Consider the following 49210-nt stretch of genomic DNA (forward strand, 5'->3'; position numbering starts at 1 on the left):
GATGCTTTATGCGGTATTAGCAGCCGTTTCCGACTGTTATCCCCCTCTTAAAGGCAGATTGCTCACGCGTTACTCACCCGTCCGCCACTAAGTCGAGAATTCCATCTCCGAAGAGATTTCCAAAACGACTCCGTTCGACTTGCATGTGTTAGGCACGCCGCCAGCGTTCATCCTGAGCCAGGATCAAACTCTCTAAAAATTGTATTAGAACGAGCAAAAACTCGTTTTAACCGACTTTAGAGTCTGACGTGTCACTTTATTTTAACTGGAGTTGTGACTTCCAGCGATTTACCAAGAGTAAAAAACTCTCGAAATTTCAGGTTCGCACTACAACCTTCGTTCTTTTGAACAAAAGTTTAAGCACATCGTTGTTTAATTTACAAGGTACAATCTGCTGTTTTCAAAGAGCTTTCACAACTTTTCGTTGTTCTTAACCGCTCATCAACAGCTTATTTAGTATACCTCTCCTGATACGCTTTGTCAACACATTTTTTCATTTTTCCCAAAAGTTTTTGCGTATAGCTTGCTCTCCCCTTGTCCATACTGAATCCCGAGGTGAATTTCCATGAAGTATTTCTGCAATCTTACAGCACTGTTGTCCATTGATCAAACGGCTAACAACTGTTTTTACGCACTTTCTCCGGAAATCCGACAGCGCATTCTTCCGCATAGCGCACAGCTGCACACGCGTGAGGAACTGCTGCTCTGCGCCTTCCGCCTGCTGCTGCCGCAGGTACAGCAATAGTAAAAATCCCGAAGCCTATCGCCTCGGGATTTCTTTTTATTTCGCCGCCAACAAGCACGCGTACCGCAGTTTAAGACGCATTTTCCAGCTTTTCTTCACATTTCTTCCCCAAAGCCGCTGCACGAACAGATCGAGCGCGCGCTCCTCGAACGGCTCAAGCGCGATGCCGCCGTATATGGTTTTCTCAAGCAGACCGTTCACACGCTCGTACTCTCCGGGCTTAACCGACGGCAGCGTGTCCGCAAGCGCCTTATCGGTCGCTGCGGTCTCCCAGCCGAGCGCCGCGTCAATTCCCCAGAGGGAAATCAGCTTGAACATCAGCTTCTGCGACTGCCGCACACGCTCCTCAATCGACATTCTGCGCCGTCTGCGTTCCGCATTCCACAGCAGGAACACGCGCGTCAGCTCCATCGCGCACAGCAGCAGCGTGAACAGCACAATAATTATGCCGGCAATACCGAATCCAACCGCAGCCACGTTTTTCACCACAGTCAGCGGCTTGGACTGCTCGGAACCACCGATGCCGGACGGCTCGACCACCTGATCCGCACCTGACCGATCTTCGTCGATAGCCGCAGTTTTGCGCACCGTATCCGGCAGGCTGACCATCTGCTGCAGCGCAACCGCGTCAAAATAGTAACCCGGCGTCGCATCAACCGGCAGCCAGCCGATACCGTCAAAATAGACCTCAGCCCATGCATGTGCGTCCTGACCGGTCAGCGCAGCTGTTCCGTCCGCGCTGCTCTGCGTTTTGGCAATCGGCAGATAGTAACCTTCCGCGTAACGTGCGGGAATGCCGTGTGCCCGCAGCGCCTGCACGGTCGCTGAGGCATAAAGCACTGCATTGCCCTTCCGCGAGTCTGTCAGAAAATATGCAATCGGGTCCGCATTATTCGGTGCGGCTCCGGCAGCCTCGCTGTAGCGCACCTGCGCTTTCAGCACCTCGCGGATGCGGCTGAGCGCACTGTAAACGCCGTCATTTTCATCATCATAATCCTGCCAGAACAGACGGTTCAGCATAGGCAGCAAATCCTCGTCCGCTGCGGTATATGCATCATACACAAAGCTGCGATAGACCGACTCTGCTTCCGCATAGGCTGCCTGCTCCTCAGTCTGCGGGCTGCTGACCCAGCTCTCCGCGACCATGAGCTCCGACGGCCGCGTACCCGAAACCTCAGTCACCGTATAATTGCGGATGCCGAGCAGACCGCGCCCCTTAAGCAGCGCGTCCCTGCGTTCGCGCACGTCACCGTCCGTTACCTTTTCCATCGAAGCCGGTGCATACACCGCGTCGCGTGAAGCGTTCTTCACCGACACCTCGACCGTGTTGGTCTCCGGTGCATCGCCGGTCAGCCGATAGTATGCCGCCGACTGTGTAAACGGGTCAAAGCCCTGTGTCTGCAGCCAGTCCAGCATGCCGATGTTTTCTCCGCCGTAGACGGCATCCGGCAGCGGCTTCCATGTGCCGTTTTCATATTTTCCGCCGGTAAATCCGCGCAGATAGACCGACTTTTCCTGTTCCGTGTGTACATTCAGCATGGTTTCGCTGCTTTCGTGCAGAAGGTTCGCCTGAGAAAGCTCGCCCTGCGGCAGCGTATCCCTGCCGTAGCGCAGATCGTGCACTGTCTGCTTGATATTCTGCCGCAGACGATCGACCGACGGCATTTCCGTGCCGGACAGTCCCACCGCACAGGCACACAGCACTGCCGATATGCCAAGGCACCATGCAACCGCTCTGCGGGTGATCGCGCGGCTGCCGCTCGTCATGTGCAGACCCAGCTGCCCCGCTGTCAGCAGCACAAGCGCCAACGGATAGAATCCCTCGCCGAACAGCGAAAGCAGCAGCCAGAATACGCTGATGAACGCCGCGAGCCGGCTGCTCTGCCGGCTGACCGCATACCACGACAGCAGCCCGATGAGCACCGCCGCCAACAGCGCAAACGCCCATACATCCCGCTCGGAGGCTGTGCCGGAAAACAGCGCGAGACCGCCTTCATGCACCGTATTCCACCGGTCGAGCATGGTGTTGAGCCATGCACGGCCGCCTACAATGTATCCGCGGAAACCGGTCACGATCAGCACAGCCGGAACGGGTGCGAGCGCCAGCAGCTGTGCCGCCGGAATGCGTTTCGCCGCAAAATCCGCCGCAGTGCCGCACAGTGCGCTGAGCGCGGCAGTCGCAAACACGGCAGCAAGGGACGGTGCGCGGCCGTTCCACAGCCGCTGCATGGCCAGCAGCGAACCGCTCAGCAGCAATGCCGCCAGCAGCGCCATCCATCCGGCGGTCAGATATGGATTTGTCCGTTCGCCGGGTCGATACCGCCGAATCTCAGCCTGCTTCATCGTTTACTCCTATGACTCAGCATACCACGCGGTACACTTCATTGATATCCTGCTCGGCCGGCAGCTCCATGATGCTGCACGAGCCGCTGCCCTCCACACGGGCGGTCTTGATGCCCGAAACCGCACTCAGCACCAGTACACCGACGCGGCTGTCCAGTCCGCTGAGATCCTGCTCATAGCGTCCTGCGGAAAAGATGAGCAGGCGCGTGAAATACCGGTCCAGATGCTCCATGACAAAGTACCGCAGGCCCGAACCGCCGGTCTCCTGCACCGGAAAGCTGAGCCAGCGCGGCAGAAGCTCGTGAAAATCCCGCTCCGTGCATACCTCAAACCGCTCTATGCCTTGTTTCGTCGGTACAACGGTGCAGAACGGCACGCCGCGGCGAATCAGCCGCTCGGCAACGGACGATGCAATGGCGACAGCCGCATTCAGCTCCTGCTGTGCCTCCGGTCCGGCCAGATGGCTGCGGCCGAAATCCGGCAGCAGCGCGATATTGTAATGAGAAGGGGCGCTCGCCTGACGAACGATCAGCTCATCCGTCTTGCCGGACAGCTTCCAGTGGATGGTTCGTATATCATCACCCGGGACATAGTCGCGAATGTCGAATATTTCGCTTGCATCGCTGCCCTTACGGTTCTGCATAACGCCGTCATTGCGCGTTGCGCCGATCGTTGCGCTCGACAGCTCGGTTAAAACGCGCACATGATGCGGGTAGACCACCGTGCAGATTTCGGAGAACGGCTTTGCCTTGCTGCTGAACAGCCCGAACATATCCCGCACCTGCACCGAAATGCAGCGGAACGTGACCTTGCCGCACCAGACGAGCGGCACACCGATGGTATACTCCTGCTGATCGTCCGCCAGATCGAACACCAGATATTTATGCACGCTCACGCCGAACATATCGTTGCGGGATTCCACCGCGACCAGAATGCTCTGTGCCGCCAGCAGCCGCCTTTTCGGCGCAAACGTGAACGTCATCGGCACGGTTTCGCCTTCCCGCCCGCCGGATTTAACGCGCACAGAGGTGCGCAGCAGCCGCGCATCCCTGCGGGTGAGCAGCGCCATCAGCACCGCCAATACCACCAGAACGATGAGCGCCGCCAGCAGAAACGGCTTGCTGAACAGGATCAGCAGCACGAGCAGCGCCGCATACAGCAGCGCGAACGCCAGCCGGTTTTTCCACATAGCGCCTCACTCCTCTGTGTGCGCGGGCTTGATCTTCGCCATGATCTCCTCCAGCACCTGCTTTGCGGCAACGCCCTCCACGCGCGCCTGCGGGCGCAGCGCCAGACGGTGTGCACATACATCAACGAACACGTTCTGCACATCCTCGGGCACAACGTAGTTGCGCTCGCGCAAAATCGCGCCTGCGCGCGCCATCCTGACCAGTGCGGACACGCCGCGCGGAGAGATGCCCAGCTCCACCAGCGGATGGCTGCGGGTCTGCTCGCACAGACGGATGGCATACGCCAGCACGCCGTCGGTCATGCGCACCGAGGTCAGGTAGTTCTGCACCTCAAGCAGATTCTGCGCGTTAGTCACCGCGCGGATCTCCTCCAGCGGATTGCTGTACCGCTGCGCGTTGATGATCTTCATCTGGTTTTCGAGTGTCGGGTAGCCGATGGACAGGCTGACCATGAAACGGTCGATCTGGCTCTGCGGCAGCGGCTGCGTACCGGCAGAACCCAGCGGGTTCTGGGTCGCAATGCAGATAAACGGCGCGGGCAGCGCGTGCGTTTCACCGTCCACCGTGATGGTGTGCTCCTCCATGACCTCAAGCAGCGCGGACTGCGTTTTCGGTGAGGTACGGTTGATCTCGTCGGCCAGCAGCAGCTGACAGTTCGCCGCGCCCTCGCGGTACTCGAACCTGCCGGTCTCGCGGCTGTACATCGTAAAGCCGGTGATGTCGGACGGCAGCGTATCCGGCGTAAACTGAACGCGCTTGTTGCTCAGTCCCAGCGCGCGGGAAAACGCCACGGCGAGCGTGGTCTTGCCCACACCGGGACAGTCCTCCAGCAGCACATGGCCTCCGGCATAAATGGTCATCAGGATCTTCTCGACAATATCTTTTCTGCCGATGAACGCCTTATTGACCTCGGCAATGATCTGCTTGGATTGTTCAACAATCATTCTGTTTCTCCTTCATCTTCTGTGGAAGTGCTGTCCGACGGTTCGGACGGAATGACGATCTCGTGCTTGCCGTCCGGCATTGGCAGAACCGTCGCATCGTCCGCCGAGGTGTCGGCAGAGCCGGTGTCCTTGCCGGTGCTGTCACCGGCCGGCTCGTTTGCCGCATCGTCGTCGATGGTCGGCGGTTCGCTGGTATTGCCGTTTGAGGTGTCAGTGTCCGTGCCGGGATTCGGCTCCGGAACCGGCGTCAGATCATCATCCCCCTCCGGATTCCTGTTCTGATCATCCGGCTCAACCATTTCCGGCTCCTGCTTTTTCGGCGCAAGCTCAAAGCTGAGCTTGTCCACTTCCGGATAGTGAGTATCTACAGTGGTGCCCTCTTCAAATTCCGATGCGCCCGGAATCCACTCACGATGCCACAGCATTCTGCGGATACGATTCTCGACCGGCAGCAGGATTTCCTCCATTTTGGCATGGATTTCCTCCTCAGCTGCATTCGGCATGCCTGCAGCGACAGCTGCATACATTTCCGCATAGTTTTCATACCCCGCCATCGGGTAGATCCATTTTTCAATGAAACGAAGATAAGCCTCCTCATCTCCCCAGGCAAGAATGTAGATTTTGATCCTGCTTTCATCAATACCGAAGGAATATCCCTCACCCGGTGTAAAATTCAGCAGCTCCGGCGGATTGCCATCCATGAAGGTCATGGTCAGCGTATCGCTCTCCACCCCTCGGAACGCATCCTGCTCAATGCCGGCCAGACCGCTTTCCAGGACGAGATATTCCAGGTTTTTGGTATTGGAGAAGGCTCCCTCACCGATATAATCCAGGCACCAGCCATCCAGCAGTCCCAGTGTTTCACTATCCAGATCAATCGTGGTCTTGTCGGACGGCGCACCGATCAGCGTAATATAATCTCCCCGTACACGATACGGATAGAACTCCGAGGGTTCCTCTACCTTCGTTTCTGCGCCAAGCATGGTGCGGATATCGTTCTCCACATCCACGAGTTTCTGTTTAACTGCCGCATCGGTTTCTGCATACAGATCCTCCCATGTTCCATTGAACATCAGGTCCAGCATGGTGTTATCCCACAGATTCATGTAGCCGGTCGCATTCGGTGTGTCCATGCTGCCGAGCAGCGAATAGCGCCATTTCTTTACATAAGACGGTGCAATATCGTCTCCGGTCTCCCAGTCGGATCTGATGTGAACCCGCTGCAGCGTATCCTGCCACGTCCATTCATAGTTAAAGGTAAACGCGGAGGATGCACTGAATGTCAAAAGCTGCGGCACATTGCCGAAATCAGCAATCGTGATATCCTCCAGCGCACTGCATGCACTGAACAGACCGGTGTATATGCTGCTGTTATTTTCAAAGCCCCGTGTAATGGAAACACCGGTCAGGCTCTTGCAATCCACGAACGAGTTCATATCCAGACGCTGTATATAGCCGTTCAACTCCAACTTCGTGATATTTGTGCTCTGGAATGCCGCCTCACCGACCTCGCTGACGGCTGTAACGACCTCACCCTCCAGACCGGAATCGGCAAACACATAATCATCAATATACTGCAGGTCCGGCAGTTTATCCCAGTTGATGGTAAACGAGCCCTCGGCGCCGTAAAACGCCTTATCGAACAGCTCTATCGTCCCCTCCGGCAAGGCAAGCTCCCCTTCGGTGTGCCTGCCGGCACGCAGACCGAGCCAGTCCTTGCCATCGCTCGCGCCATACAGCATTTTCGTGCTGCCGATATCTACAACATCGTAGCGCTGCACACCGGATTCCTCAATGAAATACGTCCAGTCCTCACCGTAGCCGATTCCCCCGGTCGGGGAATACATCACCGTTGCCTGTGCTCCCGTGCTGACCGAATACTCGCCCATATTGATGGACGGCGCGTTAGACGCGATAAAGTTCAGCGAGGTACAGTTATCAAACGCCGCATCGCCGACAGACACCTCTCCGTTCGCATCAATCATGATGCCCTCCAGATTGGAGCAGCCGTAAAACGCCTGTGCACCGATATTTGTCAGCGATCCCGGCAGAAGCGCCCACTGCAGCTTCTGACTGCCTGCAAACGCACCGTCTGCCAGTGTGGTCACCGACAGCGTATTGCCGTCCGCATCCTGAATCGTGCCGTCAAACTCGGTCTTAGCCGGGTCACCGGCCATCAGCACAACCTCCGCGCTGCGCTCGTCTGTGTAGTAGGTCTCGCCCCGGCTGTTGGTCTGCAGGACGATTGCGCGGACATCCGTAATGCCTGCCGCGTCAAGCTGCGCCTGCACGTTCTCTGCCTGCGCCTTCCCGCCGCACAGGATGGTATCCACATTGCTGCTTCGGAAACTGTCCGGGCCGATTGCAATCCCGTCCTCGCCCTCGGGCAGAATGATAGTTTCAACCTTTTCCGCGTCCGCAAACGCGTTCGGACCGATGACATTGACGCCGCTCGGCAGCGTATAATATCTGGTCTGTGCCCGCACATGGGTGAGCGTTTTGTTCCCCTCGGCGTCCTTCTCCAGATAAGCACCATCGTGTGATTCCCAACTGCCGTCCGAGGATGCAACGTTCACACGCATGCCCTCCAGCGCAGTTTCGTTACTGCTCACGAAAGCACGAAATACGTCCGGCTCCACAATAATAACGCCGCTGTCCATACCGCCAAAGTCGATTTTCGGCAGGTCGCAGGCAGCTTTCGCCTGCAGGACCAGTCTGGTCACCTGTGTTGCGTTCGGCAGCGTCACCTTCTCTACATTTTTCGGAACGGTCAGCTCGGTCATATCATACGGAATGCCGAGGTATGCACTGCCGTCCGCATTGGTAAGAATTCCGTCCGCGGTTGCGGCATACGCTGTGCTGCCCGCATCCACAATATAGCCCTTCTTGACCTTGATGCCCTTTACGGCTGTCTGTGTGCCTTCCGTCTGTTCGCTGTAGCTTTTCGTGTTGACATACCGCACCGTATCCGGGATTTTGATGTAATCAACCTCATGCAGGGTGTTTTCCGTGCCCATATCCACCGCCTGCACATACTTCGGTACCTCGAGCACACTGCCGGGATCGCCCTCATAGCCGGTAAGTGTCTGCATGTAGATGAATTTCTGGGTGATTGAAAACTGCGGTGCGCTGACCGGCAGATCCGATTCGGTCTCGTCCCAAGAATCCGCTGCAGGACCGTCTGCGGCATCGCCCTGCGAACGGGTTACCGCGCCGGTATCCATGTCATACCAACGGATTTTGACCTGCACTATATAGTTATCCTCCAACGGGACCATATCCGCAGGCTCGATAACACGACGGCCCGCCGCCGGATGATACATCCACGGAATCAGCTTGCCGTCCTCCAGCCAGCCGGGGAATAACGCGGACAGACGTTCCTCTCCCAGCAGATCTCTCTGATAGCTGTACAGGTCGATTACCTTGCTCTCATCATCCGGATCAAAGCTGGTATCCTTATATGGATTGAGCAGGATATCACTGCTGAACTGACCGTTTTTATCGTTTTCCGTCAGCCTGCGGTTGAGGATGAAGATACGGTTTCGCTCCAGCGTGTAGGTAACATCCGAGTAGTCCCTCCACGCACTTTCTGCACTGAAGCGGTAAGACGCACTGATTTTGATCTCGGTCACATCGCTCGGAATCTCATCCAGAGTCTTATCATATTCTCCGGTTGCCTCATTAAAGAAGCTGAAGAAGGTATCGCCGATCCAGATACCGTTGATACGGACGAACACGCCGAAATGCAAATCGCTGTTGTCTGCACCCTTCAGGTTGCTCCAGTAGTAAATGTTGCCGTTGTGGTCATTTACATAGGTTTCCAATGCATTGTAAATCTTGCGGGCAGTGATGTTTTTCTGACCGGCGTACAGCGCAGACGGGTCTGCCTCTCCCGAACTATTCTGCGGCTGCCGAATAACAACCTCCTTTACTGTGTTGTCATTCACATTCCCTTCATAATACGGCTTACTGATCGGATCGTGCTCGCCGAAGATGCCTACGCTGGTCTTTCCGGAATCCGGCTCCCGCATGGTATCCGCAATGGAGCCGCCCTGTCCTGATGGCGGGGCAGCCGTGCCGCCGCCATTCGTATTGTCCGAACTGCCGCCGCCCGGCTTGCTCGGCTTATTATTGCCCGGCGCGGACGGCTCTCCCGGGGTATTCGGCGTATCAGGCTTTGCCGGATTTGCCGCGCCGCTATTGCCGCCCGGATTTTCTCCTGTGCCGGCGCCGCCGTTTCCGGGCACAACGGCAGTCGTGCCGCCCGGTCTGCCGCCGATGATGACATCCGCGCTGCCGCGGTCATTCGTCACGTTATATACGATATCGCCGGAGCTGCTCGCCGCCACGCTCGTATCTGCCGTGCCGCCGGCAACCGAGAGCGGGTCGGAGAAATTCTCCTGCATGCGCTCGCGCTGGAACATGAAATCCGCACTGCTGTCGTTCTGCGGGCCGCTGGTATCGTCCGCGCCGCTGTCCCGCTCCCAAAGCTCGCTGTCGTCCTTTTCTGCCGTGCTGTCGCTGCCCTTTACGTCCTGATCGTCATCAAAATGCACCTGATTGGCATTGAAGCCGCGCTCCGTGTCCGAGGGGTGAAAATGATTGCCCGAGCGGTACGACGAAACGCCCAGAACCGTGCCCGTTGTCAGCGCTGCGGCGGCTGCCGCACCGAGTACGGTTTTGGTCAGTATTGCCCGCGACAGCAGAATCTTATCCAGCTTTCCCATCAGCTCCTCCTTTCTCTTCTCTGCAGAAATTTGCCGATATTACGCTGCAGTGCCTGAAAATCGACCGGTTTTGCGTAATGACCGTTCATGCCGCTCTCGACGGACAAGCGCTCGTCCTCGACAAACGCATCTGCCGACAGCGCAAAAATCAGGATGCTCTTCGCATCCGGACGCTCCATCGCACGAATGGTGCGGGCCGCCGTGCGGCCGTCCATTACCGGCATCTGCACGTCCATCAGAATAAAATCGTAGTAGTTTTCCGGATGATCTGCGAACATATCCACCGCGATCTGTCCGTTTTCGGCCTTCTCGATCTCGGCGCCCATCTCCTGCAGCACCTCGACCATGATCATCGCGTTGATCTCGTTGTCCTCGACAAGCAGGATGCGCCTGCCGCGGAACGCATCCGCGTTCTCCTCCGCGGATGCGCGAGACGGCTCTGCCGCCGGTTCCGCAGGCTTTTCAGCAACCGGCAGATGCAGATACACCGAGAAATCCGAGCCTCTGCCCGGCTGGCTCTCCACCACGATCTCACCGCCCATCAGCTTGACAAGCTGGTCAGTGATGGCCATGCCGAGACCGGTGCCGCCGTATTTCCGAGAGGTCCCCACGGTCTCCTGCTCGAACGGACGGAAAATACGGCTGATAAACGCCGGCTGCATACCGATGCCGGTATCGTGTACGCGGATCATCATATCCGCCACGCCGTTCCGCAGCATCATCTGCCGGAAGGTGACAATAATTTCACCCTCGCTCGTAAATTTGACCGCATTGGACAGAAAATTGATGATAATCTGGCTGATGCGCAGCTCATCGCCAAGGACGTAATCCACGGCCACACCGTCAAAGTTGACCTCGTAGCGAATGCCGCGGCTGTCAAGGTTTTTCGCAAACATATCGTACAGGCGGTCACCCAGCTCCCGCAGGCTGAACACCTTGTTTTCCAGTTCGACCTTGCCCGCCTCGATACGCGACATATCCAGAATGTCGTTGATGAGCGCGAGCATGTGATCGGACAGCTCATCCACCTTGGTCAGATACTGCATCGCCGGTGCATTCGCCTCGAGGTGGTTCTCCGCGAGCGTCAGCATGCCGATTATGCCGTTCATTGGGGTACGGATCTCGTGTGACATGCGCGACAGGAAGGTCGTCTTGGACCGGCTCTCCTCCTCGATCTTGGCAAGGCGCTCCTCGTACTGTTCCATCCGCCCGCACAGCCCGGTCGTGCGGCTGAAGCAGAACAGATCATATCCATCGTCCTCACCGCGGGTCACATTCAGCTGCACCCATTCGCCGTTCTTTGTCCGAAGGACGGTCTCGAACGGCTGCGCTCCGTCCCACGCACGGTATTTCTTCCAGACAGAAACGCCGTTCTGCCCGTCCTCCAGCGCGTCCGCAAGCAGCATAACATCCTGCCGGAGCTGCTCGAACGTCACACCGAGCAGGCTCTGCATATCGCCTGCCGCACAGAGCGGCAGCAGATCGTACTGACGCATGATAAGGCATACGTCATTGCTCTGTCGATCCATGTTGTACAGCAGAATCTCATCTGCCCGCCGAAGTGCGCTCCTTTTCTTATCCGCACACTGCCCGCGGTTCCGCAGCGCAGCACACAGGAGCACAACCGCCAGCAGTGCCTCAGCACAGCCGGTCACCACCAGCGGAAAGTGCTCACCCAGCATTTCCAGCCAATCCGTTATGTGCATTCCTTCACCTGTCAAATTTCATTTTTACTCTTTTCTGTTTTTTCATCCAGTCGATACCTACATATCCATTTATACATAATAGCTCCTATATCTGTCGATTTACAACATTTTCCCCAACACAACCGCTCTCTCCGACAATTTTCTCCCCAAAAAGCACAAAAAAGGATACAGAACAGTACCGTTCTGTATCCTTTTGTATCAATTCGGTTTTAAGCTGAATTACAGCTTTGCCAGCTCGGATGCGATCAGCTTGTTGATGATCTGCGGGTTGCCCTGACCCTTGGAAGCCTTCATGCACTGGCCTACGAGGAAGCCGGTAACATTCTTGCCTGCCTTGAAGTCGGCAACAGCCTTTTCGTTCTTGGCGATAACGTCCTGTACGATGGCGAGGATAGCGCCCTCGTCGGATACCTGCTTGAGACCCATGCGGTCAACGATAGCCTCAACGGTCTCGTCGGTCTCGAACATGCTCGGCAGAACCTTCTTGCCTGCGTTGCCGGAGATGGTGCCGGCCTCGATCAGCTTAACCAGAGCAACCAGCTTGTCTGCGGTCATCTTGGTCTCGCGGAGGCTTACGCCCTTGTCGTTCAGGTACTTGGAGATATCGGACAGGATCCAGTTTGCGGCAGCCTTGGGCTTAACCTGCTTTGCGGCAGCGTCGAGCAGCTCGGCCTTCTCAAAGCTGTCAGACAGCAGACGCGCCTCCATGGCAGTCATGCCGTACTCGTTGAGGTAACGCTCGTAACGGGTGATCGGCAGCTCCGGAACCTCGCTCTCGATCTGGTGCAGCCACTCGTCGGAGATCTCTACGGCGATCAGGTCCGGATCCGGGAAGTAACGATAGTCCTGCGCATCTTCCTTGGTACGCATTACCGTGTTCTTCAGCTTTACGTCATCCCAGCGGCGGGTCTCCTGCTGGATTTCGCCGCCGTTTTCTACAACCTCGATCTGGCGTGCAATCTCGTAGTCGATCGCGCGGACCGCACCGGAGAAGGTGTTGATGTTCTTCATCTCGACACGGGTGCCCAGCTCGGTGGAGCCTTCCGGACGGATGGAAACGTTTACGTCGCAGCGGATGGAGCCTTCCTCCATCTTGCAGTCGCAGATGTCGAGGTAGGACAGGGTGGTCTTGATCATTTCAAGGAATTCCTTCGCCTCGGCAGAGGAATGCAGGTCGGGACGGGTTACCATCTCGATCAGCGGTACGCCGCAGCGGTTGAAGTCAACGATGGTGCCGTCGATCTCGTCATGCAGCAGCTTGCCCGCATCCTCCTCGAAGTGGATGCGCTCGAGACGGCAGGAGTGCTTCACGCCGTCCACATAGAAGAATACCTCGCCGTTCTCGCAGATCGGCACATCAAACTGAGAGATCTGATATGCCTTCGGCAGATCGGGGTAAAAATAGTTCTTACGGTCAGCCTTGCACAGCTGATTGATGGTGCAGCCGGTAGCCTTGCCCATCTTTGCGGCGTAGTGTACAACCTGCTTGTTGAGTACCGGCAGTGCGCCCGGCATACCGGTGCAGACCGGGCAGGTGTGGGTGTTGATCGGTGCGCCGAAGCCAGTGGAGCACGAGCAGTAGATCTTGCTCTTGGTGGACAGCTCCGCATGCACTTCCAGACCGATGACAGCTTCGTATTTCATGTTTGTCTTCCTCCCTTACAGTGCAGCGATGATGTTCTTGAGACCGGACGCCTGCTCAAAGGCCAGACCGGCGTTCAGCAGCGTCTGCTCGCCGAAGCGCGGACCGATGAGCTGCATGCCGACCGGCATGTGGTTCTCATCAAAACCGCACGGCTGAACCAGACCCGGCAGACCGGCGATATTGACGGAAACCGTGCAGATATCGCCTGCGTACATCTCGAGCGGATTGGTGGTCTTGGAGCCGATCTCGTAAGCGGTGGTCGGCGCAACCGGCGTCAGGATGACGTCGCACTTCTCGAATGCGTTTGCAAACTCCTCGCGGATCTTGCGCTGTGCGGCACGAGCCTTCTTGTAGTATGCATCGTAGTAGCCGGAGGACAGAACGTAGGTGCCCAGCATGATGCGACGCTGAACCTCGGCGCCGAAGCCCTCGGAACGGCTCTTGGTGTACAGCTCGATGATGTCATCGCCTGCATTCGGGGTACGGTAGCCGTACTTTACGCCATCGAAACGGGCAAGGTTGGAGGAAGCCTCTGCAGAAGAGAGGATGTAGTAGATCGGCAGTGCATACTCAACGAGCGGCAGAGAGATCTCGAATACCTCTGCGCCGAGTGCCTTGTACGCCTCTGCAGCCGCCATAACGTTCTTGCGAACGGCATCCGAGATGCCCTCGCCGAAATACTCCTTCGGCAGACCGATCTTGAGACCCTTGACGTCAGCGTTCAGGTTGGCGCGCAGCGAGCCTTCAAACGGGGTCTTGACAGAGGTGGAATCGTGCAGCGGATCGTGACCGGTAACCGCATCGAGCAGCATGGCTGCGTCCTCGATGGAGCGGCCGAACGGGCCGATCTGGTCGAGAGAAGACGCGAATGCAATCAGACCGTAACGGGAAACCGCACCGTAGGTCGGCTTCATGCCGACAACGCCGCAGAAGGACGCCGGCTGACGGATAGAGCCGCCGGTATCCGAGCCGAGCGCCAGCGGAGCCTCGCCTGCTGCAACAACAGCAGCGGAGCCGCCGGACGAGCCGCCCGGTACGCGGTCGAGACCATGCGGGTTGTGGGTCGGGTGCATCGCGGAATTCTCGCAGGAGGAGCCCATTGCGAACTCGTCCATGTTGGCCTTGCCGGTGATGACCGCATCGGAAGCAATCAGCTTCTCCATAACGGTTGCATTATACGGCGGCTTGAAATTGCCCAGCATCTTGGACGCGCAGGTGGTCAGCGTGCCCTTGGTGCAGATGTTGTCCTTAATGGCGATCGGGATACCGGCCAGCGCGGACAGCGTATCGCCGCTCGCGCGCTTCTTGTCAACCGCTTCTGCCTGTGCCAGCGCGGATTCCTCGGCTACGGTAACGTAGCCCTGAACCTTATCCTCTACCGCCTTGGTGCGGGCAAAAACGTCCTTTGCCAGCTCTACTGCGGAGATTTCCTTTTTGCCGAGCAGCTCGGACAGCTCGGACGCAGTTTTTTCGTAAAGTGCCATAATTCTGTCCCCTCCTTACTCGACAACACGCGGAACTGCTACGCCGCCGCACTGGAAGTCCGGTGCATTCGGCTCGATCAGCTCATCCGGCGTGAATTCCTGAATCACTTCGTCCTCGTGGAACGCATTCTTGCGCTCGGTGTTGATAACATCGGTAATATCGCCCAGATCAAGCTCAGCCAGCTTGTCCACCATTGCGACGATACCCTGCATGTCATCGGCCAGACGGTCGAAAATGCCGCCGGTCGAATCCAGACGTGCCAGGGACGCGATGTGCTCAATTTCTTTTCTGGAAATTGCCATGTCGTTTGCCTCCTAATTATTTATCTTAAATCTATGATACGAATTTTATGATCTATCGTAGGACGGGGTGCCCTACGGCATATCTTATTTAAGCGTTTCCGCTGCCTTCTTCAATCATCGTCTTAAACTCTTCCTCGGTCAGCACCGGAACACCCAGCTCCGCCGCCTTCTGCAGCTTGCTGCCGGCATTCTCGCCTGCGACAACGTAGCTGGTCTTTTTCGAGACCGAACCGGCCGCTTTGCCGCCGAGAGACTCGATCAGATCGTTGATCTCCTTGCGGGTATAGAGCGTCAGGCTGCCGGTTGCCACAATGGTCTTTCCGGCGAGCAGGTCGCTCTTTGCGGTCTTTTCACCGATGAAGTTGACGCCGTGCGCGCGCAGCTTCTCGATGAGCGTATGCGACTGCGGCAGCTCCCGCCATGCGGCGATGCTCTCCGCGGTGGTCTGTCCGATGTCGCGGATCTCGGTCATTTCCTCTACCGGTGCGGCAAGCAGTGCATCGAGCGAGCCGAAGTGGTCGCTCAGGATGCGGCCCGCCTTCTGTCCGACATGCCGGATGCCGAACGCGAACAGCAGCCGCGACAGGTCGCGGGTCTTGCTCGCTTCAATCGAGCGGACAAGATTGTTCGCCCAGACGTCCACCTTTTTGCCGAGCGGCAGCAGCTGCTCGACCGTCAGGTCGTACAGGTCAGCCGCCGACTTGACCAGTCCGGCGTCGATCAGCTTTTGCAGGTTGCCCTCGCCGCAGCCGTCGATGTCCATCGCGTCACGCGACGCAAAGTGCATCAGGTTGCGCAGCAGCTGTGCCGGACAGGACGCGCTCGTGCAGCGGATAGCCGCCTCGTCCTCATCGTCGTACACCGGCGCACCGCACACCGGACAGACCTTCGGGAACTCGTACGGAACCGAATCCAGCGGACGCCGGTCCTTTTCCACGCCGATGATCTCCGGAATGATTTCTCCGGCTTTTCGGACGGAAACAATGTCGCCCACGCGGGCATCGAGCTGACGGATAAAATCGCGGTTGTGCAGCGTTGCACGGGACACCGAGGTGCCCGCAAGCCGTACCGGCTCGAGCACGGCATTCGGCGTCAGCACACCGGTGCGTCCCACCGTGATGACGATATCCTTGAGAAGCGTCTGCTTGACCTCAGGCGGGTACTTGTACGCCGCCGCCCACCGAGGGAATTTCGCGGTCGAACCGAGCGTTTCGCGCTGCGCGAAGGAATTGACCTTGACAACAGCACCGTCAATGTCGAAATCCAGTTCACCGCGGGTCTCGCCCATGTTCTCGATCTCGCGCTGCACGTCCCGCGGGTCGGTGTAGACCGGATAGCGCGGGCTTGTCGGAAAACCAAGGCTCTTGAGGTAATCGAGCGCCTGCACATGGCTTTCCATCGGCAGCTCGTCGCTGTTCTGAATGTTGAAGCAGAAGATGGACAGCTTTCTTTCCCGCGTAATTTTGCTGTCCTTCTGCCGCAGAGAACCCGCCGCCGCGTTGCGCGGATTGGCAAGGAGCGGCTTGTCGTGCAGCTCCAGTTCGGCGTTGAGGGCATCGAACACGGACTTTTTCATGTGGACCTCACCACGCACGATCAAATGCGGCGGCGCGTTCTCCAGCTTTTTCGGGATGTCCTTGATGGTTTTGAGGTTCTTGGTTACGTCCTCGCCCACCTGACCGTCACCACGTGTCGCACCGCGGACGAACACGCCGTCCACATATTCGAGCGCAACCGAAAGGCCGTCGATCTTGTACTCGACAACGTACTCCGCCTGTCCGACGGCATTCTCCACACGGGAATAGAACTCGCCCAGCTCGTCAAACGAGAAAACATCCTGCAGACTTTCAAGCGGGTAGGCGTGCGTCACCTTGGCAAACCGGCTGCTCGCCGTACCGCCGACCCGCTGGGTCGGAGAGTTCGCGTCCGCCATCTCCGGATGCTCAGCCTCGAGCGTGCGAAGCTGACGCTGCAGCATGTCGTACTCATAGTCGGTGATCTCGGGCGCGTCCTCGTTATAGTATTTTTCGTTGTGATACCGCAGCTGCTCCCGCAGAGCGGTAATCTGCTCACGCACGTCCATAATAAAACTCCTTTGGTGTGAGCAAATACTCACACAGATTAAGTATACCAAATGACGAGCAGTTTTTGAAGTATTATTTTCCGATTTCGTGAGAAATATCCGAATTTTCCTCGTAATCGCGGATTTCGCCGAGCAGATCAGAGCCGGAGCCGCCGATATAGGTGTACCGTTCGGGCACCGTGCCGACGATAACCGTGTCCGTGACCGGGTATGTCGAGACGATTTCCCGGTCTTCTCCGCCAAACGGCGTGAGAATGCGGAAGCCGGCGTGTACCTCGATGAGAATCCGGTGGCGCGTCTGGTTGATGCCCGCCGAGGTGAACGCGCTGACGAACTGCGCCTCCATCTGCGCAAGACCCGCAAGACCGACCTTCACCCTCGGGCCCATTCCGGTAAACAAACTGGGCGCGAATACCGTGCCGAGCGGCACCTCGGTCTGCGTTTCCTCCAGATAATCCAGCCGGTCAAACAGACCGTTGACGATACGCGCCTTCACCTTTCCGACTGCGATAATATCCGTACGCAAGGCCGTGATGTGGTTGTCGCTGTCGCGCTCAAGCACCACAAGGTCGGCAAATTCGTCCGGATGGGAGAAAACCTCGTCCTCCATCAAGGTGTTGATCTCCTTGATGGCGCTGTCCTCGCAGACGTTGACGGCGTACTCCATGAAAATGCGCTGAAAGCGTATGGTCAGCAAGCCAAGACCAACCGCTACTATCAGTATCAGTATGACAAGTGCCAGTCTCCTGCCGTTTTTTCGTCTGCGCCGCATAATACCACCCCATTCAGCGTATGCGGCATACGTTTGTATAATCACCTTGTCGCACCCTGCGGTAAAGCGTTACAATATATTTCTCTATTAAAAACTGTCCTAAACCGTCCTAAACTGTTTTACTATTATTATCTGCCAATATATATTCCCCTTTTAACAGATTAGGACACATTAGGACGGTTATTTTACATAACCGCTTAACCGTCACGTTAATTGCTAACTACTAATTGCCAATTCGCAATCACCAATTAACAAAAAAGAAGCACCCGATAAATCAGGTGCTTCTTTGCGCTTAACAGCTAAATGAGGAATTAGTCCTCGTAATCCTCGCCGTCCTCGAGCAGAGCACGGATGGACAGAGATACCTTCTTCTTCTCGTCGTTGATGTCGATGATCTTAGCCTCGACAACCTGGCCAACCTCCAGCTCGTCCTCCGGCTTTGCGATGCGGTGATCAGCGATCTGAGAAATGTGGATCAGGCCGTCAACGCCCGGTACGATCTCAGCGAATGCGCCGAACGGCATGAACTTGAGGATCTTAACCTCAGCAACAGAGCCGATGTCGTACTTGGACTTGAATACGTTCCACGGATTGTCCTCCTCGCGCTTGTAGCCGAGGGAGATTTTCTTGTTTTCCTTATCCAGACCGATAACGAATACCTTTACCTTGTCGCCAACAGAAACGACCTCGGACGGGTGCTTGATGCGGCCCCAGGACAGCTCGGAGATGTGAACCATGCCATCCACGCCGCCGATGTCTACGAATGCGCCGTAGGAAGTCAGGGACTTAACGGTGCCGTCGTACTCGTTGCCGATCTCGATGGTGTTCCAGATCTGCTCAGCAGCAGCCTTGCGAGCCTCCTGCTGGATCTGACGGATAGAACCAACAACGCGCTTGCGCTGACGGTTGATCTCGGTGATATAGAAGGACTGCTTGGTCTTAACCAGCTGGCTCATCGGCTGATCCTTCGGTACACCGGTCTGGGATGCCGGGATGAATACGCGTACGCCAAATGCAGTTGCTACAACGCCGCCGCGGTTCTCCTCAACGATGGTGCCCTCAACCGGGGTGTGCTCCTCGTAAGCCTTCTCAACGGTCTCCCAGCCCTTCAGCTGATCAACGCGCTTCTTGGACAGAGTGATGGTGCCCTCGCCGTCGTTTACGCGAACAACAACAGCCTCGATCTCGTCGCCAACGTGGATGTTGGCAGCTACGTCGTAGTTCGGGTCGTCAGACAGCTCACCCAGCGGGATATACGCAGTGTGCTTAACGCCCAGATCTACCTGTACGTCGTTATTGGAAATACCTACAACGGTGCCGGTTACCTTTTCTCCATTATTTAAAGTCTTGAAGGACTCCTCCAGCATTGCTGCAAAGTCCTCACCAGTTTCAATCTTGGTTTCTTCGCTCATCATGTTACTGACCTCCTTAATTATCCATGCCGGTGTGGATGCTCCCGCCGTGATCCCGATGTGCTGGTGCTGCCCGAGCTCCTGCGTAGTAAGCTCTGCCGCGTCTTCGATGTAGCGCACATCCGAGCACAGCGACCGGCTGATCTCATACAGCCGTTTGGTGTTGGAGCTTTTCTTATCTCCGATCACGATCATTTGATCCGATACACCGGCAAGCAGACGAGCCTCCGACTGGCGCTCATCCGTCGCTTTACATATTGTATCAAAAATTTTGAGGTTTGTACACCTTTTTTTTATAAGTCCTACGGAAATATTCCAAATTGACCGGTTGACGGTGGTCTGTGCGACCAGGGAAATGGGTTTATCTTCCATTTCAAGCCGTTCCGAGAAGGCTCTCGCCTGCTCCTCGCCCTCGAGCACGACCGACTCGCCGCACCAGCCCTGAATGCCCACAACCTCCGGATGTCCGGCGCTTCCGAGAATGACGATCAGCCGTCCGTCCGCGCTCTCTTTGTCCGCTATTTTGTGTATTTTCCGCACAAAAGGGCAGGTTGCATCAAAGATTTCGCACTTTTTTGCTTGAAGCAGCGTGTATACATTCCGTGGTACACCGTGCGCCCGAATGAGCACGCCGGCACCGTCCGGAATGTCCTCAAGCGCATGCGCGGTGTACACACCGAGCTTCTCCAGACGCTCAATTTCGTGCATGTTGTGAATGATTTCACCATAGGCATAAATTTTTCCGTTTTTTTTCGCCTGCTGCTCGGCGAGGTCCACTGCACGGCGTACGCCGAAGCAGAATCCGGCGGTTTTGGCTACCGTTACGCTCATACCTGCTCCTTCAGCTCGTAGATGCGGCGCAGGATATCATCCGCGATCAGGCCGTAGTCCTTCTGCTTCGGATCCGGCGTGAACGGCTTGCCGATCACGACTGTGGCTCTGCAGCGGAAACGCTTGCCCTCGGTGATATACATCGGCAGGATCGGCGCCCGGGTCTTGACCGCCAGCATGGCCGCACCTTTCTTGGTTTCGCCCTCGGCGGCGTGGCGTGTGCCCTGCGGGAAGATGATGAGCTTCTGACCGGCACGAACCGAGCCGAGCGCGGTCTTGATGGCGGTGATGTCCGCGCCCTCACGGTCGATCGGAAAGGCGCCGAGCGCCGCGATCAGCCACGCGAATATCTTCTTCCGGAACAGCTCTTTTTTCGCCATCAGGCGCAGCGGCGTCTTGCCGCCGAGTGCGACCGCCGCAAACGGCGGGTCGGACAGCTGCACATGGTTCGGACAGACAACGCAGCCGCCCTCCGGGATGTTTTCGCGTCCGATCACGCGGTAGCCAAAGAAAATATGGAACGCCAGCGCTACCAGCGGCACAACCAGAGCCTGGAACCAGCGGTGGTACTTGAATTTCATGCCTTTTCCTCCGTTTTTTCACGAATAATACACAGAACGGCCGCTATGCTTTCCTCGAGCGTCAGGCTGCTCGTATCCAGCAGAACCGCATCGTCCGCCTGTTTGAGCGGCGCAACGGCTCTCGTCATGTCCTGCCTGTCGCGCTCGTTGATATCGTGCAGGATGCCGTCCATCGTCACCTGCTGACCCTTCTCAATCAGCTCTTTATAGCGGCGCTCCGCGCGGGACTGTGCAGACGCGGTCAGGAAAATCTTGACCGGCGCATCCGGCAGGATGACCGTGCCGATGTCGCGGCCGTCCATCAGGATATTGCCGTTTTTCGCCATATTGCGCTGGGTTTCCAGCAGAAACCGGCGTACTTCCGGCACCGCGGACACCTTGGACGCGTAGTACGAAATCTCCGGTGTGCGGATGGCTTCGGAGACATCCTCGCCGTTCAGGAGAACGTGCTGTGCGCCGTCCTGATAGGTCAGCTGAATGGTAATCTCCGGCAGGGTTGCGATAATGCCTGCCGTATCCTCTCCGGCAATGCCCCTGCGGCACACCGCCAGACCGATGGAACGATACATCGCACCCGTATCCACATATACATAGCCGAGTTTTGCCGCGGCAGCGCGTGCCACGGTGGATTTTCCGGCCCCGGACGGGCCGTCAATGGCAACTGAAATGTACTTCATCATGATTCCTCCTCCGCAGCCGACAGACCCGCCAGACGGCCCGTGGACCACGCAATCTGCAGGTTGAAGCCGCCCGTGTAGGCGTCCACATCGAGCACCTCACCTGCGAAATACAGGTGCGGCAGCTTTTTGGACTCCATGGTTTTCGGGCTGACCTCGCGGACGGACACGCCGCCCGTGGTGATAATCGCCTCGGCGATCGGACGCTTGCCGGAAATCTCGACCGGGAACGCCTTGAGTACGCGCAGCAGCGCGGCACGCTGTGCCTTGGTGATGGAATTGACCTTCTCGCGCGGGTCGATGCCGCTCTTTTCGATCACCACCGGAATCAGCTTCTTCGGGAGCAGCTCACCGAGCGCGTTGATAAAATCGCTGTTCTTGTGCTTGTCAAAGTCCGCGAGCAGACGCTTGTCGAGCGTCTTTTCGTCCAGCGCAGGCTTGAGATCAATCTCCACACGGTACTTTTTGCTGCCGAAATGACGCATATGCGCACTCGCGGACAGCACCAGCGGACCGGACAGACCGAAGTGCGTGAACAGCATTTCGCCAAAGTCCGAGTAGAGCTTCTTCTCGTTTTCATACACAGTCAGCTGTACGTTGCGCAAGCTGAGACCCATCAGCTTTTGACAGGTGTCGCCGTCCTCGACCAACGGCACGAGCGACGGATTTGCGGGCACGACCGTGTGTCCCGCCTGCCTGGCAAAGCGGTAGCCGTCACCGGTCGAGCCGGTCTGCGGATAGGACGCGCCGCCGGTCGCCACGATAATGCGATCTGCCTTATAGGTCTTGTGCCCGGCACGAACGCCTGTGAGCACACCGTCCTCGATGAGCAGCTCGTCTGCGGTCGTATGTACGATGGTCACACCCGCCTTTTTCACCCACAGGAACAGCGCGTCAATGATGTCGGCTGCCTTGTCCGACTGCGGGAACACGCGGTTTCCGCGCTCAGTCTTGAGGGCAACGCCATGGTTCTCGAAAAAGTCCATCACGTCCGCCGGACCGAATCCGCCGAGCGCGGAATACAGAAAGCGCGGGTTGACCGGCACGTTGCGCAGAACCTCCTGCACATCGCAGTTATTGCACACGTTGCAGCGGCCCTTGCCCGTGATAAACAGTTTGCGGCCAACTTTTTCGTTGGTTTCCAGCAGCGTCACCTGCGCGCCCTGCTCCGCGGCAGTGCCTGCCGCCATCAGACCGGCTGCGCCGCCGCCGATTACGATAATGTTCAATTTATATCGTCCTCCGGTTTTTCATATACGTCGTATTCTTCCCAGATGCGCTCCAGCTTGTTAAATGTCTGCTCAATCTCATCGCGGCGGCTCATGCCGACAGCCACGATCAGTGCGTTAATGACCGACAAGGGCGCCACGAGCGAATCGACAAAGCTCGCCATATCGCTGCGTGCGAGCAGCACATGATCGGCCACACGCGCCAGCGGCGACAGCTGCGAATCGGTCAGTGCGATAACGCGGGCACCGCGGTCGCGCGCGTACTTCATCGCACTCAGCGTGCGCTTGGAGTAGCGCGGGAAACTGATGCCGAACAGCACATCACCCGGTCCGACACGGAGCACCTGCTCGAAAATCTCGCTGACGCTGTTCGTATGTACAAGCGTCACATTTTCAAACAAAAGATTAGCGTCACATTTTCAAACAAAAGATTGAAGTAAAAACCCAGAAAGCTGGCTAAAGCGCTCGAGGAGCGCACGCCGAGAATGTAGATTCGCTTAGCGCCCATGAGCGCGTCCACCGCGCCCTGAAAGGCGTCGCGGTCGATCTCGTCGAGCGTTACACGGATCATGTCCGTATCCGCGTGCAGCACGGTCTGCAGCACATCGCGGCCGCCCATGCGGTCGCCCGCAACCTCCATGCGCTGCACCGAGGTCAGCTTGTTGCGGATCATCTCCTGCAGGGCACGCTGCAGATGCGGATAACCGTCATAGCCAAGCTCGGTCGCAAAGCGCACGACCGTGCTTTCACTCACGCCGACAGTCACACCCAGACGGCTCGCGGTCATGAACGCAGCCTTGTCGTAGTGCTCTAAGATAAAACGCGCGATCTGCTTCTGACCCTTGGAAAAGCCGGGCAGCTCGCTTTGAATTTTTGTGATCAGGTCATTCATTATACTCTCTCCTGCATTGCATTCTCTGCATACATTCCTGCATTTGCACGATACTATTGTAAGTGAACCTGCAAAAAAATGCAAGAGCATATGGGTGCAAATTGCAAAAAGACAGGGATTTCCTTAGAAGATCAAAGGTTCTCCTGCACATCAGCAGCGATGTCCTGCAGATACGCAATCTCGTCATTCGTCAGCTCGCGCCATGCGCCGCTCTTGAGGTGCGGATCGAGCGGCATCGTACCCATTGCCACACGCTTGAGGCGGCGAACCTCCAGACCGCACTTCTCGCACATTTTGCGAATCTGGCGGTTGCGGCCCTCGTGGATGGTCAGGCGCAGCTTCGCGCTGATTTCGTCACGGTCAATGGTAACAACCGTTGCCGGACGGATGCTGTAGCCGTCAATCTCCATCGGCTCTGCCAGCTTGGAAATGTTGTCAAGATTGCCGCGCACGCGCACCTCATAGTGCTTTTCCACCTCGTGGCGCGGATGGGTCAGCGCGTTGAGCAGATCGCCGTCGTTGGTCAGCAGCAGCAGACCCTCGGAGTTGTAGTCCAGACGGCCGACCGGCACGACACGCGCACCGCAGCCGCGTACCAGATCGGCAACCGTCTTGCGGCCGTGCTCGTCCTTCATCGTCGTAACATAGCCGCGCGGCTTGTACAGCATTAAGTACACCTTTTCCTCGGCACCGCCGATAGGCTTGCCGTCCACGAAAATTTTATCGCGGCGCGGATCGGCCTTGTCACCGACCGAAGCCTTTTTGCCGTTTACCGTTACGCGGCCGTCGTCGATCCAACGCTCCGCCTCACGGCGGGAGCACAAACCTGCTTGCGCCAGTAATTTCTGCAGTCTTTCTTCCATGTATAATTCCTCTTTCTCAATTATTGCATTATGTAACATTATTCCGTAGGACGGGGTGCCCTCACCCCGCCGTCTAACGACAATCGCCGTATCAACAACAACGGATACCGTAAAAATGAAAACCGGTATCTCAATAATCCCCATTGCACTCATTGGTTCGTTGGGGAACGGCGGGATGCGGTCAGCCCGCCCTACAATAAAGTGTGTTGCTAATTTGTAAATCGCTCTAAAATTTTCTCAACGATACCCTTTTCCTCCGCCGGCAGCAAGGATTCCCCGCCATAGACCAGTGTATCCCGAGCCAGCATGCAATCCCCAAGCCGATACTCGACCGAACCTGCCTGTGCCGTCTTCACGACCGGTGCATAGCAGATTTTTTCGCCGTAGCGCACGCGCTGCAGTTTCTCCTTTTCACCCGGCAGCAGATACGCTGTCACAGTATTCTTCGCCGCGAGCGGCACGGACGCGGTATCGCCGCCGAATACGCGCACGTTTGCGATCGTATCTCCTGCCTTATGCAGCGTGACCTCGCTGTACTGCGCGAAACCGGCGTCAAGCATCTCCCTGTGGTCGTTCCAGTCGTTCGGGTCATTGAGCGTCACCGCGATGATGGTGCGCCCGCTGCGCTCAGCCGCCGAGACCAGACACCGCCCTGCCGCCCGCGTAAAGCCGGTTTTCACGCCGATCGCGCCATCATACATGCTCAGCAGACGGTTGTGATTGCTCAGCGCGTGCCCGCTGACCGTGCAGCTTTTTGTCGAGACGATCTGCCGGAACACCGGGTCCTTGAGCGCCGCCGCCGTGATTTTCGCCAGCTCATGCGCGGTGGTGTAGTGCGTGTCGGACGGCAGGCCGTTCGGATTGTCGAAATGCGTGTCCGTCAGACCGAGTTCCGCCGCTTTGGCGTTCATTTTGCCCACAAAGGCGTTCATGCCGCCGCACTCTCCCGCGATGGCGACCGCCGCGTCGTTGCCGGACGCGAGCATGAGTCCGTACAGCGTATCCCGCAGAGAGAGTGTCTCACCTGCTTTCAGGTACATGGATGAGCCTTCCACGGCGGCGTACTCCGGCTTTACGGTATACACGCGGTCAAGATCACCCTCGCCGAGCGCGACGAGCGCGGTCATGATCTTGGTGGTGGACGCCATCGGCAGGCGGCTGTCCGCGTTCTGCTCGAACAGCGTTTCGCCCGTGTCCGCATCGATCACGACCGCCCCCTGTGCGCTCACCGCGCCTGCCCTCGGCAGCACGAGCAAAAGCGCGAGCACGCAAAACAGCTTTTTCACATTGCACCACTCCCCGCATAACAAAACCTACTCAGCATTCACGCGAGTAGGTTTTGCGGGAAAACGCGGTTTTATTCGTCGCCGGACAGGGTTTCCGCCACTTCGGCTGCGTCCTCGGTCTTGCCCTTGAAGCCGCTGACGAAATTGGACACCTTGTTGATCGCACCCGGGATCATCTCGACCAGACGATCCATCGTGTCGGACGCCTGTGCGTTGATGCCGAGGATGTTGGCGCTGCCGTCCTTGCCGATGACAAGGAAGCACACCGGCGAAACCGTCACACCGGCGCCGCTGCCGCCGCCGAACGCGAGCGGAGACCCGCTTGCCGCGTGCTTGGATGCGAACTCGCTGCCGCCTGCGCCGAAGCCGAACGACACCTTGGAGACCGGGATAACGGTCGTGCCGTCCGCCGCCACGATCGGGTTGCCGATAATGGTATTAACATCCACCATTTCCTTGATTTTGGACATGGTTTCGGTCATCAAATCGCTGATAGGATGATGTTCACTCATAATTTTCGCCTTCCTTTATACGTTTTAACTGATTATTTGAAATATTTCTTGTACAGCTTATACATCGGCTTGCCATGCCGCAGCAGCACTCTGACGAGCGATATCGGCCGTATCGAGCAGTTTACGGTAAATGCCCACTCGGTATGGTCAGCGTTGAAGTCCGCGTCCGCGCTGACATGGTAATCCTGCATATCGAAAGTATTCTCCAGGAACGGAACAATGATTCCGCAGAGCGCCGCAGTCTGCCCGAGCAGAATGCCGGTCTGCGCCGCATCGTCCGTGCCGATAACTACGCGCGCCCGCAGTCTGCTGATGCGCAGGCGGTCGGTCAGGTCGCTGAGAAAATCGCGCACCGTGCCTGCGATCTCACCGACATCCAGTCCGTCCTTCGGCAGCGAAAGACCGAGCTTCCCGCTCGTTTTCTTTTCGTTTTCCTCAGATTTCTTCTTCTCAGCTTCCGTTTCCTCTTTTTTCTTTTTCAGGTGGCGCGGTCTCGGATACAGCGGAATGCGAACCGGCCCATACCGTGCCTCCACGCTCACCTCGCCGGTCACGCCGACGGCTTCAATGCCTGCCCGAATGTTCAGCAGCACCAGCACAATCACCAATGCCAGCAGCACAATTCCAAGCAGAATGCCTAAAATCCAGAGTAAAACCGTTCCCATAGGCGGTCACTCCGTTTCCGGCGGCACAGGCTCGCCGTTCAAGAAGCGCAGCTGCTCGCCGGGCGGCGTCTCGTGCAGCGTGCCGTCCATGTTCAGCTCCATCTGCTCGTTTTCTTCAAGCGCGGGCAGCGCCGGAAGGTCCTCGATGCTTGCCAGTGAAAAGCTGCGCAGGAACTGGTCGGTCGTGTGGAACAGCATGGGCTTTCCGGGCACGTCCAGCCGCCCGGCCTCCTCGATGAGCCCTTTTTCCGCCAGACTGCTCACCGTGTTCGATGAATCGACACCTCTCAGCTGGTCGATGAACGCACGCGTTACCGGCTGGCGGTATGCGATGATGGTCAGCACCTCAAGCGCCGCAGGCGACAGCGCAGGCGGTCTGCGCGATTCGGTCACGCGGCGCACATACGGCCCGTACATCGGCCGGGACGCCAGCTGCAGCTTGTCCTCGATACGCAGCAGCATGATGCCGCGGTTCTCGAAGTCGTAGCGGTTCTCAAGTGCAGCCGCCGCGTCCAGCAGCTCCGCCGGTGCGGCCTCAAGCGCCGCGGACAGCCGTTCAATGGTAACCGCATCGCCTGCCGCGAACAGCACGGCCTCCAGTCTGGCCTCGAGCGCCGTCATGCTGCCGTTATTTTGTGTTGTCATTTGTCAGCATCAGCTCCATCTCCTCGCCGTCCCCTTCCAAACGGATTCGGCGGGTCTTGGATAATTCCAGCACAGCCAGAAAGGTAGCCACAATCTCCGAGCGGTTTCTCGCATCGTCAAACAGCCGCATAAACGGCACGCGCATCCGGTACAGAAAGCGCTTGAGGATTGCGGTAACGCGTCCCTCTACCGGTGCAGGCTCCCGCCCGACAATGCCCTGAAACGAGGTCACCGGCGGCGGCAGACGGCGCTTGGTGCGGCGCAGCATTTTGTTTGCCGCGCGGATGAGATCGTTTACCGTGTGGTGATACTCTACCGGCGCATCATCCTGCCGTTCGGGCGGTTTGACGTAGATATCACGACCGGTTTCGTTCTTTTCCGCAAAAAACGCAGTCGCGCTCTTGAGTCTCTGGTACTCGAGCAGCATCTCGACCAGACCCGCTCGCGGGTCCTCCCCGTCCTCGTCCTCCTCGTGCTTCGGCAGCAGCATCCTGGACTTGATGTACACCAGCTGCGCCGCCATTGCGATGAAGTCACCGGCAACGTCCAGATCCATGTGCTCGGCCTCGTGCAGAACCGCCATGTACTGCTCAAGGATTTCCGCGATGGGGATATCGTAAATGCTCACCTTGTTTTTGGAAATCAGGTGCAGCAGCAGGTCAAGCGGCCCGTCAAAGTTGTCTAAATGAAAATCCATAGCTTACAGAAACAGGCTGACGAAGTTTACCGCCAGCATGAGAACGCCGTTGCCGACCCAGTCCATAATGCCGTCCAGCCAGCCGAACCAGAGCGCCGCGATAAACACGAAATAGATGATATTCTGGTACTTCTGCAGCTTGAGTGACCACGAAAACGGCATAAATGCGTCAACGACGCGGGAGCCGTCCAGCGGGTGCACCGGAACAAGGTTAAACACACCCAGACCGACCGACATGCTCGCAACGATGAGCAGGAACTGCGACAGCGACCACAGGAATGTATTCGTCATGTTCATGCGCACCACAAAATACAGGCAGTACGCGATAAAGGCGGTAATAAAGTTGGATACCGGACCGGCAAGCGCAGTCAGCGCCATGCCCCAGCGTCTGTTCCTGAAATTGGCGATATTGACCGGCACCGGACGCGCCCAGCCGAAGCCGAACAGCAGCAGGCACAGGAAACCGATCGGGTCGATATGCGCCATCGGCGACAGCGTTACGCGGCCGGAATCACGCGCGGTACGGTCACCGAGCAGATAGGCAGCACCGCCGTGCGCGGTCTCGTGGATGGACAGGCACAGCACGATCGCGGGCAGCGAAAGCGCCAGTGTGATAAATGCGGAGCGGATATCGCCGCTCATCAAAGCTCTCCAAAGCAAGCTGTTTCCTCCATTATTGCAGTGATTCTGATTCTATATTACCCTATAATGGATTATTATAACACGGATAGAGGTTGTTGTCACCCGAATATTTGTTCCGTACAACATTCGGCGGGATTTTGTCGTTTCATTGCAGGGCGGGGTACTCCGGAGTGCCCGCCCTGCATGATAACTTACCGAATGGATCATATCTTTGCTGCATCATTATCTACTCGGTAAGTTTTAGCAGCACATTAACGGATTATCTGCTATAATTAACTTGTACATCTATGCACTTGGAGGCTTCGACATGAAACGACAGGACGGGAAACCGCGTTTATTCTCGTTTACACTGCGGGATTTCCTTATTTTCGCGGCGATATTTATCTGTGCACTGGTGCTCTGCACCTTGCTGCGCCGCTCGGACATCAGCGACGGCTTCGCCTCTCCGGTATTTGTTCTCGCGGTGCTGCTCACCTCGCGCTTCACGAACGGATATCTGTTCGGCACGCTTGCCGCATTCCTGAGCGTTATCGGCATCAACTACATCTTCACCTTCCCCTACTGGGAATTTAACTTCACGATGACCGGCTATCCGCTGACGTTTTTCGTCATGCTGTGCGTATCGCTCATCACCTGCACGATGACCACCAAGATCAAGCAGCAGGAGCAGTTCCGCATGGAGAGCGAGCGCGAGAAAATGCGTGCCAACCTGCTCCGCTCGGTCTCGCACGACATCCGCACGCCGCTGACCTCCATCATTGGTTCAACCTCGGCCATTCTGGAAACGCCCGACCTGTCTCTCGAACAGCAGCATCAGCTGCTCGAGGATGTGCGCGATGACGCGCAGTGGCTGGTCCGCGTGGTGGAAAACCTGCTGTCCATCACCCGCATGGGCGAGGACACCCGGATCACCAAGCAGTCCGAGGCCGCCGAGGAGGTGCTCGGCGAGGTCGCCCGCAAATTCCGCAAGCACTATCCCGGTGTCAAGATATCGGTGGCTGTGCCGGATGAGCTGCTCATCGTACCGATGGATGCGATCCTCATTGAGCAGGTCATGACCAATCTGCTTGAAAACGCCGTTCGACACGGCAAAAACACCACCCATATTGCGCTCTCTGTGCATCAGGATGGCGAAAACGCCGTCTTTGCCGTGCAGGACAACGGCGGCGGCATCCCGCCCAAGCTGCTGCCCATGCTGTTCAGCGGAACACTGCGCCACAGCGACACGCCCACCGGAGACGGCAAGCGCAATATGGGGCTGGGACTTTCTGTATGCAACGCCATTGTCCGCGCACACGGCGGCACAATGCACGCACAAAATAAGGACGGCGGTGCGGAATTCATCTTCTGCCTGCCGATGATAGAAAAGGAGCCGGAACTGCAATGAACATTCGAGAAAAAATACTCATCGTGGAGGATGAAAAGAGCATTGCGCACTTTATCTCCACTATTTTGAACTCCAACGACTACGAAACGCTGCTGGCCTGCTCGGGCAGCGAGGCGAAGACCATGATCTCCTCGCACTGTCCGGATCTGGTCATCCTCGATCTCGGTCTGCCGGACATGGACGGCATTGACGTCCTGCGCGAGCTGCGCTCGTGGTCGAGCCTGCCGGTGGTGGTGGTTTCCGCCCGCTCGCATGAGCACGACAAGGTGCAGGCGCTCGATCTCGGCGCGGATGACTACCTGACCAAGCCGTTCGGCACCGCCGAGCTGCTCGCGCGCGTGCGCACCGCCATCCGCCACACGAGAACCACCTCGGCGAACAGCGAAATCGCCCGCGAGGGCACCTACACGGTCGGTGAAATGACCATCGACTATAACAAGCATCAGGTGCTCGTCCGCGGCGAGAATGTCCACCTCACGCTCAGCGAGTTCCGTATCGTTGCGCTGCTCGGCAAGTTTGCCGGCAAGGTGCTTACCTACGATTACATCATCAAGGAGCTGTGGGGACCGCGAGCCGGCGGTGACAACCAGATCCTGCGCGTCAATATGGCAAATATCCGCCGCAAGATCGAGAAAAATCCTGCCGAACCGGAGTACCTGTTTACCGAGGTCGGCGTGGGCTACCGCATGGCAGAGAATTCCGAACAATAACGCGGCATGCCGTATATAACGACATGCAAATGATTTACAACGGCGGGATGAGGTCATCCCGCCCTACAATTTAATTTATTTATACCAACAAAAAAACCCGAGTCAAACGATTCGGGTTTTTTCATATAGTTTAGGTAAACTCCGTCGGCGAATAGCTGCCGTCCGCGATCTGCTGCGCGACTTCATCCGTCAGGCCGTTGTAGACAACGCCCGGCTCCAGCGTGATGCCGTGAATTGCGGCAAGCTGAGAGACCGTTACAAATGCGTAGGTCTTATCCGTGCGGCTCTGCAGCTCGTCGATTGCTGCCAGCGCACCCCGAACCGAAGTCTCATACAGGTCGTGCATCAGGACAACATCGCCGTCCTGCGCCTGCTCCACGATGACCTTCTTTACATGATCGGCATCGCGGTACTTCCAGTCCTCGGTATCCACGCTCCAGTTGATGATCGGATAGCCAAGCTCTGCGGCTACCGCCTTGACATCCGAGTTGACGCCGCCGCCTACCGGACGCAGCACCTGCGGTGCCTGCCCCGCAATATCCTTGATCGCATTGGTCGCATCGTCAATCTGGCTGCGGATGTCATCCGTGCCGAGGCCGGTCAGGTGGCACATCGGATGATTCATGGTGTGGTTGCCCAGCTCATGGCCTTCGTTTACCATGCGCGGCAGCACATCCGATACCTCGGAGACACGCTCGCCGACCATCAAAAACGTAGCAACCGCGCCGCGCTGCTTGAGGCCGTCCAGCAGATAGTTGGTCAGGCCGTTCGGATAGCCGTCCTTTTTGCCGGTCGGGCCGTCGTCAAATGTCAGCGCGATATAGACATCGGCCTCCGGTATATCGCCGTCCACGGCATCGCCCAGCTTATCCTTCATGTTCTTGAGGTATGCCTTCTGGCTGTCAAAGCCGTCAAGCGTTACGCCGGTGAACGAGAATACGCCGTCACCGAGATCGGTATACGTCTTGCCAAGGATCGCCGCAAGCACCTGCGGAGAAACGTAAAAACGGTTCTTGTCCTGATCCGTGTAGGTGGAGAAGCCATTGCCGGAGGCACGCTTGCCGTCCACCTTGGTCTTGCCGTCATCCGCATCCACGGTCGCGGTGGATTCGCCGCAGGTGACATTCCATGCGCCCTTGCCATCGTCCTCTGCCTTGCCGCCGAGCGCGGTCATCGCGGCCTTGAGCGGGATATACGCCGTGCCGTCCTGATCGAGCACGCCTGCACCCAGCTTTTTGCCTTCTTCCACCATGTGCTTGGTGCTGCCTTCATAGAGCAGCTGATCCGAGCCGGTTCGCATAACGATGCTGCCGCTCATCACCTGTCCCTCGGCCGGGCCGAGCACCTTGAGCGCATCATCCGTAATTTCACCGATTTTCTTATCGGTCAGTGCCTTTTTCGCCTGACTAATGATGATCAGATCGCCGTTTTCGGCGGCAACCTCGCCGGTCTGCCACGAAAGTGCCTGACAGATATCCTTGACCGGCGCATAAACCACGCCGTTCTTCTCCACCGGTGCGGAGGCAAAGGTCTCGGTCGCGTCACCGACCTGCAGGTTTGTATCACTGAGCTTAATTGTCAGCACGGTCTTTTTGAGCGTGATCGTACCGGATTTGGCGTTCTCGTCCCAGTTCAGCTCCAATCCGAGATTATCGCACAGCGAGCTGATGGACGCCATGCCGTTGCCCTGACTGTCACGGTAGGGCGCAGCGTCAACCTGTATCGTCTTGCCGTTCTTATATGCATTCGTGTTTCCCACCTGATACACCAGCACGTTGTTGCTGCTGACCACGTTTCCGACAATCGAGCGGACCGCCCGCACACCAAAGAAAATGACCGCAATGATCAGAATGATCAGGGCAAACAGCACACCGTAGTGACTGTTGCGCCGTCTGCGTCTGCGCCCTCTTCTATGCGGGCTGCGCGGCGCCTGCCGCGCCGATTCATATGCCATTTTTGTCATCCTTCCTATCCTTTTTATAACATATGCTTCTAAGATATAAGTATACCACCTTTCGACACAAAGCGAGGTTACAGTTCTGTTACTTTTTACAGCTTCCGCCCGCGCTTTTCCTGTCCTTTTCTGACGGCAGACTTACGGCAGCACCGCGCCTTGTCAGCACGCAAAATTTGCTCGCAAATTGCTCTTGTTCAATTATGCGGTATTGCCTTACAAATCCTCGCCTGCACTCCAGTTGACAAGATGAGGCGACCTTTTCGGCTGCACAGCTGCCGGGTCGGGCACCTTTACACCGAAGAAATCATACCACTGACCGCACTGCTCGCACTGCCAAGCCGTTGCTTCGGTCTCGTCCATGATGAAAATCTCGTTTCCGCATTCACAATTCAGAATTGTCATGATACTTCCTGCTTTCCTGCTGTTATATTTCTGCTATCAGTATAGCACAAGCCGCGCATAAAGTCGAATGCCAGCACAAAGAAAAAGGGAGTGTTTCCACTCCCTTTCTGTGCGGTTACGGCAGCCTGAGCAGTCCCGCCTCGCGCAGACTGTTGAGCAGCTCGTTGAACCGTGCAACGATGTCGTCCGCACCGGTTGCGTCTGCTACCGATGCCGCTGCTTCCGGACTTGCACCGGTGGGACCGGTGGGACCGGTCGGGCCGGTTGGGCCAACTGCGCCTGCTTCACCTGCGGGGCCGGTCGGGCCGGTTGGGCCAACTGCACCCGCTTCACCGGCGGGGCCGGTCGGTCCGGTTGGGCCAACTGCGCCTGCTTCACCTGTGGGGCCGGTCGGACCGGTCGGGCCGGTTGGGCCAACTGCGCCTGCTTCACCTGCGGGGCCGGTTGGGCCGGTTGGGCCAACTGCGCCTGCTTCACCTGCGGGGCCGATCGGGCCGGTTGGGCCGACTGCGCCCGCTTCACCTGCGGGGCCGGTCGGGCCGGTAGCGCCGACTGCCCCCGCTTCACCTGCGGGGCCGGTCGGGCCGGTTGGGCCAACTGCGCCCGCTTCACCTGCGGGGCCGGTCGGGCCGGTTGGGCCAACTGCACCCGCTTCACCTGCAGGGCCGGTCGGGCCGGTAGCACCGACTGCGCCTGCTTCTCCTGCGGGGCCGGTCGGGCCGGTTGGGCCGGTTGGGCCGGTTGGGCCAACTGCGCCTGCTTCACCTGCGGGGCCGGTCGGGCCGGTGGCGCCGACTGCGCCCGCTTCACCCGCGGGGCCGGTCGGGCCGGTGGCGCCAACTGCGCCTGCTTCACCCGCGGGACCGGTCGGTCCCGGGAAGCCCGGCGGTCCCGGAGGACCCGGAATGCCTCTCGGCCCCATTGGCCCCATCGGTCCCCTTTCTCCTCGCGGTCCGCGCGGACCCGGAGGACCGGGAGGTCCGGGAGGTCCGGGAGGTCCCATCGCGTCCGGTCGGCCGTTGCCCATCACCGCATCGCACACGCGCTCCTGCCAGCGTTCGCTCGGGCGTTCCCAGTTGCCGCAGCAGTCCTGTCGATCGTTCATGTCGTTCTTCCCTTCCTTCCGATTTGCCGGAAAACTCCGGCAGTTCAGTCTATGCCGAAGGCGGCTCTGCGGTGAGACCCCGCGCGGCAAAATACCATCGGTTGTGCGCCACTGCCGCCGACTGCGGGCGCACGAGTGCTGCCCGTTCATTCCATGCACAGGCTTGCCTCAAGTCTCCCAATTTGTCCCAGCAGGCGCACAAGCCGAGTGCCGGCGCATAAGCGCAAGCGTTCACATCAATAAAGCCGTGCGGTGCTGTGCTTGCGGCTCGAATGGCGGTTTCGTACCAGAACACCGCCTGTCTTGCGCGGTTATCCGCATATTCGAGGGCTGCAAGCGCACAGCATACGGCACTGCGCGGCACCTCCAGTGCAAATGAGCGGGTCAGTGCCCGCTTTGCCTGCTCGCGCTCTCCGAGGGCGGTCAGCGCCTGCGACAGACCAAGGCACGCATCTATTTTGTTCTCCGCCCAGCCGTCCGGCATCGCAAGGAAGGCTTCAAACGCTTCGACCGCCTGTGCGTACCGTTTATGCGCCAGCAGCTCGCGCGCGTAATAATAGCTGCCGCGTGCATCCAGCTTTTCCCCCTTAGCGAGCAGGTTTTCGTAGATTTTCAGGTTGCGGTCGGAGTACGCGCACGGCGGCTTGCGGTGTGTCACCGCCGCGTCTCCGTACCGGATATTCCCGCGCGGCGCGATGCACTCGTGCACCGCACCCTGCCATCGGAAGTGCGCGGACGTTTTGAGCAGCCGCTCACGGTAACAGAAAAACGTCGGTCTGCCCTGCTCATCAAAACCGGTGTGGTACGGCAGCATGACGACATCGGCCGTGCCGTCCAGCTCCGCTTTGAGTGCAAGCAATTTCTGATGGTCGGACGGCAGAAGCACATCGTCCGCATCCAGCCACAGCGTATAGTCCATGCGCGCCTGTGCAAACGAAAAATTGCGTGCAGCGGAGAAATCATCGCACCACGGAAACACCTGCACAGTGCCGTATTTTTGGGCAATTTCCCGCGTTTTGTCGGTCGAGCCGGTGTCCGTTATGCAAATTTCATCCGCAATGCCGCGCACGCTGTCCAAACACCGCGCGAGCACCTTCTCCTCATTGCGTACGATCATGCAAAGGCTGACGGTCGCCATGGCATCCCCTCCCATCCAGTCTATGCAAGGCGAATGACGGTTGCCAATCTGCACGGATTTTGGTACAATAAGAAGAATAAATCACGGAAACGGAGAGATTTTTCGATGGAGACCGAAGTGAAGCTGACCAAACTTGCAGGCTGCGCCGGCTGCGGCGCAAAAGTCGGTGCCGGAACGCTCGTACACCTGCTTGAAGGCTTTCGCACGCATACCGACCCGCGTCTGATCGTCGGCTATGACAAGAGCGATGACGCAAGCGTGTATGTGCTCGACGAGAACACCGCGCTCGTGCAGACGACCGACTTCTTCCCGCCCATCGTGGACGATCCGTTCCTGTACGGACAGATCGCGGCTGCCAACGCGCTCAGCGACGTGTACGCCATGGGCGGTGAGCCCAAGCTCGCGCTCAACATCATGTGTCTGGCGCAGAGCATGGACGATCATGCGGTGCAGGAAATCCTGCGCGGCGGCTACGACAAGGCCTACGAGGCCGGCGCGATCATCACGGGCGGTCACACCATTCAGGGTGCCGAGCCGATCTACGGACTGGCGGTTTCGGGCTTCGTGCATCCGAAAAAGGTGCTCACCAACAGCGGCGCAAAGCCGGGGGACGTGCTGATCCTGACTAAACCGCTCGGCGTTGGCGTGCTGACCACAGCAGCAAAAGCGGATCTGGTCGAAAAGTCCGTGCTTGACCGCATCTACCGCCAGATGGCTGCGCTCAATAAGGCCGCGCGCGATGTTATGGTGAAATATCCGGTGCACAGCTGCACGGATGTCACCGGTTTTTCGCTGCTCGGCCACAGCTTTGAGATGGCACAGGGCAGCGGCGTTTCCGTGCACCTTCGCGCGGACGACGTACCCTATCATGCAGAGGCATACCCGCTGGCAGAGATGGGGCTGATTCCGGCAGGCGCGTACCGCAACCGGCAGTATGCGGAAGCCGGCGTATGTATCAAGGGTAAGGTTTCGCGCACCCTGCAGGATTTGTTTTACGACCCGCAGACCAGCGGCGGTCTGCTGTTTGCCCTGCCGGAGCAGGATGCGCAAGGCTGTCTGGATGAACTGCAGCAGAGCGTACCGGAGGCGAAAATCGTCGGGTATGTTACCGAGAAACAGGAGTTTTCGATCTATTTGGAGTAAATTGAGAATTGAGGATGGCGAATTGAGAATGGAAAATTAACGCGGTGGTTGACCGTTTTCTTTTGAAATAGAACCCAATCAAAAACACCCCGAACCTATGTTCGGGGTCAGTCTGTCGAAAAAGTCGTATAGTCAGCAGTTTTCAGTATTTCGCGCGGCAGCGCGCATAAAATAGCATTTGCTCTGCAAATGCTCAAAAAGGGGGAGCATGTATCACCATTTTTGAACTTCTGGAGGGAGAAAGTTTCTGTATAGGAACTTTGGGACGACTTTGGAACGGCCCACGGTCCGTTCCTGCTTGTCGGCGAAACTGTAGTTTCGCGACAGCCTCACCCCGAACCACAGGTTCGGGGTGTTTTCTATTCGGAGCAGAGACTGAAATCTGACATTTCATCCTCCATTTTCAATTCTCCATTACTCTTTCCCGCCCTGCAGGATATAAATTCCATGCTCAACGGGTTCGAGCACGGCCTGCAGGTTTTCGCACGCACCCTTGGGACTGCCCGGCAGATTGATGATCAGGCTCGTGCCGCGAATGCCCGCTGCCGCACGCGACAGACACGCCTTCGGCGTAATCTGCATGGATGCCGCCCGCATGGCCTCCGGGATACCCGGCGCGAGCTTTTCGCAGACCTTGATAGTCGCCTCCGGCGTTACATCGCGCGGTGCAAAGCCGGTGCCGCCGGTGGTGACGATGAGTGCGAGCTTCTCCTCGTCGGCGGCACGGATGAGCGCGGACTCGATACGCGGCTGCTCGTCCGGCAGCACCTCGACCGCACCGACCGCGTAGCCTGCTCGCTCGAGCAGATTCTTGACGGCAGGGCCGCTCAAATCCTCCCGCTCACCGCAGAACGACCGGTCGCTGACCGTGATGACCTTGGCTGTCAGCATATCATACACCTCCGAAGCCGCAGTGCGGGTAAGTGCAGACCTCACAGCCGAGACACAGACCGCCTTCTCCAAGCGTAACAAAATCGCGCCTAGTCAGCCGCACGCCCGCCGCGATGCGCGGCAGCACCAGATCAAAAATGGTGGCCTTGGCGTACATGACGCATCCAGGCAGACCCATCACCGGACGGCCGTCCGCGTAATAGCCCAACAGGAACATGGCGCCCGGGAGCACCGGTGCGCCGTAGGTGACGATATCCGCGCCGCTCTGTTTGATCGCACCCGGCGTGGAATCGTCCGGGTCAACACTCATGCCGCCCGTGCACAGGATCATATCGACCGGCTTGTTTTTCATCTGCTCGATGGCCGCCGCAACGTTCTCCATGCCGTCCTCGACCAGAACGTGCTCGGTCATTTTGATGCCGAGTGCAGCCAGCTTTCGTTCTACAACCGGCGTGAAGCTGTCCGGAATACGGCCCTTTGCGACCTCGCTGCCGGTAGTGACAACGGCTGCTGTTTTCAGCGTAAACGGGCGGACTTCCAGAATCGGCGTGCCGCCTGCCGCCTGCTCAGCCTGCCGCAGTTTCTCCTCCCTGATTATAAGCGGAATCACGCGCGTGCCGCACAGCTTATCACCCGGATGGACAATGCCGTTGCCACGCCTCGTGGCAATCATGATTTCGTCAATACTGTTGACCGCGTTCAGTCGTTCAGTATCGACCAAAAAAACGCCGTCAATGTCCGAAGAAAGCTCGATTTTGCCCTCTTTTGTCTCGCTTTTACGCATACTGGCGTTCTGACAGAGCGCACACAGCCGCTCTGCCGCGTCATTCTCGTGCAGAAAACCCGGCTGCAGCTCCCAGACGTAAAGCTGCTCCTTGCCCATCGAAAGCAGCACCGGAATGTCCTCCGCGGTGACGATGTGGCCCTTGCGGAAGCGCGGCCCCTTGCTCACGCCCGGGATGATCTGCGTCATGTCGTGGCACAGAACATGACCGACCGCGTCCTCGGTTTTGATACATTTCATGACTTTTCCTCCTCGATCTCGTCACCGGCGGTGATCGTGCCGCCCGTTAGCACAATGGCAAAGATACCGTCGGTCGGCATGACGCATTTGCCTGTCAGACGGCGGATTTCACAGTCATTATGGCATTCCTTGCCGATTTGCGTCACCTGCAGACGCGTTTTTCCCACGCGGAGCACCGTACCGACCGGTAAATGCTTGAGGTCAATCCCTTCGGTGAGGATGTTTTCCGCAAAGTCGCCCGCATGGAGCGTCAGACCGGTTCGGCGCATTTCGTCCACGCTCTCCTGCGCCAAAAGGCTGATCTGACGGTGCCAGTTGCCCGCGTGCGCGTCACCGACGATGCCGTGGTTTTCTTTCACTGTGATACGCTCCACCGGGTGCTTTTTTGTTCCTTTATGTTCACTGATACAAACTGCAGCTACTTTTGACATAGTGCCTCCCATTCGCTAATTGAAATTTGAGAATGGAAAATGATTGCCTTAATTATCGCGCTCTGCGCGATACCTCAATTCTCCATTCTCAATTTTCCATTATTTATCCTCCGATCTGGCTCATACCTCTCCGGCTTTCACTCGGCTGCCCGGATTGCATATGGTGGCTGACCGGTTTCCTGAACATACCCTCGCGCAGTGCGCGTTCAAGGTTTTCACCGTGCAGACCGCGCAGCGGAATCTCCTGCGCCGAGTGCAGGCACGGTTTCAGTCTGCCGTCTGCGGTAACGCGGATGCGGTCGCAGTCCGCGCAAAAACGGTGGCTCATCGGGCGAATCAGACCGATTTTCCCCTTCCAGCCGGGCATTCGGTACAATTCCGCAACGCCTTCATTCGGCAGACGCTGCAGCTCCGGCAGGGCGTGCAGCACCGCATCCGCAGAGAGAAACCGCTCACGCGGCCAGTCCGCGCATTCACCGATCGGCATGAGTTCAATAAAGCGCACCTCATATTTTCCGTCCTGCGCCAGCTGCGCCAGTGCCGGAATCTCATCCTCGTTTACGCCGCCGAGCAGCACGGCATTCAGCTTTGTGCCGCGGAATCCAGCGTGCCGCGCCGCGTCCAGACCGGCCAGCGTATCCGCGAGCGAGCCGCCGCGCGTCAGCGACGCAAATTTATCCTTATTTAAGGTATCCAGACTGATATTCAGCCGGTCAACCCCTGCTTGTTTCAGCTCTGCGGCGTACTGTGGCAGGAGTGCGCCGTTAGTCGTCATGGCAAGCTCCCGCACACCATTGATGGCACGCAGACTGCGGCACAAATCCACGATGCCGCGCCGCACGAGCGGCTCTCCGCCGGTCAGCCGCACCTTGCTGACACCGAGCGAAACCGCCGTCTGCACGATCTCAGTCAGCTCCTCGAACGACAGCATTTCGCTGTGCTCCCGCTTGCACACGCCTTCGGCGGGCATACAGTACCGGCACCGGAAATTGCACCGGTCGGTCACCGACAGCCGCAGATAGCGGATGTTTCTTCCTTGATTATCCAGCATTTTGCTCACTCCGTCAGCGGCATAACGTCCTCTGGGCGGACGTACAGCGTCAGCTTTTCTGGGCCGGAAAGCGTCTCCCAGACCGCCTTATCCAGCTCCCACCGCAGCCTGCCTGCGCCTGTCGTCTGCAGCATGACCACGGTCGAAAACGGGTTCTCGACCACACGCTCCACCGTACACGGAATGGCGTTCTCCGCGCCATCTGTAGTGAAGTAATGCGCCCGAATTCCGACATAAGCGGTATCCTTCGGCACATGCAGTGCGGTTTTGAGCGTTACGTTCCAGTCCTTGCAGAACAGGGTTCCATCCTGTTTTACCTCGGCGGCAGAGACATTCTTGCAGCCGGAGATCAGCGCAGCCCCCATGGTTGCCGGTGCGCGGAACAGGTTCTTGACCGTCTCCTTCGGGTCGGATTTTCCCTTGTTCAGCACGCACACCGTATCGCACAGGCGGTACACCTCATCGCGGTTGTGCGTGACGAACAGCGTACCGCACGAAAGATTTTTCAGGATGTCCGAAAGCTCCAGTTCCACCTGCCATTTCAGGTAGGCATCGAGCGCGGAAAACGGCTCATCGAGCAGCACAAGCTCGGGCTGCCCGACCAGAATACGCGCAAGCGCACACCGCTGCTGCTGTCCGCCGGAAAGCTGACTCGGACGGTTGTTCTCCAGTCCTTCGAGTCGGAACGCGTGCAGAACCTCCCGCACCGCCTGCTCCCGCTCGTTTTTCGGGCGGGCGTGTGCGCCTGCGCGGATGTTCTGCTCGACCGTCATGTGTGGAAACAGCGCGTACTGCTGAAACAGATAGCCGACCTTTCGCTTTTGCGGCGGCAGGTCGATTTTCTTTTCGCTGTCGAACAGGACGCGACCGTTCAACTCAATATGACCCTTATCCGGTCTCACGATGCCCGCGATGCACCCCAGCGTCATGCTCTTGCCGCAGCCGGAGGCGCCGAGCAGCGCCATCACTTCCCGCTCGGCAGTGAAGTTCACTTTCAGGTGAAAATCACCGAGCGTTTTCTCGATATCCACGATCAGTGCCATGCCTTACGCACTCCTCTCTCCCGCTTTTCGAGCAGATTGACCGCCAGCAGCACTACCGCCGAGATGGCAAGGTTGACCACGACCCACTTGAACGCCAGCGCGTCATCATTCGTGCGCCACAGCTGATAGACCGTCGTCGAAATCGTTGCCGTGCGTCCGGGCGTGTAGCCCGCCACCATGGATGTTGCGCCGTACTCACCGAGCACACGCGCGAACGCGAGCACCGTTCCCGCAAGGATACCCTGCCTGCAGCAGGGCATGCGTACCCGCCAGAAAATCCAGGTATTCGAGCGACCGAGCGTGCGGCCTGCGTCGGCAAGCGTTTCGTCAAAGCTCTCGAACGCACCGCGTGCCGTGCGGTACATGAGCGGGAAAATAACAACGGTGGTTGCGAAAATCGCCGACCACCAGACCATGGTCAGCTTGAGATCAAAATGCGCGAGCGCCCATGCGCCGACAGTTCTTTTCGGTCCGAGCACGCGCAGCAGCAGATAGCCGACCACCGTAGGCGGCAGCACGAGCGGCAGCGTGAACAGCACATCCAGCACACCTTTGAGCACGCGCGGCAGACGCGCAACATAATAGGCCGCCGCAATCCCCGCGAAGAAGATGATCGCTGTGGAAATAAGCGCGATACGCAGTGAGTTATATAATGGATACCAGTCCATAATCGTCTCCTTTTGTAAATAAAGGCGAGAGATTGCTCCCTCGCCTTCCTATTGTATCAGATTATGCCAACGTGGTAAAGCCTACGCTCTCGAATACCTTGCCTGCTTCATCGGTGGTCAGATAGTCAAGAAACGCCTTCGCCTCGCCTGCATGCGTGCTGTTCTTGAGCACGGCTGCCGAATAGATGACCTGACCGCACATATCAGCAGTTGCCTCGTCAACCGTGTCGAGACCTGCCGAGAATGCGTCGGTTGCGTAGATAATGCCGCAGTCAACCGCGCCTTCGCTTACCTGTGTGGTAACTTCCTTTACGTTGGAGCCGTAGGTCAGCACGCCTGCATCCGCCAGCGCCTTCTCATCCAGCTTGTAGCAGCTGAAAATCTTCTGGGTATACTGACCGACCGGAACGTCGCTGTTGCCGATGGCAAGCAGCACGTCACCGCTCTTCAGCTTTTCCGCGAGGTCGTCAAAGCTCTTGATTCCCTTCGGGTTGCCTTCCGGCACAGCCAGTGTTACCTTGTTCTCGAGCAGGTCGATGCGGGTGCCGCTCTGCAGCTCATCCAGACCGTCCGGGTTCTTGTCGGTATCGTCCTTAAGAGAGCCGTCGAGTGCGTTCATCTGCTTGGGCGCTGCGGAGATGAACACGTCGCAGTCCGCGCCTTCCTTGATCTGGGTGAGCAGGTCGCCGGAGGAGGCAAAGCTGAACGTCAGGGTGACGTTCGGGGCAACCGCCTTGTAGTCCTCTGCGATCCGGTTCAGGGTCTCGGTCATGGAGGCCGCCGCAAAGACGGTCAGCTCTGCGGAGTCTGCAGAACCCATGTCCTCAGCTGCACTGTCGCTGCTCTGGGGGGCACCGCAGCCTGCCAGAATTGCCAGTGACAGAGCCGCTGCTGCAAATCTTGCAAAACGGTTGTTTTTCATTGCGTTTTCTCCCTAATTTTATAACACCTTAATGAAATACGTTGGAAAAGTGAAGCAGCGCTTCGAGCACGCCGCCGCCGACCGCAAGCGCCTTATCTGATGCGGTATCGCAGTTTTCACGCTTGCCGCGCGGATCAACGTCACCGGATTTCATACCCTCATGTACGGGTACGCCAGCCTGCAGCAGACCGCGCAGACAGCCGGCGATGGTGGTTTTCATGGGTTTTCCCGCAACGTACGCGATGGTGTCTCCCGTCTCGACCAGATCGCCAATTTCATGGCACGGCTCGAACAAGCCGTCTGCCGGGGCACGCAGAACGCGCTCTGCCGCATGGCTGCCGATCACACCGGGAACGCCCGTATTCGGCAGCGGCGAACCTGTGTACAGCACCCGTCCGAGTGTATGCCCGCGCATGGTCTCAACCGCCGCGTGACAGTCTGCGCCGGCCGTAAAGCCCGGACCGACCGCAATGACGATCGGCGCATCCGTGATGTGCGTACCGAGGTTTTTCTTCGCCAGAATCGCGTCCACCAGGGCATCAGGGTGCAGTTCCTGCACGCAGCCTGCCGCCGGATCGGCCAGCACAGCAATGATGCCCTGTTCGGTCAGTGCTGCCGCTTCGGCTGCGGTATCAGCTCGGCGTGCATGCACGCTCTCAACGACTGTTTCGCCCAATCGAATCGCTTCCGAAAAGCATACCGTGCGGCGGATCGACGTTGGCTGCAGCAGGTCTGTCAGCACCAGACGAATGCCTGCGCGGTACAGCCGCAAGGCAATTCCCGTGGCAATGTCTCCCGCACCGCGTATCACGACTAACATGGCGTTTTCCTCCGTTTATCTTCGTTGTATTTTGCAAACTATAACGATTACCACCGATGATTATAGCGTATCGGTCGAGTGAAGTCAATATTTTTTCTGTATGGCAGACATGATATAATACTATTATAAAAGCATGGTTGCAGGGCGGGGTGACCTCCCCCCGCCGCATATAACAACATGCAGATAATTTACAACGGCGGGATGAGGTCCTCCCGCCCTACGGTAAACATGGTTGTATTAGGTGGATTTATGAAAATATGTGAACAATTACACATTATAAAAGGTGTAACCGCCGTGATCGGCAGCGGCGGAAAAACAACTTTACTGCGTATACTGGCCGAAGAATTATCCGGAACGGTGATTTTGACGACTTCCACACACATTTTGCCGTTTGCGGGCATTCCCCTGTTGGAGACGGATGACATCGACCAGGTCCGCCGCGCACTTGCGCTTCACCGCGTAATCTGCATGGGCACGCCTGCCGCTGAGGGCAAGCTGACCGCGCCGGCACTTCCCTTTTCCGTGCTCGCGAACGCCGCTGACCATGTGATTGTGGAGGCCGACGGCTCCAAGCAGCTGCCGCTCAAGGCACACGCCTCGCATGAGCCGGTCATACCTGAGAATACACGCAATACCGTGTGCGTCGTGGGCGCATCCGGGTTTGGAAAGCCGGTCGAACAGACCGTACACCGACCGGAACTGTTCTGTGCACGCACAGGTGCACACATGAGCGGTATTGTCACGCCGGAGCTGGCCGCGCAAGGCATTATTGCAGAACACTCAGCGGATATCGTTGTGCTCAATCAGGCGGAAACGATATCTCCGGCAGCAGCGAAAAGTTTTGCAGATACACTTCAAAACGCCAATATAACGGCTATCTGCACCAGTTTAATGCAGGATAAACGCTGATTTGCATCTTTACTCTTCGCGCTCAACGCTAATAAGAAAGAACCGCACAATGTGCGGTTCTTTCTTCAGTCTGTCAAAAAAGTCAGATTGGCGTTTTGCGTTTCGTGCGGCAGCACTCATAAAATAGAATTTGCAAAGCAAATTCATAAATTCCGGGAGCATGTATCTCGGAATTTATACAAAGGAAGAAAAAATGTGCCCGTCAGGGCGCGGTTTTTCTTCGGTTTCGCTCGAAAGCGTGGTTTCGAGCGAGAGGCTGCTCGGAAAACGTTAGTTTTTCGACAGCCTCAAGAAAGAACCGCACATTGTGCGGTTCTTTCTTATTCCATTCCTACAGGTTTATCGCTGTTAAACTTGGTTTTGATTGCAATATCCGTATAAAGCAGTTCTTTTTCCGGTGCTTTTCTGTTCTGCAGGTAATCAAACAGCAGGAACGGCGGCCGATAGCCCTGCTCAAATGCCTTCTGATCGAGCACGAAACTCAAGCTGTCCGACTGGAGCAGCTCCATATTCATCGGGTTGAGGTCGAATGCAACGACCTTGACCTTGCCCTTTCGGCCTTCTTCTTCTACAGCTGCGCACGCACCGGCCTGTCCGTTGGACGCAACGTAAATGCCGGTCAGGTCAGGATTTGCACGCAATGCGTGCTGCGTAATCTCGTGAGCATAGTCATCCCGGTCGAAACATGGCTGAAATGCTAACAGTTCAATTTCGTTTCCTGTTTCGCCATTAATGGTATCCATAAATCCGTTTAATCGGTTATTATGTGCGGTATTATTCAAGTGTCCCGCCAGCGGAAGCACCTTGCCGCCCTCGGGCAGCATCAGCCGAAGCAAGCCTGCGGCGGTCTGTCCGGCACGGTAGTTGTCCATACCAATGAACGCAAGACGCCTGCTGCCCGGTGCATCCGAGTTGAGTGTGATGACCGGAATGCCCTGTTCGTACAGTTCATCGATGCACTGGCGAATCTCCGGCGAGTTGTTCGGCGCGATAGCCAGTCCCTGCACGCCCTGTGAAACCAGTTCTTCAATGTGTTCGAGTACCATTTCGGTATCCAGACCACGGTTTTCGCGCATGATCAGTTCCACGCCCGAGGCGGCAAGCTCCTCTGCGGCACGCTGCACGCCTGCACGCACGATCTGTATCGTCGGCGTCTCGACGGATTGCAGGATCGCCCCCAGCTTGAACTCCCTGCGGGATTTGACCAGCGCCTGTCCGATCAGGTTGGGTTTATACCCTAATTCTGCTGCAATTTTATGAATTTTCGCTGCTACTTCGGGGTTTACGCGCCCTCGATTGTGCAGCGCACGGTCTACCGTACCGCGGGATACACCTGCCAGCTCCGCGATCTGCTGTGCGGTTACAGCCATGTTTTTTCCTCCTTATTCTATGATAGAAAGCACCGTAGCTTTCATTGTGCGGTGTTTCCTCACCACATTCTTTTTTCTTTAGTTACAGTATAGCACACTGCACGCATCTTGCAACTATTTTTTGCGTGTATCCCCGTTTAAATTTACGCGTTTCCGTTTTTGTACGGCTTATTTACAAACAAATCGTCTATTTTTCGTGCAGTTTTACCAATATAGTGCACGCCTTTGCACGCATACTCACGAAAATAAATGTCTTTTCGCACAAAAAACCATCCGTGTTTTTGTTGCGTTCACCGAATCATTCAGAATATCATTCTTAAGACTTGAAACGCGCAGGATATCGTGATAACCTATAGACAACGAAATAAATCCCCTGAAAACGCAGTGAACATCACCCATGATTCAAGTGCATTTTCGACGGGGAATTATTTTTCAAAAAGTGCGTTCACGAGAACGCCACAGACTATATCTTACTTATAGGGGGTAACACAATGTCATTCTTCTCCTCACTCGCCTGGACAGGCATCTCCTTCCTGCTGTTCACGGTGCTTGTTGCGGTCATTTCCGCTTGGAAAACCCGCGATGAGCAGCTCGACACAGCCGAGGGCTACTTCCTCGCCGGTCGCGGATTGCCCGGTGTGGTAATCGCCGGTTCTCTGCTGCTGACCAACCTCTCCGCCGAGCAGCTCGTCGGTCTGAACGGTCAAAGCTGGAAAACCAATATGGGCCCGATCGCATGGGAGGTCGGCTCGATGTTCACCCTGCTGGTTCTGGCGTACTACTTCCTGCCGAAGTACCTGAAAATGGGCGCCATGACCATCCCGTCCCTGATGGAGGAGCGCTACGGCAAGGGCACCAAGACGATGTTCTCGCTGGTAATCGTTGTTATGTACTCCATCCTCAACCTGCCGGTCATCCTGTACTCCGGTGCAGTCGTTTTCGAGCAGATCTTCGACATTTCCGGCATCCTCGGCACCAGTAAGTTCATGGCTGTTGCCATCCTGTGCATCATTATCGGCATCATTGGCGGCTGCTACGCTATCTTTGGCGGCCTGAAAGCAGTTGCAGTATCTGATACCATCAACGGCGTCGGTCTGATTATCGGCGGTCTGATGATCCCGTTCCTCGGCTTCGCGGCACTGTCTGCAGCAACTGGCGGTCATGGCATTTTCGACGGCATCAAGTACATGGTAGAGGCAGATCCGGCCAAAATGAACGCAATCAACGCATGGAATGCACCGGAACCGGAAGTTCCGTGGCCGCTGATCATCACCGGTATGTTCTTCAACAACCTGTACTGGTGGTGCACCAACCAGTCCTTCGTACAGCGTTCCCTCGCAGCAAAGAGCTTGAAGGAAGGTCAGAAGGGCGCTATCTTCTGCGGCTTCCTCAAGTGCCTCGGCCCTCTGTACCTCGTTATTCCGGGCGTTATCGCATTCTACCTGCCGTCCATTCAGGACAAGCTGACCGCTGCCGGTTCCTCTGCAATCGACTTTGCTTATCCGGCACTGATCGCTGAGATCGTTCCGAAGCCGGTCATGGGCTTTTTCGCCGCAGTCATGTTCGGTGCGATCCTCTCCTCGTTCAACTCTGTGCTGAACTCCGCGTCCACCATGTTCACCCTTGACCTGTACCGTTCGTCCATCAACCCGCAGGCTTCTGACACCAAGTGCGTCAAGGTCGGCAAGATCTACGGCACCATCGCAGGCTGTGTAGCAATCGTCATCTCTCCGTTCGTTATGTACGCCGGCGGCATTACCACCTTCCTGAACTCTATGAGCCAGTTCGTATCCCTGCCGGTACTGTGCACCATCCTCGGCATCTTCATGTTCAAGCGCATCCCGAAGTATATGCCGAAGGTAATCACCGTGTTCCACGTTGTATGCTACGGCGCCTTCCTGCTGATCAAGCCGTGCTATCCCGGTTCGTCCAACCCGATCCACTATCTGTACGCAATGGCTGTTCTGTTCCCGATCGAGCTGCTCATCATGTGGTACCTGAACAAGTATCGTCCGGGTGAGGAATATGAGATTCACGACGTCGGCGCAGTTGATCTGACCCCGTGGAAGTACCGTCATGTAGTTTCCATCATTGGTCTGATTATCGCTGTTGCGATCTATATCCTGTTCTCTCCTCTCGGCCTCGCAGCTTAATTTGTCCCTTGTTGCACTCTTTGTGCATTGATCCCTCGCTTTCCGGCGGTGAATTATCCTCACCGCCGGAAAGCAAAATTTTTTTACGAAATTTGAAATTTCCTCTTGCGTTCTCGTGAACGCGGATGTATAATCACCTTGACCCCAGAAATGAGCAGTGCACGCAAAACTTCGAGCAAGCCGCGTGCAGCAAAACAAACCATAAATAACGCAGGCAACTGCACAACACGAATTTATCACTTTTTAGGAGGAATTCATCATGGAAAATCTGAACATTGCACTGATCGGCTGCGGCATGATCGGCCGTGAGCACATCGAGCGTATCCAGAACCGCATCCGCAATGCACGCATCGTTGCCGTATGCGACGTATTTGAAGAAGGCGCAAAGAAGGGCGCTGAGATCGCCGGTGCCGGCACCAAGGTTTACACCGATTTCAACGAAGCAATCAACGATCCGGACGTAAACGCTGTTGTAGTTACCACCCCGGGTCAGTTCCACAAGGGTCCGGTTCTGGCAGCGATCAAGGCTGGCAAGCCGGTATTCTCCGAGAAGCCGCTGGCTAACACCGCTGCAGACGGCAAGGAGATCGTTGAGGCCGAGATGGCAGGCGGCAAGCACCTCGTACAGGTTGGCTTCATGCGCCGTTACGACCGCGGCTACCGTCAGGTTAAGGAACTGATCGATTCCGGCAAGTTCGGTGCCCCGATGGTAATCAAGTGCACCCACCGTGCAGACGGCGTTGCCGATGACTACACCACCGCAATGGCTGTTACCGATACCGCAATCCACGAGATCGACGTTCTGCCGTGGCTGGTAAACGACGAGTGGGACGAGGTTCAGTGCATCATGCCGAAGACCAACAGCAAGGTTAAGAACGCGCTGAAGGACCCGCAGATCATGATCATGAAGACCAAGGGCGGCATCATCAACATGCTCGAGGTAAACGTAAACTGCGGCTTCGGCTACGACATCAACTGCGAGGTTGTATGTGAGAACGGCGTTGTAAACCTGCCGTGCCCGTCCTTCCCGACCGTTCGCTACGCTAACGAGGTTTCCACCAAGATCGAGGACAACTGGATCCTGCGCTTTATCGATTCCTACGACGTTGAGATTCAGGACTGGGTTGACCACGCACTCAAGGGTGAGACCGGCGGCTCCTCTGCTTGGGACGGCTACGTTGCTTCCATCACCGCTGACGCTCTGGTTAAGTC

The 49210-nt window shown here is 57.2% G+C and carries 40 protein-coding genes, 1 rRNA gene and 1 pseudogene; 6 read left to right on the forward strand and 36 right to left on the reverse strand.

Annotated features, from left to right (window positions below; all coding sequences use genetic code 11):
* The 23 genes and pseudogenes from IEY11_RS13195 to IEY11_RS13305 form a co-directional block, all read right to left on the reverse strand.
* A 16S ribosomal RNA gene (locus IEY11_RS13195) occupies positions 1-199 on the reverse strand; the annotation flags it as partial.
* A 582-nt stretch (positions 200-781) separates the two neighbouring features.
* Positions 782-3088, reverse strand: a complete 2307-nt coding sequence (locus IEY11_RS13200) for a transglutaminase-like domain-containing protein (protein WP_188886778.1) — start codon at positions 3086-3088, stop codon at positions 782-784.
* A 16-nt stretch (positions 3089-3104) separates the two neighbouring features.
* Positions 3105-4277 carry a DUF58 domain-containing protein gene (locus IEY11_RS13205; RefSeq protein WP_188886779.1) on the reverse strand — a complete coding sequence of 391 codons (1173 nt, stop codon included), beginning with the start codon at positions 4275-4277 and terminating at the stop codon, positions 3105-3107.
* A gap of 6 nt (positions 4278-4283) precedes the next feature.
* A complete protein-coding gene (locus tag IEY11_RS13210) occupies positions 4284-5222 on the reverse strand; it encodes an AAA family ATPase (protein ID WP_118481275.1) in 939 nt (312 codons plus the stop codon).
* Positions 5219-9949, reverse strand: a complete 4731-nt coding sequence (locus tag IEY11_RS13215; protein ID WP_188886780.1) for a leucine-rich repeat domain-containing protein — start codon at positions 9947-9949, stop codon at positions 5219-5221. The genes IEY11_RS13210 and IEY11_RS13215 overlap by 4 nt, the downstream gene beginning before the upstream one ends.
* A complete protein-coding gene (locus IEY11_RS13220) occupies positions 9949-11655 on the reverse strand; it encodes an ATP-binding protein (RefSeq protein ID WP_188886781.1) in 1707 nt (568 codons plus the stop codon). Before IEY11_RS13220 ends, IEY11_RS13215 begins: the two co-directional genes overlap by 1 nt.
* A gap of 219 nt (positions 11656-11874) precedes the next feature.
* Positions 11875-13299 (reverse strand): Asp-tRNA(Asn)/Glu-tRNA(Gln) amidotransferase subunit GatB, encoded by a 1425-nt coding sequence (gene gatB / locus IEY11_RS13225; RefSeq protein ID WP_110436651.1) that lies wholly within the window; start codon positions 13297-13299, stop codon positions 11875-11877.
* Positions 13300-13314: 15 nt separating this feature from the next.
* Entirely contained in the window at positions 13315-14784 is a 1470-nt protein-coding gene (gatA, locus tag IEY11_RS13230; protein ID WP_118286271.1) for an Asp-tRNA(Asn)/Glu-tRNA(Gln) amidotransferase subunit GatA, read from the reverse strand.
* A 15-nt stretch (positions 14785-14799) separates the two neighbouring features.
* Positions 14800-15087, reverse strand: coding sequence for an Asp-tRNA(Asn)/Glu-tRNA(Gln) amidotransferase subunit GatC (gene gatC, locus IEY11_RS13235; RefSeq protein WP_110436649.1), 288 nt, complete (start codon positions 15085-15087; stop codon positions 14800-14802).
* 88 nt (positions 15088-15175) lie between these two features.
* A complete protein-coding gene (ligA, locus tag IEY11_RS13240) occupies positions 15176-17170 on the reverse strand; it encodes an NAD-dependent DNA ligase LigA (RefSeq protein ID WP_188886782.1) in 1995 nt (664 codons plus the stop codon).
* 73 nt (positions 17171-17243) lie between these two features.
* Positions 17244-17942, reverse strand: coding sequence for a sporulation protein YunB (gene yunB, locus IEY11_RS13245; protein WP_188886783.1), 699 nt, complete (start codon positions 17940-17942; stop codon positions 17244-17246).
* A gap of 311 nt (positions 17943-18253) precedes the next feature.
* The gene (locus IEY11_RS13250) at positions 18254-20185 is read right to left on the reverse strand and encodes a bifunctional 4-hydroxy-3-methylbut-2-enyl diphosphate reductase/30S ribosomal protein S1 (RefSeq protein WP_188886784.1); all 1932 of its coding nucleotides are present in this window, start codon (positions 20183-20185) and stop codon (positions 18254-18256) included.
* Complete coding sequence (locus IEY11_RS13255) at positions 20182-20766, reverse strand: lysophospholipid acyltransferase family protein (protein ID WP_117492324.1); 585 nt, start codon at positions 20764-20766, stop codon at positions 20182-20184. Before IEY11_RS13255 ends, IEY11_RS13250 begins: the two co-directional genes overlap by 4 nt.
* On the reverse strand, positions 20763-21443 hold the full coding sequence (cmk, locus tag IEY11_RS13260; protein ID WP_117492322.1) for a (d)CMP kinase: 681 nt from the start codon (positions 21441-21443) through the stop codon (positions 20763-20765). The genes IEY11_RS13255 and cmk overlap by 4 nt, the downstream gene beginning before the upstream one ends.
* Complete coding sequence (locus IEY11_RS13265; RefSeq protein ID WP_188886785.1) at positions 21443-22672, reverse strand: BaiN/RdsA family NAD(P)/FAD-dependent oxidoreductase; 1230 nt, start codon at positions 22670-22672, stop codon at positions 21443-21445. The genes cmk and IEY11_RS13265 overlap by 1 nt, the downstream gene beginning before the upstream one ends.
* Positions 22669-23564: pseudogene (locus IEY11_RS13270) on the reverse strand (MurR/RpiR family transcriptional regulator). The gene IEY11_RS13265 and the pseudogene IEY11_RS13270 overlap by 4 nt, the downstream one beginning before the upstream one ends.
* A gap of 131 nt (positions 23565-23695) precedes the next feature.
* Positions 23696-24427, reverse strand: a complete 732-nt coding sequence (locus tag IEY11_RS13275; RefSeq protein ID WP_188886786.1) for a pseudouridine synthase — start codon at positions 24425-24427, stop codon at positions 23696-23698.
* Between the two features lie 209 nt (positions 24428-24636).
* Positions 24637-25713, reverse strand: a complete 1077-nt coding sequence (locus IEY11_RS13280) for a D-alanyl-D-alanine carboxypeptidase family protein (protein WP_188886787.1) — start codon at positions 25711-25713, stop codon at positions 24637-24639.
* Positions 25714-25784: 71 nt separating this feature from the next.
* Positions 25785-26225 carry a GerW family sporulation protein gene (gene ytfJ / locus IEY11_RS13285; RefSeq protein ID WP_118564637.1) on the reverse strand — a complete coding sequence of 147 codons (441 nt, stop codon included), beginning with the start codon at positions 26223-26225 and terminating at the stop codon, positions 25785-25787.
* Positions 26226-26257: 32 nt separating this feature from the next.
* The gene (locus IEY11_RS13290; RefSeq protein WP_188886788.1) at positions 26258-26890 is read right to left on the reverse strand and encodes a DUF2953 domain-containing protein; all 633 of its coding nucleotides are present in this window, start codon (positions 26888-26890) and stop codon (positions 26258-26260) included.
* Positions 26891-26896: 6 nt separating this feature from the next.
* Entirely contained in the window at positions 26897-27535 is a 639-nt protein-coding gene (scpB, locus tag IEY11_RS13295; RefSeq protein WP_243184018.1) for an SMC-Scp complex subunit ScpB, read from the reverse strand.
* Positions 27519-28232 (reverse strand): segregation and condensation protein A, encoded by a 714-nt coding sequence (locus IEY11_RS13300; RefSeq protein WP_118761929.1) that lies wholly within the window; start codon positions 28230-28232, stop codon positions 27519-27521. Before IEY11_RS13300 ends, scpB begins: the two co-directional genes overlap by 17 nt.
* A 3-nt stretch (positions 28233-28235) precedes the next feature.
* On the reverse strand, positions 28236-28892 hold the full coding sequence (locus tag IEY11_RS13305) for a site-2 protease family protein (protein ID WP_188886789.1): 657 nt from the start codon (positions 28890-28892) through the stop codon (positions 28236-28238).
* 289 nt (positions 28893-29181) lie between these two features.
* On the opposite strand from IEY11_RS13305, the gene IEY11_RS13310 reads away from it, so the two are divergent.
* Positions 29182-30261, forward strand: coding sequence for a sensor histidine kinase (locus IEY11_RS13310; RefSeq protein WP_188886790.1), 1080 nt, complete (start codon positions 29182-29184; stop codon positions 30259-30261).
* A complete protein-coding gene (locus IEY11_RS13315; protein ID WP_188886791.1) occupies positions 30258-30971 on the forward strand; it encodes a response regulator in 714 nt (237 codons plus the stop codon). The genes IEY11_RS13310 and IEY11_RS13315 overlap by 4 nt, the downstream gene beginning before the upstream one ends.
* A 130-nt stretch (positions 30972-31101) precedes the next feature.
* Here IEY11_RS13315 and IEY11_RS13320 read toward each other — a convergent pair whose 3' ends face one another.
* The 4 genes from IEY11_RS13320 to IEY11_RS13335 all read right to left on the reverse strand — a co-directional run bounded on the left by IEY11_RS13320 (position 31102) and on the right by IEY11_RS13335 (position 35573).
* Positions 31102-32925, reverse strand: a complete 1824-nt coding sequence (locus IEY11_RS13320; RefSeq protein ID WP_188886792.1) for a polysaccharide deacetylase family protein — start codon at positions 32923-32925, stop codon at positions 31102-31104.
* A gap of 216 nt (positions 32926-33141) precedes the next feature.
* Positions 33142-33330, reverse strand: a complete 189-nt coding sequence (locus IEY11_RS13325; RefSeq protein ID WP_188886793.1) for a hypothetical protein — start codon at positions 33328-33330, stop codon at positions 33142-33144.
* Positions 33331-33445: 115 nt separating this feature from the next.
* The gene (locus tag IEY11_RS13330) at positions 33446-34435 is read right to left on the reverse strand and encodes a collagen-like domain-containing protein (protein WP_188886794.1); all 990 of its coding nucleotides are present in this window, start codon (positions 34433-34435) and stop codon (positions 33446-33448) included.
* Between the two features lie 49 nt (positions 34436-34484).
* Positions 34485-35573 (reverse strand): glycosyltransferase family 2 protein, encoded by a 1089-nt coding sequence (locus IEY11_RS13335; RefSeq protein ID WP_188886795.1) that lies wholly within the window; start codon positions 35571-35573, stop codon positions 34485-34487.
* Positions 35574-35678: 105 nt separating this feature from the next.
* Here IEY11_RS13335 and selD point away from each other — a divergent pair, with 105 nt between their 5' ends.
* On the forward strand, positions 35679-36716 hold the full coding sequence (gene selD, locus IEY11_RS13340; protein ID WP_188886796.1) for a selenide, water dikinase SelD: 1038 nt from the start codon (positions 35679-35681) through the stop codon (positions 36714-36716).
* A 414-nt stretch (positions 36717-37130) separates the two neighbouring features.
* Here the strand turns inward: selD and IEY11_RS13345 are convergent, their stop codons facing one another.
* The 8 genes from IEY11_RS13345 to yqeB form a co-directional block, all read right to left on the reverse strand.
* Entirely contained in the window at positions 37131-37607 is a 477-nt protein-coding gene (locus IEY11_RS13345) for a MogA/MoaB family molybdenum cofactor biosynthesis protein (RefSeq protein ID WP_188886797.1), read from the reverse strand.
* Position 37608: 1 nt separating this feature from the next.
* Positions 37609-38631: a molybdopterin-binding protein gene (locus IEY11_RS13350; protein ID WP_188886798.1), complete on the reverse strand. Its 1023-nt coding sequence runs from the start codon at positions 38629-38631 to the stop codon at positions 37609-37611.
* Positions 38628-39062 carry an MOSC domain-containing protein gene (locus IEY11_RS13355; RefSeq protein WP_188886799.1) on the reverse strand — a complete coding sequence of 145 codons (435 nt, stop codon included), beginning with the start codon at positions 39060-39062 and terminating at the stop codon, positions 38628-38630. The genes IEY11_RS13350 and IEY11_RS13355 overlap by 4 nt, the downstream gene beginning before the upstream one ends.
* A gap of 103 nt (positions 39063-39165) precedes the next feature.
* Positions 39166-40113, reverse strand: coding sequence for a GTP 3',8-cyclase MoaA (moaA, locus tag IEY11_RS13360; protein WP_188886800.1), 948 nt, complete (start codon positions 40111-40113; stop codon positions 39166-39168).
* Positions 40114-40118: 5 nt separating this feature from the next.
* Positions 40119-41156 carry a sulfate/molybdate ABC transporter ATP-binding protein gene (locus IEY11_RS13365; protein ID WP_188886801.1) on the reverse strand — a complete coding sequence of 346 codons (1038 nt, stop codon included), beginning with the start codon at positions 41154-41156 and terminating at the stop codon, positions 40119-40121.
* The gene (modB, locus tag IEY11_RS13370) at positions 41147-41824 is read right to left on the reverse strand and encodes a molybdate ABC transporter permease subunit (RefSeq protein ID WP_188886802.1); all 678 of its coding nucleotides are present in this window, start codon (positions 41822-41824) and stop codon (positions 41147-41149) included. The genes IEY11_RS13365 and modB overlap by 10 nt, the downstream gene beginning before the upstream one ends.
* Positions 41825-41885: 61 nt before the next feature.
* Complete coding sequence (gene modA / locus IEY11_RS13375) at positions 41886-42746, reverse strand: molybdate ABC transporter substrate-binding protein (protein ID WP_188886803.1); 861 nt, start codon at positions 42744-42746, stop codon at positions 41886-41888.
* A 28-nt stretch (positions 42747-42774) separates the two neighbouring features.
* Positions 42775-43566 (reverse strand): selenium-dependent molybdenum cofactor biosynthesis protein YqeB, encoded by a 792-nt coding sequence (yqeB, locus tag IEY11_RS13380; RefSeq protein ID WP_188886804.1) that lies wholly within the window; start codon positions 43564-43566, stop codon positions 42775-42777.
* A 249-nt stretch (positions 43567-43815) separates the two neighbouring features.
* Here yqeB and yqeC point away from each other — a divergent pair, with 249 nt between their 5' ends.
* Positions 43816-44475 carry a selenium cofactor biosynthesis protein YqeC gene (gene yqeC, locus IEY11_RS13385; RefSeq protein WP_188886805.1) on the forward strand — a complete coding sequence of 220 codons (660 nt, stop codon included), beginning with the start codon at positions 43816-43818 and terminating at the stop codon, positions 44473-44475.
* A gap of 320 nt (positions 44476-44795) precedes the next feature.
* Here the strand turns inward: yqeC and IEY11_RS13390 are convergent, their stop codons facing one another.
* Positions 44796-45845 carry a LacI family DNA-binding transcriptional regulator gene (locus IEY11_RS13390; protein WP_188886806.1) on the reverse strand — a complete coding sequence of 350 codons (1050 nt, stop codon included), beginning with the start codon at positions 45843-45845 and terminating at the stop codon, positions 44796-44798.
* Positions 45846-46336: 491 nt separating this feature from the next.
* On the opposite strand from IEY11_RS13390, the gene IEY11_RS13395 reads away from it, so the two are divergent.
* Together IEY11_RS13395 and IEY11_RS13400 are read left to right on the forward strand one after the other, a co-directional pair.
* Positions 46337-47998, forward strand: coding sequence for a solute:sodium symporter family transporter (locus tag IEY11_RS13395; protein ID WP_118730287.1), 1662 nt, complete (start codon positions 46337-46339; stop codon positions 47996-47998).
* Positions 47999-48257: 259 nt separating this feature from the next.
* Positions 48258-49210: Gfo/Idh/MocA family protein (locus IEY11_RS13400; protein ID WP_188886809.1), on the forward strand; the 953-nt coding region annotated here is incomplete at its 3' end.

Origin of the sequence: Butyricicoccus faecihominis (genome assembly GCF_014648015.1) — a bacterium.
Classification (GTDB): Bacteria; Bacillota; Clostridia; order Oscillospirales; family Butyricicoccaceae; genus Agathobaculum; species Agathobaculum butyriciproducens.

What these genes read in the sequence shown, in the direction of transcription:
- gatB (WP_110436651.1), bottom strand. Translation starts at nt 13,299, where the DNA reads ATGAAATACGAAGCTGTCATCGGTCTGGAAGTGCATGCGGAGCTGTCC.
- IEY11_RS13330 (WP_188886794.1), bottom strand. Translation starts at nt 34,435, where the DNA reads ATGAACGATCGACAGGACTGCTGCGGCAACTGGGAACGCCCGAGCGAA.
- IEY11_RS13310 (WP_188886790.1), top strand. Translation starts at nt 29,182, where the DNA reads ATGAAACGACAGGACGGGAAACCGCGTTTATTCTCGTTTACACTGCGG.
- yqeC (WP_188886805.1), top strand. Translation starts at nt 43,816, where the DNA reads ATGAAAATATGTGAACAATTACACATTATAAAAGGTGTAACCGCCGTG.
- IEY11_RS13365 (WP_188886801.1), bottom strand. Translation starts at nt 41,156, where the DNA reads ATGGCACTGATCGTGGATATCGAGAAAACGCTCGGTGATTTTCACCTG.
- moaA (WP_188886800.1), bottom strand. Translation starts at nt 40,113, where the DNA reads ATGCTGGATAATCAAGGAAGAAACATCCGCTATCTGCGGCTGTCGGTG.
- IEY11_RS13345 (WP_188886797.1), bottom strand. Translation starts at nt 37,607, where the DNA reads ATGCTGACAGCCAAGGTCATCACGGTCAGCGACCGGTCGTTCTGCGGT.
- yqeB (WP_188886804.1), bottom strand. Translation starts at nt 43,566, where the DNA reads ATGTTAGTCGTGATACGCGGTGCGGGAGACATTGCCACGGGAATTGCC.
- IEY11_RS13325 (WP_188886793.1), bottom strand. Translation starts at nt 33,330, where the DNA reads ATGACAATTCTGAATTGTGAATGCGGAAACGAGATTTTCATCATGGAC.
- IEY11_RS13255 (WP_117492324.1), bottom strand. Translation starts at nt 20,766, where the DNA reads ATGAAATTCAAGTACCACCGCTGGTTCCAGGCTCTGGTTGTGCCGCTG.
- IEY11_RS13395 (WP_118730287.1), top strand. Translation starts at nt 46,337, where the DNA reads ATGTCATTCTTCTCCTCACTCGCCTGGACAGGCATCTCCTTCCTGCTG.
- IEY11_RS13275 (WP_188886786.1), bottom strand. Translation starts at nt 24,427, where the DNA reads ATGGAAGAAAGACTGCAGAAATTACTGGCGCAAGCAGGTTTGTGCTCC.
- scpB (WP_243184018.1), bottom strand. Translation starts at nt 27,535, where the DNA reads ATGACAACACAAAATAACGGCAGCATGACGGCGCTCGAGGCCAGACTG.
- IEY11_RS13355 (WP_188886799.1), bottom strand. Translation starts at nt 39,062, where the DNA reads ATGTCAAAAGTAGCTGCAGTTTGTATCAGTGAACATAAAGGAACAAAA.
- ytfJ (WP_118564637.1), bottom strand. Translation starts at nt 26,225, where the DNA reads ATGAGTGAACATCATCCTATCAGCGATTTGATGACCGAAACCATGTCC.
- IEY11_RS13320 (WP_188886792.1), bottom strand. Translation starts at nt 32,925, where the DNA reads ATGGCATATGAATCGGCGCGGCAGGCGCCGCGCAGCCCGCATAGAAGA.
- IEY11_RS13390 (WP_188886806.1), bottom strand. Translation starts at nt 45,845, where the DNA reads ATGGCTGTAACCGCACAGCAGATCGCGGAGCTGGCAGGTGTATCCCGC.
- gatA (WP_118286271.1), bottom strand. Translation starts at nt 14,784, where the DNA reads ATGGCACTTTACGAAAAAACTGCGTCCGAGCTGTCCGAGCTGCTCGGC.
- modA (WP_188886803.1), bottom strand. Translation starts at nt 42,746, where the DNA reads ATGAAAAACAACCGTTTTGCAAGATTTGCAGCAGCGGCTCTGTCACTG.
- modB (WP_188886802.1), bottom strand. Translation starts at nt 41,824, where the DNA reads ATGGACTGGTATCCATTATATAACTCACTGCGTATCGCGCTTATTTCC.
- IEY11_RS13335 (WP_188886795.1), bottom strand. Translation starts at nt 35,573, where the DNA reads ATGGCGACCGTCAGCCTTTGCATGATCGTACGCAATGAGGAGAAGGTG.
- yunB (WP_188886783.1), bottom strand. Translation starts at nt 17,942, where the DNA reads ATGCGGCGCAGACGAAAAAACGGCAGGAGACTGGCACTTGTCATACTG.
- IEY11_RS13205 (WP_188886779.1), bottom strand. Translation starts at nt 4,277, where the DNA reads ATGTGGAAAAACCGGCTGGCGTTCGCGCTGCTGTATGCGGCGCTGCTC.
- IEY11_RS13315 (WP_188886791.1), top strand. Translation starts at nt 30,258, where the DNA reads ATGAACATTCGAGAAAAAATACTCATCGTGGAGGATGAAAAGAGCATT.
- IEY11_RS13215 (WP_188886780.1), bottom strand. Translation starts at nt 9,949, where the DNA reads ATGGGAAAGCTGGATAAGATTCTGCTGTCGCGGGCAATACTGACCAAA.
- IEY11_RS13200 (WP_188886778.1), bottom strand. Translation starts at nt 3,088, where the DNA reads ATGAAGCAGGCTGAGATTCGGCGGTATCGACCCGGCGAACGGACAAAT.
- gatC (WP_110436649.1), bottom strand. Translation starts at nt 15,087, where the DNA reads ATGGCAATTTCCAGAAAAGAAATTGAGCACATCGCGTCCCTGGCACGT.
- IEY11_RS13220 (WP_188886781.1), bottom strand. Translation starts at nt 11,655, where the DNA reads ATGCACATAACGGATTGGCTGGAAATGCTGGGTGAGCACTTTCCGCTG.
- IEY11_RS13250 (WP_188886784.1), bottom strand. Translation starts at nt 20,185, where the DNA reads ATGAGCGTAACGGTAGCCAAAACCGCCGGATTCTGCTTCGGCGTACGC.
- IEY11_RS13300 (WP_118761929.1), bottom strand. Translation starts at nt 28,232, where the DNA reads ATGGATTTTCATTTAGACAACTTTGACGGGCCGCTTGACCTGCTGCTG.
- ligA (WP_188886782.1), bottom strand. Translation starts at nt 17,170, where the DNA reads ATGGACGTGCGTGAGCAGATTACCGCTCTGCGGGAGCAGCTGCGGTAT.
- selD (WP_188886796.1), top strand. Translation starts at nt 35,679, where the DNA reads ATGGAGACCGAAGTGAAGCTGACCAAACTTGCAGGCTGCGCCGGCTGC.
- cmk (WP_117492322.1), bottom strand. Translation starts at nt 21,443, where the DNA reads ATGAAGTACATTTCAGTTGCCATTGACGGCCCGTCCGGGGCCGGAAAA.
- IEY11_RS13290 (WP_188886788.1), bottom strand. Translation starts at nt 26,890, where the DNA reads ATGGGAACGGTTTTACTCTGGATTTTAGGCATTCTGCTTGGAATTGTG.
- IEY11_RS13210 (WP_118481275.1), bottom strand. Translation starts at nt 5,222, where the DNA reads ATGATTGTTGAACAATCCAAGCAGATCATTGCCGAGGTCAATAAGGCG.
- IEY11_RS13350 (WP_188886798.1), bottom strand. Translation starts at nt 38,631, where the DNA reads ATGAAATGTATCAAAACCGAGGACGCGGTCGGTCATGTTCTGTGCCAC.